Origin of the sequence: Glycomyces buryatensis (assembly GCF_004912275.1) — a bacterium.
Lineage (GTDB): Bacteria > Actinomycetota > Actinomycetes > Mycobacteriales > Micromonosporaceae > Glycomyces > Glycomyces buryatensis.
Genome location: NZ_STGY01000025.1, coordinates 1 through 56218, shown reverse-complemented (window position 1 = coordinate 56218; position 56218 = coordinate 1). Strand labels below are relative to the sequence as shown.

The 56218-nt window shown below is 67.7% G+C and carries 50 protein-coding genes and 3 tRNA genes (1 of these 53 cut by a window edge); 8 read left to right on the top strand and 45 right to left on the bottom strand.

Going from position 1 to position 56218, the window contains the following annotated elements:
- Both FAB82_RS06555 and FAB82_RS06550 read right to left on the bottom strand, forming a co-directional pair.
- Positions 1-322 carry the 5' portion of a PIN domain-containing protein gene (locus tag FAB82_RS06555; RefSeq protein WP_136533747.1) on the bottom strand. Its footprint begins 101 nt before the window's first position, so only the first 322 of its 423 coding nucleotides appear in the window; it begins with the start codon at positions 320-322; its stop codon lies beyond the left edge, outside the window.
- On the bottom strand, positions 319-543 hold the full coding sequence (locus FAB82_RS06550) for a ribbon-helix-helix domain-containing protein (protein ID WP_136533746.1): 225 nt from the start codon (positions 541-543) through the stop codon (positions 319-321). The genes FAB82_RS06555 and FAB82_RS06550 overlap by 4 nt, the downstream gene beginning before the upstream one ends.
- A gap of 187 nt (positions 544-730) precedes the next feature.
- On the opposite strand from FAB82_RS06550, the gene FAB82_RS06545 reads away from it, so the two are divergent.
- Complete coding sequence (locus FAB82_RS06545; protein WP_136533745.1) at positions 731-1969, top strand: serine hydrolase domain-containing protein; 1239 nt, start codon at positions 731-733, stop codon at positions 1967-1969.
- A gap of 49 nt (positions 1970-2018) precedes the next feature.
- On the opposite strand, the gene FAB82_RS06540 is transcribed toward FAB82_RS06545, so the two are convergent.
- From FAB82_RS06540 to FAB82_RS06500, 9 genes are all read right to left on the bottom strand, one after another.
- Positions 2019-3524, bottom strand: coding sequence for an alkaline phosphatase D family protein (locus FAB82_RS06540; RefSeq protein ID WP_246039471.1), 1506 nt, complete (start codon positions 3522-3524; stop codon positions 2019-2021).
- A gap of 163 nt (positions 3525-3687) precedes the next feature.
- The gene (locus FAB82_RS06535) at positions 3688-3915 is read right to left on the bottom strand and encodes a helix-turn-helix transcriptional regulator (protein ID WP_136533743.1); all 228 of its coding nucleotides are present in this window, start codon (positions 3913-3915) and stop codon (positions 3688-3690) included.
- 6 nt (positions 3916-3921) lie between these two features.
- On the bottom strand, positions 3922-4773 hold the full coding sequence (locus FAB82_RS06530) for an ABC transporter permease (protein WP_246039470.1): 852 nt from the start codon (positions 4771-4773) through the stop codon (positions 3922-3924).
- A complete protein-coding gene (locus FAB82_RS06525; protein WP_136533742.1) occupies positions 4770-5693 on the bottom strand; it encodes an ABC transporter ATP-binding protein in 924 nt (307 codons plus the stop codon). The genes FAB82_RS06530 and FAB82_RS06525 overlap by 4 nt, the downstream gene beginning before the upstream one ends.
- A 137-nt stretch (positions 5694-5830) precedes the next feature.
- A complete protein-coding gene (locus FAB82_RS06520; protein WP_136533741.1) occupies positions 5831-6856 on the bottom strand; it encodes an ABC transporter permease subunit in 1026 nt (341 codons plus the stop codon).
- A complete protein-coding gene (locus tag FAB82_RS06515; RefSeq protein WP_136533740.1) occupies positions 6853-7962 on the bottom strand; it encodes an ABC transporter permease in 1110 nt (369 codons plus the stop codon). Before FAB82_RS06515 ends, FAB82_RS06520 begins: the two co-directional genes overlap by 4 nt.
- On the bottom strand, positions 7959-9479 hold the full coding sequence (locus tag FAB82_RS06510; protein ID WP_136533739.1) for a sugar ABC transporter ATP-binding protein: 1521 nt from the start codon (positions 9477-9479) through the stop codon (positions 7959-7961). The genes FAB82_RS06515 and FAB82_RS06510 overlap by 4 nt, the downstream gene beginning before the upstream one ends.
- A gap of 153 nt (positions 9480-9632) precedes the next feature.
- The gene (locus FAB82_RS06505) at positions 9633-10625 is read right to left on the bottom strand and encodes an ABC transporter substrate-binding protein (RefSeq protein ID WP_136533738.1); all 993 of its coding nucleotides are present in this window, start codon (positions 10623-10625) and stop codon (positions 9633-9635) included.
- A gap of 143 nt (positions 10626-10768) precedes the next feature.
- Positions 10769-11350 (bottom strand): cob(I)yrinic acid a,c-diamide adenosyltransferase, encoded by a 582-nt coding sequence (locus tag FAB82_RS06500; protein WP_136533737.1) that lies wholly within the window; start codon positions 11348-11350, stop codon positions 10769-10771.
- Between the two features lie 25 nt (positions 11351-11375).
- Here FAB82_RS06500 and FAB82_RS06495 point away from each other — a divergent pair, with 25 nt between their 5' ends.
- Positions 11376-12224, top strand: a complete 849-nt coding sequence (locus tag FAB82_RS06495; protein WP_136533736.1) for a 3-hydroxyacyl-CoA dehydrogenase family protein — start codon at positions 11376-11378, stop codon at positions 12222-12224.
- A 251-nt stretch (positions 12225-12475) separates the two neighbouring features.
- Here FAB82_RS06495 and FAB82_RS06490 read toward each other — a convergent pair whose 3' ends face one another.
- The 7 genes from FAB82_RS06490 to FAB82_RS06460 form a co-directional block, all read right to left on the bottom strand.
- Positions 12476-12898: a MaoC/PaaZ C-terminal domain-containing protein gene (locus FAB82_RS06490; RefSeq protein ID WP_136533735.1), complete on the bottom strand. Its 423-nt coding sequence runs from the start codon at positions 12896-12898 to the stop codon at positions 12476-12478.
- A complete protein-coding gene (locus tag FAB82_RS06485) occupies positions 12895-13293 on the bottom strand; it encodes an FAS1-like dehydratase domain-containing protein (RefSeq protein WP_136533734.1) in 399 nt (132 codons plus the stop codon). Before FAB82_RS06485 ends, FAB82_RS06490 begins: the two co-directional genes overlap by 4 nt.
- Before the next feature lie 19 nt (positions 13294-13312).
- Entirely contained in the window at positions 13313-13483 is a 171-nt protein-coding gene (gene rpmG / locus FAB82_RS06480) for a 50S ribosomal protein L33 (protein WP_136533733.1), read from the bottom strand.
- A gap of 99 nt (positions 13484-13582) precedes the next feature.
- Positions 13583-13654 (bottom strand) — tRNA-Met (locus tag FAB82_RS06475).
- Between the two features lie 67 nt (positions 13655-13721).
- Positions 13722-13794, bottom strand: a tRNA-Thr gene (locus tag FAB82_RS06470).
- A 170-nt stretch (positions 13795-13964) separates the two neighbouring features.
- On the bottom strand, positions 13965-16487 hold the full coding sequence (locus FAB82_RS06465; RefSeq protein ID WP_136533732.1) for an EAL domain-containing protein: 2523 nt from the start codon (positions 16485-16487) through the stop codon (positions 13965-13967).
- Positions 16488-16515: 28 nt separating this feature from the next.
- Entirely contained in the window at positions 16516-16746 is a 231-nt protein-coding gene (locus FAB82_RS06460; protein ID WP_136533731.1) for a hypothetical protein, read from the bottom strand.
- Positions 16747-17025: 279 nt separating this feature from the next.
- Between FAB82_RS06460 and FAB82_RS06455 the strand changes: the two genes are divergently transcribed.
- Together FAB82_RS06455 and FAB82_RS06450 are read left to right on the top strand one after the other, a co-directional pair.
- The gene (locus FAB82_RS06455) at positions 17026-18018 is read left to right on the top strand and encodes a biliverdin-producing heme oxygenase (protein WP_136533730.1); all 993 of its coding nucleotides are present in this window, start codon (positions 17026-17028) and stop codon (positions 18016-18018) included.
- Between the two features lie 200 nt (positions 18019-18218).
- Positions 18219-19013, top strand: coding sequence for a M23 family metallopeptidase (locus tag FAB82_RS06450; protein WP_136533729.1), 795 nt, complete (start codon positions 18219-18221; stop codon positions 19011-19013).
- Positions 19014-19033: 20 nt separating this feature from the next.
- On the opposite strand, the gene pcrA is transcribed toward FAB82_RS06450, so the two are convergent.
- From pcrA to FAB82_RS06430, 4 genes are all read right to left on the bottom strand, one after another.
- The gene (gene pcrA / locus FAB82_RS06445; protein ID WP_136533728.1) at positions 19034-21286 is read right to left on the bottom strand and encodes a DNA helicase PcrA; all 2253 of its coding nucleotides are present in this window, start codon (positions 21284-21286) and stop codon (positions 19034-19036) included.
- 103 nt (positions 21287-21389) lie between these two features.
- Positions 21390-21662, bottom strand: coding sequence for a chorismate mutase (locus FAB82_RS06440; protein ID WP_342799439.1), 273 nt, complete (start codon positions 21660-21662; stop codon positions 21390-21392).
- A gap of 267 nt (positions 21663-21929) precedes the next feature.
- Positions 21930-23111, bottom strand: coding sequence for a thioester domain-containing protein (locus FAB82_RS06435; protein ID WP_168801450.1), 1182 nt, complete (start codon positions 23109-23111; stop codon positions 21930-21932).
- 441 nt (positions 23112-23552) lie between these two features.
- Positions 23553-24680: a Cys-Gln thioester bond-forming surface protein gene (locus tag FAB82_RS06430; RefSeq protein WP_136533725.1), complete on the bottom strand. Its 1128-nt coding sequence runs from the start codon at positions 24678-24680 to the stop codon at positions 23553-23555.
- Positions 24681-24962: 282 nt separating this feature from the next.
- Here FAB82_RS06430 and FAB82_RS06425 point away from each other — a divergent pair, with 282 nt between their 5' ends.
- A complete protein-coding gene (locus tag FAB82_RS06425; protein ID WP_136533724.1) occupies positions 24963-26213 on the top strand; it encodes a phosphatidylserine decarboxylase in 1251 nt (416 codons plus the stop codon).
- A gap of 54 nt (positions 26214-26267) precedes the next feature.
- Here the strand turns inward: FAB82_RS06425 and FAB82_RS06420 are convergent, their stop codons facing one another.
- On the bottom strand, positions 26268-27185 hold the full coding sequence (locus FAB82_RS06420) for an NUDIX hydrolase (RefSeq protein ID WP_136533723.1): 918 nt from the start codon (positions 27183-27185) through the stop codon (positions 26268-26270).
- Between the two features lie 104 nt (positions 27186-27289).
- Positions 27290-28834, bottom strand: coding sequence for a glutamine-hydrolyzing GMP synthase (gene guaA, locus FAB82_RS06415; protein WP_136533722.1), 1545 nt, complete (start codon positions 28832-28834; stop codon positions 27290-27292).
- Between the two features lie 220 nt (positions 28835-29054).
- On the opposite strand from guaA, the gene FAB82_RS06410 reads away from it, so the two are divergent.
- From FAB82_RS06410 to FAB82_RS06400, 3 genes are read left to right on the top strand one after another with little or no spacing between them, the layout of a single operon-like run.
- Positions 29055-31172, top strand: coding sequence for an FUSC family protein (locus FAB82_RS06410; protein WP_136533721.1), 2118 nt, complete (start codon positions 29055-29057; stop codon positions 31170-31172).
- Between the two features lie 19 nt (positions 31173-31191).
- Entirely contained in the window at positions 31192-31554 is a 363-nt protein-coding gene (locus FAB82_RS06405; RefSeq protein WP_136533720.1) for a type II toxin-antitoxin system RelE/ParE family toxin, read from the top strand.
- Positions 31551-31868, top strand: coding sequence for a helix-turn-helix domain-containing protein (locus FAB82_RS06400; protein WP_136533719.1), 318 nt, complete (start codon positions 31551-31553; stop codon positions 31866-31868). Before FAB82_RS06405 ends, FAB82_RS06400 begins: the two co-directional genes overlap by 4 nt.
- On the opposite strand, the gene FAB82_RS06395 is transcribed toward FAB82_RS06400, so the two are convergent.
- The 21 genes from FAB82_RS06395 to FAB82_RS06300 form a co-directional block, all read right to left on the bottom strand.
- On the bottom strand, positions 31865-32185 hold the full coding sequence (locus FAB82_RS06395; protein ID WP_136533718.1) for a hypothetical protein: 321 nt from the start codon (positions 32183-32185) through the stop codon (positions 31865-31867). The two genes, FAB82_RS06400 and FAB82_RS06395, sit on opposite strands and share 4 nt — an antisense overlap.
- An 8-nt stretch (positions 32186-32193) precedes the next feature.
- A complete protein-coding gene (locus FAB82_RS06390; protein ID WP_136533717.1) occupies positions 32194-33015 on the bottom strand; it encodes a Bax inhibitor-1/YccA family protein in 822 nt (273 codons plus the stop codon).
- A 112-nt stretch (positions 33016-33127) separates the two neighbouring features.
- Positions 33128-34849, bottom strand: a complete 1722-nt coding sequence (locus tag FAB82_RS06385) for a bifunctional metallophosphatase/5'-nucleotidase (RefSeq protein WP_136533716.1) — start codon at positions 34847-34849, stop codon at positions 33128-33130.
- 191 nt (positions 34850-35040) lie between these two features.
- Positions 35041-35604 (bottom strand): GAF domain-containing protein, encoded by a 564-nt coding sequence (locus tag FAB82_RS06380; RefSeq protein WP_136533715.1) that lies wholly within the window; start codon positions 35602-35604, stop codon positions 35041-35043.
- Positions 35605-35661: 57 nt separating this feature from the next.
- The gene (locus FAB82_RS06375) at positions 35662-36261 is read right to left on the bottom strand and encodes a GTP-binding protein (protein ID WP_136533714.1); all 600 of its coding nucleotides are present in this window, start codon (positions 36259-36261) and stop codon (positions 35662-35664) included.
- Positions 36239-36610 (bottom strand): DUF742 domain-containing protein, encoded by a 372-nt coding sequence (locus tag FAB82_RS06370; protein WP_136533713.1) that lies wholly within the window; start codon positions 36608-36610, stop codon positions 36239-36241. The genes FAB82_RS06375 and FAB82_RS06370 overlap by 23 nt, the downstream gene beginning before the upstream one ends.
- Positions 36610-37059: a roadblock/LC7 domain-containing protein gene (locus FAB82_RS06365; protein ID WP_136533712.1), complete on the bottom strand. Its 450-nt coding sequence runs from the start codon at positions 37057-37059 to the stop codon at positions 36610-36612. The genes FAB82_RS06370 and FAB82_RS06365 overlap by 1 nt, the downstream gene beginning before the upstream one ends.
- On the bottom strand, positions 37059-39338 hold the full coding sequence (locus FAB82_RS27440; protein ID WP_211116418.1) for an ATP-binding protein: 2280 nt from the start codon (positions 39336-39338) through the stop codon (positions 37059-37061). Before FAB82_RS27440 ends, FAB82_RS06365 begins: the two co-directional genes overlap by 1 nt.
- Before the next feature lie 387 nt (positions 39339-39725).
- Positions 39726-39808, bottom strand: a tRNA-Leu gene (locus FAB82_RS06355).
- A gap of 231 nt (positions 39809-40039) precedes the next feature.
- Complete coding sequence (locus FAB82_RS06350; RefSeq protein WP_136533711.1) at positions 40040-41287, bottom strand: ATP-binding protein; 1248 nt, start codon at positions 41285-41287, stop codon at positions 40040-40042.
- Between the two features lie 237 nt (positions 41288-41524).
- Positions 41525-42406 (bottom strand): GNAT family N-acetyltransferase, encoded by an 882-nt coding sequence (locus tag FAB82_RS06345; protein WP_136533710.1) that lies wholly within the window; start codon positions 42404-42406, stop codon positions 41525-41527.
- 3 nt (positions 42407-42409) lie between these two features.
- Positions 42410-42814 (bottom strand): VOC family protein, encoded by a 405-nt coding sequence (locus tag FAB82_RS06340; RefSeq protein ID WP_136533709.1) that lies wholly within the window; start codon positions 42812-42814, stop codon positions 42410-42412.
- A 9-nt stretch (positions 42815-42823) separates the two neighbouring features.
- Positions 42824-43393 (bottom strand): AAA family ATPase, encoded by a 570-nt coding sequence (locus FAB82_RS06335; protein ID WP_136533708.1) that lies wholly within the window; start codon positions 43391-43393, stop codon positions 42824-42826.
- Between the two features lie 102 nt (positions 43394-43495).
- Complete coding sequence (locus FAB82_RS26910; protein WP_168801463.1) at positions 43496-44530, bottom strand: ABC transporter ATP-binding protein; 1035 nt, start codon at positions 44528-44530, stop codon at positions 43496-43498.
- Positions 44531-44535: 5 nt separating this feature from the next.
- Positions 44536-45717, bottom strand: coding sequence for an ABC transporter ATP-binding protein (locus FAB82_RS26905; protein ID WP_168801449.1), 1182 nt, complete (start codon positions 45715-45717; stop codon positions 44536-44538).
- 3 nt (positions 45718-45720) lie between these two features.
- Positions 45721-46632: an ABC transporter permease gene (locus FAB82_RS06325; protein ID WP_136533707.1), complete on the bottom strand. Its 912-nt coding sequence runs from the start codon at positions 46630-46632 to the stop codon at positions 45721-45723.
- The gene (locus tag FAB82_RS06320; RefSeq protein WP_136533706.1) at positions 46625-47650 is read right to left on the bottom strand and encodes an ABC transporter permease; all 1026 of its coding nucleotides are present in this window, start codon (positions 47648-47650) and stop codon (positions 46625-46627) included. The genes FAB82_RS06325 and FAB82_RS06320 overlap by 8 nt, the downstream gene beginning before the upstream one ends.
- A gap of 206 nt (positions 47651-47856) precedes the next feature.
- A complete protein-coding gene (locus tag FAB82_RS06315; protein ID WP_136533705.1) occupies positions 47857-49599 on the bottom strand; it encodes an ABC transporter family substrate-binding protein in 1743 nt (580 codons plus the stop codon).
- Positions 49600-50014: 415 nt separating this feature from the next.
- Positions 50015-51715, bottom strand: a complete 1701-nt coding sequence (locus tag FAB82_RS06310; protein ID WP_168801448.1) for an ABC transporter substrate-binding protein — start codon at positions 51713-51715, stop codon at positions 50015-50017.
- Between the two features lie 299 nt (positions 51716-52014).
- Positions 52015-53733, bottom strand: a complete 1719-nt coding sequence (locus tag FAB82_RS06305) for an ABC transporter substrate-binding protein (protein WP_136533703.1) — start codon at positions 53731-53733, stop codon at positions 52015-52017.
- 272 nt (positions 53734-54005) lie between these two features.
- Positions 54006-55724, bottom strand: a complete 1719-nt coding sequence (locus FAB82_RS06300) for an ABC transporter substrate-binding protein (protein WP_168801447.1) — start codon at positions 55722-55724, stop codon at positions 54006-54008.
- Positions 55725-56218: the final 494 nt, after the last annotated feature.

Here is a 56218-nt window from a genome sequence, read left to right as displayed (position 1 = left end):
GGTAAGCCAGCACGACCACAGTCGCGTCGGTGAGGCCGAGATCCAACGCGGCATACTTGCCATCAAGCCTGAAGGCCGTGAGCAGGTCGGTGTGGTTCATGGCCGCCACTTCGATCATGCGGCCTTGCAGCAGGCGGGACAAGATGGCGCGAACCGCCTGCCCGCTAACGAGTTTGCGCACCAAGTAGTCGAACTCGGCGAGCACCAACGGACTCACGACCAACGGACGGGATTGCGCGGCCGCGATCTCGCGCACCGCCTCATGATGCGGATCCTGGTCGTTTACCAAGCTGATGAGGCAGTTCGTGTCGCAGATGATCACCGATCGAAGCCGTTCGAGCGAAGGAAGTCCTCTTCGTCATCGATCGCGGCGAGCTCAGGGCTGCTGATCACCGGAAGCTGGTCCCATTGCGGCGTGGCCGATGCCAGTCCGGCATCGATGAACTGGCGTATCAGCTCGGCCTCGGACACGCCTCGCTCCGCCGCGCCGCTGCGGATCCCTTCCTTCTCATCACCGGTCAAGTAGACCGTCGTTTTGAACATGTCACTATTATGCCATACGTATGGCATCGTGGCGTCGCAACGGACCTGGATGATCGAGGGCGGCCTTGTATCGCACCGGGCCCGAGTAGGTCCCCCTCGCGGAGGAGACGGCTCCTCCGTTGGGCGTATAGCGAATTTCGTTCTTTTAGCGGTAGTTGTCGATACCTTGCGCCCCTAGGCTTTCGGTATGCGCAAACACCTCCCGATAGCGGGTGCGCTGGCGTTCAGCCTCATCGCGCTGCCCGCCGCCGCCTCCGCACAGACCACGACAGACACCTCCGCCGAACCATTCGACCAGGCCCTGGTGCAGGAGAAGCTCGACGAGTTCCATGAGATCACCGGCTACTCGGTGCTCACCGAGGTCCGCTCCGAGGGCGAGGACTGGTCGGGCGCGCTCGGCCCCCGCTCGATCGAGGCTCCCGGCGCCTATGTCGAGACGGACGACCGGGTCCGGATCGCCAGTCTCACCAAGACGATGGTGTCCTCGGTGCTGCTCCAACTGCAGACCGAGGGCGAGGTCGATCTCGACCGGACCGTCTCCGACTACCTGCCCGGGCTGCTGCCCTACCAGGACGAGCCGTCGATCCGCCAGGTCATGAACCACACCGGCGGCCTGCACGACTACTTCACGTACCTGTACGCGTCGCTGCTCGAGGGCGACATGTCCGATGTGTACGACCACTACCAGGACTACTACGGCGCCGAGGAGCTGATCGAGCTCTCCACGGTCGACCCGCTGCTGTTCGAGCCGGGCACCGACTGGTCGTATTCGAACACCGGGTACATGGCCCTGGGCCTGCTGATCGAGGAGCTCACCGGGAACGGCCTCGCCGTCGAACTCGAGGACCGCGTCTTCGAACCGGCCGGCATGGACGACTCGTACTTCCCGAAGCCGCAGTCCTCGGGCATCCGGGGCCCGAACCCGGTGCCTTACGTGACGACCGGCGAGGCCGCCGATCCGCTGTTCGACACGACGAGGCTGTCGAACAGTCAGATGTGGGCCGCCGGCGGCGTCATCTCCACCATGGAGGACGTGAACGACTTCTACGGCGCCTACGTCGACGGCGAGATCCTGAACGAGGCGGAGTTCGCCGAGGCCACCGAGTTCTTCGAGACCGAGGCCGGTTTCGACTACGGGCTCGGCCTGCTGCAGATGGGCGGCTGCACCGCGGACGACCCGTGGATCGGGCACACGGGCGGCGGCCTCGGCCACCAGACCTACTCGCTCCACTCCGTCGACGGGCAGCATCAGATCACCGTCACCTGGAACGTCGACGACCAGCTCGGCCACGACGATCCCGCGGCGCTGGCCGACGCCCTCGAAGGCCTCCTCGCGGCGGCCCTGTGCGGCATCGACCTCGATGCGGCGCAGCCGGACTCGCGCACGTTCGACGCGCCGGCGACCGAGCTGCCGTTCCTGCCGTGACCACCTGAATGAACGAAGGGCGGGGCCGCTGGCCCCGCCCTTCGGCGTCTCAGGCGGCCGGTTCGATGGTCTGGGTGAAGAGGGTATTGCCGTCGAGGTCATTGAGGGAGACCTCGAAGGCCTCGGTTTCGGCGTCGATATTGACCTCGCCGTAGAACTGGTAGCCGCCGGCCGGGGACGTGTTGGCCGTCGGCGGGGCCTTGACGAAGACCGCTTCAGGGCCGAAGGTGCCGTCGAGTTTGTTGGGGCCGAAGCCGCCCGCGTTCAGCGGGCCGGAGACGAACTCCCAGAACGGGTCGAAGTCCCCGAAGGCCGCGCGGTCGGGGCTGTAGTGGTGGGCGGCGGTGTAGTGGACGTCGGCGGTCAGCCACACCATGTTCTTGACGCCCTTGCGCTTCGCGTAGGAGAGCAGGTCGGCGATCTCGGCTTCGCGGCCGAGCGGGGACCCGTCCTCGCCTTGGGCGATGCCTTCCTGGGCGGCGCTGCCGTCGGGGACGATGAGGCCGATCGGCAGGTCGGCGGCGATGACCTTCCAGGTCGCCTTCGACCGCCTCAGTTCCCGTTTGAGCCAGGACAGCTGGGTCTGGCCGAGGATCTGGCCGGTCGGCTCGCCGTTCGCGTCGTTGGCGTCCTTGAAGGTGCGCATGTCGAGCACGAACACGTCCAGCAGCGGCCCGTAGGCGATCCGGCGGTAGATCCTGCCCTCGCCGTCGCAGTCCAGAGAGGACGGGGTGTACTCCCCGAAGGCCTGGCGGGCGCGGGTGGCGAGGACGTCGACGTTCTTCTCGGTGTAGGCGGGCAGGTCCAGGATCTCGCCGGGGTACCAGTTGTTGACGACCTCGTGGTCGTCCCACTGGTTGATCATCGGCACGTTCGCGAGGTAGGCGCGGAGGTTGTCGTCGATGAGGTTGTACTTGTACTGGCCCCGGTACTCGTCCAAGGTCTCGGCGACCTTGCGCTTCTCCTCGGTGACGGTATTGCGCCACGTGGTCCCGTCGGGAAGCGTCACGGTGTCGGTGAGCGGTCCGTCGGCGTAGTTGAAGTCGCCCGAGCAGATGAAGAAGTCCGGCTGCGTCTCGGCCATCGTCTGGAAGATCCGGTAGCCGCCCTGGTCGGGGTTGATGCCCCAGCCCTGCCCGGCCAGGTCGCCCGACCATTGGAAGCGAATGTCCTGCGGCGCATCGGGAGCGGTGGTGAACGAACCGGTCAGGTCCTGCGAGGAACGCTCGCCCTCGGCGCGGACGCGGTAGTGCACGACGCTGCCCGGCTCCAGTCCCTTGACGCGGACCTTCCCGGTGAAGTCGTGCCGCTCGTTCAGGCGCGGGCCCCGGATCGTCCGGGCGCCATTGAAGTCGGGGCGGTCGGCGACCTCCACGATCATCTCGCCCGCCCGGTCGGCGCGCGTCCACACCACCGCCGAGTCGGCGGTGACGTCTCCGGCCTGAATGCCGTGGGTCAGCTGCGGCCGCGAGGAGGCGAACGAGATGCCCGGCACGGCCAGAGAGAGGGCGCCGCCGGCGCCTGCCGCGAGGAGTTTGCGTCGGTCGATGTTCACATCGGTCTCCAGTGGGGTGGGATCGGCGATACGCCCTTACGGTCGCAGGCGAGCCCGACACGGCGGTGACGATGAAGTGAACAAAAGCCCTACGGCCCGGCACGCGGCAGGTGGTGTTGTGGCCGCTTCAGTGCCGGGCCGCAGGGCCCGCCTTCCCGGAGAGTCAGACTCCGATGCGCGGGAAGGGCTTGGTGGAGAACACGACTTCGACGCTCACCTCGAAGTATTCGGCGATCTTGAGCGCCAGGTGGAGGCTCGGCGAGTATTCGCCCCGCTCCAGGTAGCCGACGGTCTGGTAGTGGACGCCGAGGGCGTCGGCCAGCTGCCGTCTCGAGATGCCGCGTTCGGCGCGCAGCATCGCGATCCGGTTATAGACGACGTCGTCGGCCATCGCGACCTACCCCCATTGCTGCTGCACCAGCTGCCGCCGCGCCGCGACGGCCGAGCCCGACTCGCGCCGCGACATCCGCCGCAGCAGCCTGGGCGCCAGAGCCATCGAGATCACGGCCCACAATGCGAGCACGGCGAACATCGTAAGGGTCCGCCACTCGCCGCCGATCTCCACCGCCGCCATCGAGTCCGGCAGCAGCGCCTGGCGCATCCCCAGGCCCATCCAGTACATCGGCAGCGCCTGCCCGATCCATTGCAGCCATTCGGGCAGCGCGGTGATCTTGTAGAAGATTCCCGAGACCGCCACGGACGCAATGACCGGGAATATCACCAGGCTCATGTTCTTCAAGTCGTTGATGAGGGAGCCGAGGACGGCGCCGAGCGGCAGGACCGCCACCAGGCCGATCGCCAGGACCGCCAGGAACAGCAGCCACCGGTCGGGGGTGGCGAACTCCAGCCCGTCGAACAGCGGCAGGCCGACGACCAGCAGGACGAGGGTGGTGAACGACAGGAACATCGCCGTCGACCCCAGATGTCCGATGAGGTAGCCGGTCATGCCGCCGGGCATCGATTTGGCGCGCAGGAGCGTCCCGCTGACGCGGTCCATCACCAGTGCGCTGACCATGGTGACGATCCCGCCGAAGACGATGTTCATGCCGATGAGGCTCGGCATGTTCATCGCCCCCAGCGATATCGGTGCGCCCTCGATGTCGACGCCGCGCAGGAAGTACAGCACGGCGACGCAGATGAGCATCGGCAGGAGCATGCCCATGAGGTCGCTCGGGGACGTCAGGGTGTTGCGGGTCTCGATCAGGGCCCGCTTCAGGCCGGTCCGGTAGGAGTGTGCGGTGGTGTTCACTTGGTCGCCTCCTTGAAGGTGTCCACGGCGGCCTCGGCCTGTCCGGTCTCGAACTGCTCCACCAGCGTCAGGTACGCCTCTTCGAGGCTGGCGCGATGGATCTCCAGGTCCGAGACAGCGCCGTCGTCGGTGGCGAGGAGCTTCCGGGCGAAGTCCGTGGCGTCCTCGGTGGAGTGGACCTGCCGCCGCCCGTCCTGGGTCCAGGAGACCTCGGCGACGGTGGCGGCCGCGCGGGCCAGCTGGTCGGGCGAGCCGTCGGCGATGATGCGGCCCCCGGCGAGGATGAGGATCCGCTCGGCCAGCTTCTCGGCCTCGTCGAGGTCGTGCGTGGTCAACAGGATCGTGGTCCCGTCGAGGTCGGTGAGCCGGTGGATGAGCTCGTGGAACTCGCGGCGGGCGTGCGGGTCGAAGCCGGTGGTCGGCTCGTCCAGGAACAGCAGTTCGGGTTTGCCGATGATGCCCAGGGCGACGTCGAGGCGGCGTCGCTGGCCGCCCGAGAGCGTCTGGACCCGCTGCCCGCCCTGTTCGGCGAGACCGACGAGGTCGAGCAGTTCATCAGCGCCCCAAGGCTCGGCGTACGGCCGGTAGTACTCGGCGAAGTGGCGCAGGAGGTCCCGCACCCGCCATTTGCCGTTGTCGCGCCATTCCTGGAGGACGACGCCGAGGCGCGCGCGCCAGTCCTCGCCGCCGTGGACGGGGTCGACGCCGAGTACCGAGACGTCGCCGCCCGAGCGGGCCCGGAAGCCTTCGAGGATCTCGATGGTGGTGGTCTTGCCGGCGCCGTTGGGGCCGAGCAGGGCGGTGACGCCGCCGGGCTCGATCTCGAGATCGAGCCCGGTGAGCACGTCCTTGTCGCCGTAGCGCATCCGCAGATCGGACACGGCAATGGCTGGCCCGTTGAACGGGGGGTGTCCCATCATGTCTCCGTGGTAGTCCTTCAATGATTTGTAGTAGAGATACTACATCTTGTCGCAAGGCTCTGCCAACCCCGTATACGACGAGGGCCGCCGACCGATAGGTCGACGGCCCTCGCCCGAGCCCGGGAGCAGGTCTGGAATCAGGTTTTGCGCTTCTCTCCCGAGCGGGCCAGGACCCGCTGGAGCAGGATGAACGCCAGCAGCAGGATGCCGACGATGATGCGGGCCCACCAGGAGGAGAACCGGCCGTCGAACGAGATGATCGTGGACAGCATGCCCATGACCATGACGCCGGCGACGGTCCCGAGGACGAAGCCGGCGCCGCCGGTGAGCAGGGCCCCGCCGACGACGACCGCGGCGATCGCGTCGAGTTCGAGCCCGAGCCCGCCGAGCGGGTCGGCGCTCTTGGTGGAGAACGCGGCCACGACCCCGCCCAGCGCGGCGCAGAAACCGCTGACGGCATAGACGCCGACCTTGGTGCGCGCCACCGGAAGCCCCATGAGCAGCGCGGACTGCTCGGAGCCGCCGACGGCGTAAACGCCGCGCCCGAACCGGGTGTAGTGCAGCACCACGAAGGCGATGAGCACGACGGCGCCGGCGATGAACACGATGTTCGGGAGGCTGAAGCCGCCGTCGCGCACGTTCCCGAATTCGGTCCGCTCCATGCCCCAGTCGAAGAACGCGTTGTCGCGAATGGCGACGTCCCGATCGGAGATCTGGAGCGTCAGGCCCCGGTAGAGGAACAGGCCGGCCAGCGTCGCGATGAACGGCTGCACGTTGAAGTAGTGGATGACCGCGCCGGTCGCCGCGCCCGAGACGGTCCCCAGGACCAGCACCATCGCCACGGCCGTCTCGGCCGGAATCCCGGCCTCGACGGTGAGCCAGGCGCAGGACATCGCCGAGAACGCCATGACCGAGCCGACGGACAGGTCGATGCCGCCCGACAGGATCACGAAGGTCATGCCGACGGCGATGATGAGCAGCGCGGCGTTGTTGACGAACAGGTTGGCGACCACCTGCGGCTCGCCGAAGTTGCGGTAGTTGCCGGTACCGACGAGGTACATGACGACCAGCAGCGCGACGGTCGCGCCGATGGGAATGTAACGGCTGAGGCCGTCGAAGAGGGTCGAGCGCGCGGGGCGCTCGGTCAGCGTGTCGGTGCTCATTTGACGAGGGCTTCCTCTCCGGTGGACTCGGCCTTCGCCGACGGGGCGCCGCCGGGGCGCTTGCCGCGCAACGGCTTGGCGACCCAGGCCCGGAATTCGGGGCTCTGGAGCAGCGCCACGACGAGGACCACGATGGCCTTGGCGGTGAACTGCCACTGGCTGGAGAGCCCGATGTTGATGATGGTGACTTCGAGGGTGCCGATGATGGCCACGCCGATGGTGGTGCCCAGCAGGAAGAACCGGCCGCCCAGGAGGGCGGTGCCGCCGATGACGACCGCGAGGATCGCGTCCAGTTCGATCCACAGGCCGCCGTTGTTGGCGTCGGCGCTGCCGAGGTTGGCCGCGCCGATGAGCCCGGCGAGACCGGCGCACAGGCCGCACACGAGGTAGACGAGGACGGTGATCGACTTGGAGCGGATACCGGCCAGGCGCGAGGCCTCGGGATTGCCGCCGACGGATTCGAGCAGCATGCCCAGCGCGGTCGTCCGCGTCAGCAGCGCGAGCGCGGCCAGGACCACCCCGGCGATGATGATCGGCACCGGGATCGTCAGCACCGCACCGCGACCGAGCTCCACGAACGGGGTCTCGTCGGACACCGAGGGGATCTGGCCGCCCGTGATGAGCTGGGCGATACCGCGCCCGGCGATCATGAGGATGAGGGTCGCGACGATCGGCTGGATGCCGAAGTTCGCCACCATGAGACCGTTCCAGGCGCCGATCGCGGCGGCCACGGCGATCGCGATCGCGACCGCGACGAAGACGACGCCGAGGCTCATCTGGTCGCGGCCGATGATCCATTGGCAGGCGATGGCCGCGCCGATCGCGTAGACCGCGCCGACGGACAGGTCGATGCCCTTGGTGGCGATGACGAGCGTCATGCCCAGCGCGATGAGCAGCAGCGGGGCGCTTCGCCGGAGGATATTGACGAACGCGCCGCCGAGACGTCCGTCATGGACGCTCGGGATGATGAAGTCGAAGCCGGTGACCGCGATATTGACGACGATGAGCACCAGCAGCACGCCGAGGGGCCAGATCAGGCGCCTGAAGTACTGGTGCGCCCACGCCGCGCGTGCCGCCGATTTGGACCGGTCGAGGAGGGCGCTCATTGGTCACCGCCCTTCGCGACGATGGTGTCCACGATCTTCTCGCTGGTCATGTCGGCCTCAGTCTCGAGGGTGGCGATGAGTTCGCGGTCGCGCAGGACCGCGATCCGGTCGGACAGTCGGGTGACCTCGTCGAGTTCGGCGGAGACGAACAGGACGGCCATGCCGTCCCCGGAGAGCTCGGTGACGAGGCGCTGGATGTCGGCCTTCGCGCCGACGTCGATGCCGCGGGTCGGCTCGTCCAGGATGAGCAGCTTCGGCTCGATGAGCATCCAGCGGGCCAGCAGCACCTTCTGCTGGTTGCCGCCGGAGAGGTTCTTGACCGGCAGGTCGGGGTTGGCCGGGCGGATGTCGAGCTTCTCGATGAACTCGGCGACGAGGCGGGACCGCTGCGCCGGGGGAACGGTCCGGGCCCAGCCCTTGGAGGCCTGCATCGCCAGGATCATGTTCTCGGCGACGGTCAGGTCCCCGACGAGCCCTTCGGTCTTGCGGTTCTCCGGGCAGAACGCGATGCCGCGGAGGGCGGCGGTGCGCGGGTTGTGGGAACCGACGCTCTTGCCCTCGAAGGCGAGCGTGCCCGAGTCGTGCCGGTCGGCGCCGGCGATGAGCCGCACCGTCTCGGTCCGGCCTGAGCCGAGCAGTCCGGCCAGGCCGACCACCTCGCCGGCGTGGACTTCCAGGTCGTACGGGGCGATGGAGCCCTTGCGGCCCAGTCCCTTCGCCGAGACGATCGGCTCGCCCCGGTCGGGCTTGTGCTCCCCCGCCTGGCGCTCGATCTGCTCCAGCGTGGCGGCCTCGCGACCGAGCATGTGCCCGATCAGGTCCGACTCGGGCAGGGCGGCGCTCTCCCACTCGCCGACGAGGGTGCCGTTGCGCAGCACCGTCATCCGGTCCGAGATCTCATAGACCTGGTCGAGGAAGTGGGAGATGAACACCATCGCGGTGCCGTTCTCGGCGAGGCGGCGCATGACGCGCAGCAGGACGGCGACCTCGTCGCGGTCGAGCGAGGAGGTGGGTTCATCGAGGATGAGGACCTTCGCCTTGATGTCGACGGCGCGGGCGATCGCGACCAGCTGCTGCATGGCGATCGAATAGGACCCCAGCGGCGCGGCGACGTTCAGGTCGATCCCGATGTCCTCCAACAGGGCCCGGGCCCGGCGCCGCATGGCGCGGAAGTTGATGAACGGGCCCAGTCGCGGCTCGCGCCCGGCGAAGAGGTTCTCGGCCACCGACAGGTTCTCGGTGAGGTTGACCTCTTGGTAGACCGTGGAGATGCCCCCGGCCTGGGCGGCCTTCGGGCTATTGAACCTGACGGGGCGGCCGTCGAGGCGGATCTGGCCGGCGTCCGGTGTATGGACGCCCGTCAGGACCTTGATCAACGTGGACTTCCCGGCGCCGTTCTCCCCCATGACGGCGTGGATCTCGCCAGGCCTGAGGGTGAAGTCGACGCCATCGAGGGCGCGGACGCCGGTGAAGTCCTTCGTGATGCCGGTCATCTGGACGATCGGCTCGTCGGACATTGATTCTGACCTTCACTGTGGTGGTTGCACTCTGGGGCTAGATGGGTGAGCCGCCGCCCGGACTGGGACCGGGAGTCCGGCAGGTGGATCAAGGCAGATCCACCTGCCGGACTCCGGGCGGTCCATCAGTGCGGCCTTGGGCCGAACCAGGGTCTAGAACTGGCGGTTCGGAAGCTCAGCCTCGAAGTCGTCGGGGCCGAAGACGCCCTCTTCGACGGGGGTGAACTTCTCCTGCTCGTCGCCGGCATCGACGGATTCGACGACCTCCATCAGCTGCTCGCCGAAGGCCGGGTTGCACTCAACGATGTAGTTGAGCTTGCCCGCGACACCGGCCTCGAAGCCGGCCTTGGAGCCGTCGACGATGATGATCTGGACGTCCACGCCCGGCACGATGCCGTTCTCTTCGAGGGCCTGGATGGCGCCGAGGCCCATCTCGTCGTTGTGGGCGTAGAGCAGGTCGACGTCGTTCTTGACGTCGTACTTCTCGATGAAGGTCTCCATGACGCTCTTGCCGCCCTCGGCGGTGAAGTCGCCGGACTGGGTCTCGAGCACCTCGTACTCGAGGCCGGCCTCGTCGGCCGCCTCGCGGAAGCCCGAGGCGCGGTCGTTGGCCGGAGCCGAGCCGACCGTGCCCTCGAGTTCGAGGACGGCGGCGCCGGTGTCTGCGAACGTCTCGGCGGCCCAGGCGCCGGCCTTGCGGCCCTCTTCGGCGAAGTCAGAGCCGAGACGGGTGACGTAGAGGTCCTCGTCGGCGGCGTCGACGCCGCGGTCGGCCAGGACCACGGGGATGCCGGCCGCGTCGGCTTCTTCGAGCACATCGGTCCAGCCGGTCTCGACCACCGGTGCCAGGACGATGACGTCCACCTGCTGGGCGATGAAGTCGCGGACCGCCGTGATCTGCTTTTCCTGGTCCTGCTGGCCGTCGACGAACTTCAGCTCGTGGCCGGCGGCCTCGGCCGCCGCTTGCACGGAGTCGGAGTTCGCGGTGCGCCAAGCGGACTCGGCACCGACCTGGGCGAAGCCGATGAGCAGGCCTTCGTCGCCGGATCCGCCGGATCCGCCTTGGCCGCTGTCATCTGATCCACAGGCGGCAAGACTCAGGAGGAGTACGCCGGCGCCAATGCCGGCAAGGGCTTTCTTGAGCACGGGGAATGCCTTTCAGTCTCGACAGAAATGTGAGGAGTTTGCATTCATCTTTGCCAGTGTTACCGGTCAGGTCAAGCGATAACATGCTCTGAGCTGTAACGATTCGGCAACGCGAGCCCGTACTTTCACTTCAGCCCCACCCGTCACTCCTGTGACTTCTTGGGCTCCCACAGCACATCAGCACCACCGTTTGCCGTGCGCGCCAACACGAACAGCAGATCGGAGAGCCGGTTGAGATACGTGACCGGCTCGCGATGCGTCACGTCCGGCTCGGCCTCCAGGAGCGTCCACACCGATCGCTCGGCGCGGCGGGCGACGGTGCACGCCTGGTGCAGCAGCGCCGCGCCCGGGTTGCCGCCGCGAAGGATGAAGGATCGCAGCGACTCCAGGTCCGCGTTGAACTCGTCGATCCAGCCTTCGAGGCGCTCGGTGTAGCTCCCGTCGATGCGCAGCGGCGGATACTTCGGATCCGGTGCGACCGGGGTCGAGAGGTCGGCCCCCACATCGAACAGATCGTTCTGGATGGCGAGCAGCGCCTCGGTCATGTGCTCGCCGATCTCGCCGCGGTGCAGCGCCAGGGCCGCACCGATCGCCGCGTTCAGCTCGTCCACGTCGCCGTAGGCGGCCAGTCGGGGGTGCGTCTTGGGCACCCGTGAGAAGTCCGAGAGTCCGGTAGTGCCGTCGTCGCCGGTTTTGGTGTAGATCCTGGTGAGATTGACCGCCATACCCCTGACCATATAGCCTCGGCCCATGGCGCACGTTGCGGTAATCGGGTCAGGGCTCATGGGGTCGGGGATCGCCCAGGTGGCGGGGGTCGGGGGCTGGCAGGTGACGCTGATCGACTCGGATCCGCGGGCCCTCGAGCGCGCGAGGACGGCGATCGGCGCCTCGCTCGACAAGTTCGTCTCCAAGGGCAAAGTCGGTGAGTCCGAAGCAGAGGCCGGTCTGGAGCGCATCTCCTCGACCACCGACATCGACGCGGCGGGCGGGGCCGACCTCGTGGTCGAGGCGGTCTTCGAGCGGCTGCCGATCAAGCGGGAGGTGTTCGGGCGCCTGAGCGAGGTCTGCGGCCCCGAGACGGTCCTGGCGACCAATACGTCCGCCATCCCCATCACCGAGATCGCCGCCGCCGCAACCCATCCGGAGCGGGTGGTCGGGACGCACTTCTTCTCCCCCGTGCCGATGATGCAGCTGTGCGAACTGGTGCGCGGGCGGCACACCGGCGACGAGGCGCTGGCGGCGGCGCGAGAGTTCGCCGAGAGTGTCGGCAAGACGTGCGTGGTGGTGAACCGGGACGTGGCCGGCTTCGCGACGACGCGGCTCATCTGCGCGCTGGTGAACGAGGCCGCGCGATTGGTCGAGGACGGCGTGATCTCGGCCGAGGATCTCGACACGGCGTGCAAGCTGGGATTCGGTCATCCGATGGGTCCCTTGGCGACGGCCGACCTGACGGGCATCGACGTGATCACGCACGCCACCGAGAACATCTACGAGGACACCGCCGACCCGCAGTTCTTCCCGCCCGCCCTGCTGCGGCGAATGGCCGCATCGGGAGAGCTGGGCCGCAAGAGCGGCAAGGGCTTCTTCAGCTACGAGTAGGGCGCGCCTGTCATAGCCGCCGCGTAGCCTCGAAACGGGGGGACCTCCGGACGTCCGATTTGCCCGGACCCTCCGTTCACGTTCGCGTCCCGGTCAACCCGCACGCCACCTGCAACCAGGCGTCACAACCGACGCGTACGTTGTACGTTTGCTGTGCCAATTCACGACTCGCAAGCGTCGCCGTGTCGGGGGTCCCCAGGTGTCCGATTTGCCGGGACGCTCCCGTTCATGTTCGGGCGCGCGGCGTTCGGTCAACGCAGGGTGAACGTGGCGCGGGCCGGGGCGAGGACCTTGTCCGCTCCCGAGCGCACCGAGATGGTCAACTCCACCGAGTCCGCGTCCGACTTGCGGACCTTGGCCTCGACGTCGACGTTCACGGTGACGCCGGCCGGCACTACGACGGGCTTGGCGAATTTCGCCGAGAAGTCGGTGAGGTTCGCATCACGTCCCGAGGCATCGAGCCATTCGAGGACGGCGCGGGAGACCAGGCCCATGGTGAACATGCCGTGGGCGATGACGTCCGGGAGCCCGGCCGCCTTCGCGGCGGCCTCGTCCAGGTGGATCGGGTTGTGATCGCCGGAGGCGTCGGCATAGGCGACCAGATCTTCGCGGCTCACCGGGAAGGACGTGGCGAACACGACCTGGCCGGCCTCGAATTCGGTGAAGTCGCTCATGCCGCATCCCCTGCCACGAACAGGGTCGTCCAGACCTCGGCGACGGTCTCGCCTGAGCTGCGGACCTCGGTGCGCAGGCTGAGCAGATCGCTACCCGCGACGGTCTTGATCGACTCGACCGTGGGTACGCAAGAGACTTCGTCGCCGGCGCGGAGTTCGCGGTGGTAGACGAAACGCTGGTCGCGGTGGAGCACCTTCGACCAGTCGAGCCCGAACTCGGGATCCGCGATGAGCGGGTCCGCGGCGGGCAGGGTGAGGGAGATCAAGTAGGTAGGCGGAACCGCCGCGGTGTCGCTCAAACCGAGCGCGTGCGCGAAGCGTGAGACCGAGTCGGCGCTGATCGCCACCGGTTCGGTCGCCGGCAGAGAGCGGCCCACATACGAAGTGTTGAGCATCCCGGGAGCTTGCCAGGGACTAGCGGGTCTCTTTGTGGAGACGCGAGGTCCGGCAGCGCGGGCAGTACTTCTTGAGCTCGAGCCGGTCGGGGTGGTTCCGCCGGTTCTTCTTCGTGATGTAGTTGCGCTCTTTGCACTCCACGCACGCCATGGTGATCTTGGGGCGAACGTCAGTAGCCTTGGCCACGATGAGTGCCTTCCTCTAAGGACGAGCCTGGCGGCTCGTCGTCTACTGGTACAAAACAAAAGCGTCGACTAGCCTAGCTCGGTAGTCGACGCTGGACAAAAGTAGCGATGGGCAGGATCGAACTGCCGACACAACGATTATGAGTCGTTTGCTCTACCACTGAGCTACACCGCCGTGCGCCCACTGCCATCGAGAAGAAACTGTTGATGGCAGTCAAAGCACTGACACAACAGTACTTCAGAGCCCCAAAACGGAATCGAACCGTTGACCTTCTCCTTACCATGGAGACGCTCTACCGACTGAGCTATTGGGGCGCTCGCGCTCTCACGCGGCCTTGACAAGACTACATGATGTGGGCGCAGGTGCCGAAGCGGGCCCAGCCTTGCGGCTCAGGCCACACCGGGGTGCGAAGCGACTCGAAGACACCACGTTTACGAGTCGGTTCGGGGCACCGCAGCGCCGCCGCAGTGGTATCCCGGCCGGCTCAGACGGCCCTCAGCCGGGTCCCGCCGGCGCCACCGTCGCCCTGTGTCTCCAGCCAGGTCCGGAAGCGGTCCGGCGGGAGCGGGCGGGAGAAGTAGTAGCCCTGGCCGATCTCGCACTCCATCGCGCGCAGCTCCTCCAGGGTCCGGTGGGACTCGATGCCCTCGGCGACCACGTCGATGGCGAAGTGCCGGGCCAGACCGAGCACGGCGGCCACGATCGCGCGGTCGTCGGCGTCGGTGGCCATGCCCTGCACGAAGCTGAGGTCGATCTTGATCTCCTGCACCGGCAGGCGCCGCAGGTATCCCAGCGAGGAGTAGCCGGTGCCGAAGTCGTCGACCGACAGGCGCACGCCCATCTCGTGGAGGCGGTCGAGCACGGGGATGAGGCGGGAGCCGTCGGCGACCACGTCGTCCTCGGTGATCTCGAACGTCAGCCGCGCGGCGGGGACGCCGTGCCGCCCCAGCACCTCGGCCACCCGGGCGGGGAAGCCGCCGTCGGCGAGGGTGCGCGGCGAGAGGTTCACCGCCATCGGGAGCGGACCGTCCGGGCCGGCCCATTCGGCGGAGCGCTTCAGCGCCTCCTCCAGGACCTGGTCGGTGAGCTGCCCGAGCTGGCCGGTCGAGCCGGCGATCGCGATGAGCTCCCCGGGCGGGACGGGCCCGAACGTCGGATGCGGCCAGCGCACCAGGGCCTCGGCCCCGGCGACGGCACCGCTTTCGAGTTCGACCTTGGGCTGGAAGTGGACTTCGAGTTCGTCGCGGTCGAGGGCGCGGCGCAGGTCGGCGGCGAGGCCGACGCGGCGCAGGCTCTCGGATTCGAGGCCGGAGTGGTAGGCCAGGACGCCGTCGGTGGCGTCCTTGGCGCCGCGGGTGGCGGTGTCGGCGCGCTGGAGGAGTTCATCGGCGTCGGTGGCGAAGTCGGGGTGGGTGACGACGCCGACGGCGGCGGACAGGTCGACCGCGACCCCCGTGTATTCGAAGGGGCCTTGGAGGGCGGCGCGGAGGCGCCGGGCGGTGTCGGTGGCCTCGTCGGAGGAGGGCAGGCGGGTCTGGAGGATGAACTCGTCGGAGTCGATGCGGCCGATGAAGGAGGCGTCGGGGGCGTGCTCGGTGAGGCGGTGGGAGAACTCGATGAGGGCGGCGTCGCCGGCTTCGTGGCCGAGCGCGTCGTTGATCTCGTGGAGTGAGTCCACATCGAACATGAGCACGGCGACGACCTCGCCGGGCACGGTGATGGACAGGGCCTCTTGGAGCGCTTCGAGGGAGCGGCGGCGGCTGGGCAGGCCGGTGAGCGGGTCGTGGTAGGCGTCGTAGCGGAGTTGGTCGACCAGTCTGGAGTTCTCGACGGCGGTGCTGACGTGGGCGGCGACGGTCTGCAGCAGTTGCAGGTCGACCGGTTGGAAGTAGGAGAGCTCGCCGCCGATGCGGTCGGCGACCGAGAGGCAGCCGTACACGTCGTCGCCGCTGCGCAGCGGAACCAGCATGGCGCCGCGCAGTCCGGTGGCTTCGAGTTGGTCGCGTTGCTTGGAGGTGCCGTGCCGAAGGCCGATGAGCAGCGGTTCCTTGCTCTCGATGACGTTGCGCTGCAGTTCTTCGGGAACGGGGTCGAGATCGGTGAGTCCCACGTCGTCGACCGTGGAGGTCAGTCGGACCTCGGGGTAGCGGCCTCCGGCGGGCACCCAGACGGTGGCGGACTCGGCGGCCAGGATCTCGCGCAGGCGCCCGAGGGTGGCGTCGATGAGGCGGTTCGAGCGCACGGAGTCGGCGACGAGTTGGGTGAAGGTGTTCAGCTCGGTCAGGATGTGCCTCTGGCGGCGCAGCGTCATGTAGCTGCTGGCCAGGAAGACCATCGTGAGGAGCAGGAACACGATGGGAATGCCGGACCAGGGGGTGGCTTCGAGCAGGATCAGGAAGATCAGGCCGACGCAGGCGGCCATGATGGGGCCGACCAGGGTGAGTACGAATCCCACCCATGCCTTGATGACGCTGCTCCAGCCGCCGAGGATGAGCATGAGCAGCGAGACGAGGGTCGTGGCGGCGAACCCGGTCACGACGATGGCCAGTACCAGGACGGCCCAGGTGCGGGGGTCGTTGGCGCTGCCGATCCCGGTGTATTGGACGACCAGGACCGCGGTGGTCGCGCCGAATATCGACATCCCGATGTTGAACAGCGGCTTCATGATCCCGGCGTCCCTGCTGCGCAGGTAGCGGCCGGCGTAGTAGATGAGCGCCGAAACCAGCCGAACGGTCACGACCCAGAAGGGGTCGAGATAGAACAGTGCGAGGATGAGCGGAATGTCCGCCAGGTTGAAGGCGATCCGCAGTCCCCGCACATGCTGCTGGACCAAGAGGTTCTGGGCGACCACGAAGCAGGCGACGAGAAGGACCGCCTGGAGGATCGGATAATCAGGCGGTGGTGCGAAGGAGACCAGCAGAACGGCGTCGACCGCGAGGAGTGCCGTAGTGAGCGTCCACGGAAGCGCCCGGAACAGGAAGGGGTACTGGTCGCGGTTCACAGGCACTCTGGTTCAGTACGACATCGGCTTGAGCTCAGCCGACGTCGGCGGAGTTCCCCAGCGCGGCAACGACGGAACCGACATCGGCGGAGTTGTCCAGCGTGTCGATCGAGCCGACGTCCGCGGAGTTCGACGGTGCGCCGGAACCGACATCGGCGGAGTTGCCGGCGGAGGCTGCGGACGAAGTGGCGGCAACGATGCCGAACGCGATGAGCCCTGCCGCGAACAGTGCGGTGAGTCTCTTTAGAAGTCTGACCGGTTTCACGAGGCCTCCCGTGAGGTGCGAGTTCGTCTGTCGTCAAGGGGACCAGATGAGCCCATGGTGCCACAGGCTCCCCTCACTTGGGAAGTCCTGGGACCGTGAATCTCGGGGCTTTTCTGATTCAGTCGCACAGGTGGGTGCGACTTCACACCATTGTCGCCGATGCCCGCGCGGGACTTTCCTACGGGTCGGGCGGTCACTACCCGTGTCCGCCCCGATTGTAGTAAGTTAGGGTCGCCTTACATAATGAGTAAGTTTCTTGCTCGACCCAGGAGGACGTCCATGACCGCGAACCCCACCGCCCCGAACGAAGTCGGGGCCGGCGAGGAGGCCACCGCGTTCTCCGCCCGCATTCGCGAGGCCAGCTGGTCCCGCCACCAGGGCCTCGACCCGACCGCCGCGGAGGCCGCCGACCGCGTCCCCGGCGTGTTCGACCGGCTCTTCGACGGTTCGCTCAGCCTGGACGACTACACCGAGTGGCACGCCCAGCAGTACTTCATCTACGACGCTATCGAGACCGCCGCCGAGCGGTGGCGCGGTGACGATGTCGCCGGGGCGTTCGTGTTCGATGAGCTGGCGCGCCGCGGGGCGATCGAGGCCGACCTGGAATTCCTCATCGGACCGGACTGGCGCGAGCGGATCGAACCGCTGGACGCCACCCTCCGCTACGCCGAACGCATCAGCGCCGTGGCGAACGACTGGGCCGGCGGCTACATCGCGCACTCCTACACCCGATACCTGGGCGACCTGTCCGGCGGACAGGCTTTCGGCAAGGCCGCCAGGCAGAACTACGACCTGGACGACGCCGGCGCCGGCTTCTACTCCTTCGACGGCATCGACAGCCCGAAGCGCTTCAAGGACGACTACCGGGCCCGCCTCGACGCCGTCGCATTGGAGGAGGCCGACCGGCTCCGCGTCATCGAGGAGATCCTGCTCGCGTACGACTACAATGGCGAGGTACTGAAGGCCTTGGCGGACAAGATGAACGAGAACCCGTTCTCCGACGACGTGATCGCGGCGATCTGCAAGCACATGAACACCGACCACGCCTCGGACACGCTCGTGATGTGCCAGGGAGCCGGGGACCGGCCGGAGGCGACCGAGGCGAGCATGACCGGGCTCGACGCCCACGGCGGCGACTACGTCGTGGTGGTCGACGGCGAAGCGGAGACCATCCGGATCCCGTGGGCCCGCAAGCTGTCCGAGCGGGCCGAGGTCCGCCCGGAGGTCGTGCGGATCTTCACCGAGTCGCAGGCGCAGCTCTCGGGCGCATAGGAGCGGCCCGGCACGGCGCCGGAGTACAGCCCCTGACGGCGCGGGATGGTCGGTCCGGGCCAAGCGGTGCGACACGCCGCGTCGTGACGAATCTCGCGTGCTAGGCCCGCTCGGCTTTACAGTGGTCCGGTTGCCAAGCTCACGGCCCCGGCGTGATTCACGCCCGCGTCGGAGAGCGCAGCCACGGACCCGGAGGATAGATGTCCGATACCGGACTGGAAGGCGCCGTTACCGTTAGGCGCCACGCCGCCCGGCCGCACCGAACACGAGGCCAGCACCGCGCCTCGTGGGCCGCCGAACTCACGCCGATTCTTTCGGGGACGCAGCGCCGCTACACCGCAGTGGTGGGCAGCGCCGTCACCGGAGCGTCCATCGTCGCCCTGGCGACCGCCGCGGGAATGCCCTCGGGCGAGCCCGACCCGGCCGCCTCGCAGGCGGTCGCGGACATCGCGGCGCTGGCCGCGGAGGCCGAGACGCCCGAGGAGAGCGAACAGGCGACGAGTGAAGCGGCCACCCCGGGCGAGCCCGGCGCCGAGGCCACGGCCGAGCAGGAGACGGCCGAGGAAGAGGAGCGGACCTCGCCGGTGACGCCGCAGGCCGCGCAGGTCGAATGGACGGCGCCGCTCGACTCGGTGAACATCACCTCGCTGTTCGGCCAGCGCTGGGGCCGCAACCACAACGGCATCGACTTCGCGGCCGAGACCGGCACGCCGGTGTACACGGTCTACCCGGGCACGGTGAAGCACGCGGGCTGGGAGTCGGGCTTTGGGAACCTGGTGATCATCGACCACGGCGACGGGGTCGAGACCTACTACGCGCACAACTCCGAGATCAATGTGTCCGAAGGCGACTGGGTCGACATGGGCGACCAGATCGCGAACGCGGGCAATACGGGTTTCTCGTTCGGCTCCCACGTCCACTTCGAGGTCCACGTCGACGGCGAACCGGTGGAGCCCCTGGGCTACCTGGACGAGGCCGGCCTCAGCCTCGGTTAGGGGGTGGTTGCGGACCCCCCCTAGAGTTTGCTCACCGGTGCCAGCCTGAGGATGACCCACTTCGGTTCTCCGTCTCCGAAGTCGATGCGCGCCTGAGCCCTCGGGCCCGAGCCCTTGAGCTCCACGACTCGACCCAGGCCCCACTTGTCGTGGGTGATCCGGTCTCCGACTTCCAGTGACGGCACGTCGGCCGGGTTGCGCATCGTGATCGGTTGGCCGAACGACGGCGTCTTCCCCGTTTTGACGACTCTGGATGGCGGCGGGGCCGACTCGCTCCATTCGATCAGGCCGGAGGGAATCTCCGACAGGAACCGGCTCGCCGCATAGAACTCCGGCTGCCCGAAGATGTTCCGCGTCCCGGCCCGGGTCAGGTGCAGGTGCTTGCGGGCCCGCGTCAGGCCCACATAGGCCAGTCGTCGTTCCTCCTCCAGTTCGGTCGGCTTCGACATCGACCGCTCATGCGGGAACAGTCCGTCGTCCATGCCGGTCAGGAAGACCGTGTCGAATTCGAGGCCCTTCGCGGTGTGCAGCGTCATCAGCGTGACCTGCCCGCCCTCCTCGGACTCCGGGTCGGGGATCGAGTCGGCATCGGAGACCAGTGCGACGTGTTCCAGGAACGAGGCCACGTCGGCCGCCGCGTCCGGTTCGTCGTCGTCGGCCGCGTCCACTTCCCCACGCACCACCTGCTCGGTGAATTCATGGGAGACGGCCACCAGTTCCTGCAGGTTTTCGACCCGGCCCTCGTCCCTCGGGTCGGTGGACTGCTCGAGCCCCTCCAGGTAGCCGGTGTCGGCGATGAGCTTGTCGAGCACTTCCTCGGGCGGGGCGGTGAGCGCCAGTTCCGTTGCGGCGTCGATGATCTCGCAGAACTGCTTGATGCCGCCCCGCGCCCGCGAGGACACCCCGGGGGCCTCGTCGGCGCGATGCAGCGCGGCCGCGAAGGAGATCCGCTCGCGCGCGGCGAGCGCCTCGATCTCGGCCACGGCCCGGTCGCCGACGCCCCGCTTGGGGACATTGACGACCCGCATCGCCGAGACGGTGTCGTCGCCGTTGACGGTGAGCTTGAGGTAGGCGAGCATGTCGCGCACCTCCTTGCGCTCGTAGAAGCGAACGCCGCCGACGACCTTGTACGGGATGCCGCGGCGCACGAACACTTCCTCGAAGGCCCGCGACTGGGCGTTGGTGCGGTAGAAGATCGCGACGTCGCCGAAGCTCGTCTGCGACTCGTCCACGAGCGCGTCGACGCGGTTCGCGACCCAGGCGGCCTCATCGTGCTCGTTGTCGCCGGTGTGGCCGAGGATCCGCGGGCCGTCGCCGACGTCGCTCCACAGCTTCTTCTCGCGGCCGCGCTCGGAGTTGTTGCGGATGACGTTGTTGGCCGCGTCCAGGATCGTCTGGGTGGAGCGGTAGTTCTGCTCCAGCAGGATCGTCTTGGCATCGGGGTAGTCGCGCTCGAACTCCACGATATTGCGGATCGTGGCACCGCGGAAGGCGTAGATGGACTGGTCGGCGTCGCCGACGACGCACAGCTCCGCGGCATTGTCGCCGGTGCCGACGAGCTCGCGGATGAGCACGTACTGGGCGTGGTTGGTGTCCTGGTACTCGTCGACCATGACGTGGCGGAACCGCAGCCGGTACGACTCGGCCACCTCGGGGAAGGTCCGGAGCAGGTGGCCGGTGGTGCCGATGATGTCGTCGAAGTCGACGGCGGCGGCCAGGCGCAGGCGCTCGGTGTACTGGGAGTAGACGTCGGCGATGAGCCGGGACTTGGCGTCGTCGGCGGCGTCGGCGGCCTGCTCGGGGCCGATGAGCTCGTTCTTGAACCGGGAGATCTCGGCGGCGAACCAGCGCGGCGAGTTCTTCTTGGAGTCGAGCCCGAGCTCCTTGACGATCTGGGTGAGCAGGCGACGGGCGTCGTCGGTGTCGTAGATCGTGAAGTTCGACTTCCAGCCCAGCCGGTGGGCCTCGCGGCGCAGGATGCGCAGGCACGCGGAGTGGAAGGTGGAGACCCACATGGCGCGCGAGCGGGGCCCGACGAGGGCGTCGACGCGCTCGCGCATCTCGGCGGCGGCCTTGTTGGTGAAGGTGATCGCCAGGATCTCGCCGGGGTGCACGCCGCGCGCGGACAGCAGGTGGGCGATGCGGTGGGTGAGGACGCGGGTCTTGCCCGAGCCCGCTCCCGCGACGATGAGCAGCGGGGATCCGGCGTGCTCAGCGGCTTGACGTTGCGGTTCGTTGAGGCCGGCCAGCAGGGCCTGGGAAGCGTCATTCATAGGAAGTCAATTATGCCTCGGACCCCTGACACGGTCCGAGGCACAGCGGCCGTCTGGGCGGGTCGGGCCCACGGCCCTGCCCGACCGGAACGGACTCGACCTCCTATAGCGGACCTCGGCCCGCTCGCAGAATCAACATGGCGATCTGGGTGCCGTCCTCGCCCAGGGCGGTGCGGTACTTGTCGAGGATGGCGCGCTCGCGGTCGAGGACTAGGCGGGTGCCGCCGTTGGCCATGCGGATCTGTCCCACCTGTTTGGAGACCTCGGCGCGGCGCTGCCACAGTCGGACGATCTCGGCATCGAGTTCATCGATCTCAGAGCGCAGTTCGTTGAGCTCGTCGGTGCCGGTCTGGGCGGCGGTCGTGCTTGACATCAGGGCTTCTCCTTCAGAGTGTTCGGATCAAGAGTCCGGGTCCAGGCCCTGGGCGTGAAAAAACCCCGGGCGACTCGCCCGGGGCAGTAGGTCAGTGTTCAGCGCGACCTACGGCTTCGGACGATCCGTGCCGTAGTAAAAGTAAAATCGCGCGTTCAAGTTCACGTCGCCAAGTATGCCACACGCCCGCCGACTGAGTCGGCGGGCGTGTGGTCGTTCTCTCAGTTTCCGTGCCGGTGCCCAGGCGGTGCCGGGCACGCGGCTTTCGGACTACTTCTCTTCGGTGTCATCGCCCCAGTCGGCACCGGCGGTGGCGGCGCGGCGGCGCATGAGCACCAGCGCGACCACACCGGCGACCAGCACCGCGCCACCGATTCCGGCAACGGCGGTCAGGCTGGTACCGGTCGTGGGCAGCGTGGCCTGGGGGGTTTCGGAGGACGGAGCCTCTTCGACCGTGATGCTGAATTCGAGCTCGGCCGAGATCTCCTCGGAGTGCTCCTCCGCGAGGATGACGCGCTGGCCGTCGATGTCCTCGGCGCCGGTGTCGGCCTGCGGCACGAACTCGGCGGCGGGGGTCGAGGTCGGCACGAAGACGCGGCCCATCGGGGTGGTCCAGGTGACCGTGTCGGTCAGGACGCTCACGGTGGTGGAGACCTCGTCGGCGAACTCGACGTAGACGGTCTGGTCGTCGGTGAACTCGGTGACCTCTTCGCCGTTCTCGTCGACGATGGTCGCGCCCTCGGGCTGGGTGAACCCGATCGGGCCGAGGTTGGTGCCGATCGTGAACGGGCCGGCGGTGGTGCCGTCGACGGTGGCTTCGGTGCTGTCGACCTCGAACTCGGGAGTGAAGTCGGGCTCGTCCACCGGTTCGGTTTCGGTGAGCAGGTATTCCTGGACGGCCAGAACGGCGCCGTCGGCGGCCGCTTCACCCACGGTGGGGTCGTCGGCGTTGATCTCCCAGCCGTCGGTCAGGTGCCAGATGGCGGCCTGGGTGCCCGCGTAGGCGATCTGGTCCCACGAGTAGCCGTCGTAGTCCTCGTTGTCGCCGGCGACGCCGGCCTCTTCGAGGAGGGTGCCGGCATTGTCGCCGGTGTAGCCGGAGGTGAGGACGCCGAGCACGAGGGGGAGGTCCTCGACCGGGATTTCCTCCCAGGGGCGCTCCTCGTACACGTTGCCGTCCTGGAGCGGCTCGCTGATCTGGATGCAGTAGACCAGGCGGGTGTCTTCTTCGCTCAGGTGCAGTTGGAGGAGGTTCGCCCAGACGTTCTCCTCTTCTTCGCCGAGCATGCCGTTGAGGCCGACGCCGTCCTGGCTGGAATCGACGGTGCCGGAGGCCACCGGAGCGGTGTCTTCGGGCGCCTCGTCCTGCGCGAAGGCGGCGCCGACGCCGGTGAGGCTGAGCGCGATGCCTGCGGCAGCGGCCAATGACCCTTTGAGGGCTTTGTTCATCATCAGTTGAAGTCCCTTATGTTTTCCGAGGGATTGACGCATTGATTCTGCATACGACACGTTAGCGACCACCTGCCGGTTGCACTAGGCCCCCCAAACCCGGCAGAATCGCCCCAACCAGGGACTTCGATTGCGCGGCAAGGTAACAGGTCAGCACCCATGAGACGCAACACCATAACGATTCGGCATCGGCGGCCAATCAGGACAGGCATCGGTGACGGGTGGATGCGCGTGTGGTGCAAGTGCACGGACGAAAAAGGCCCGGGGCATGCAGAAGCGCCGGGGGCCTTTCGGCCCCCGGCTTCACCATGCGCTGGATTGTGGCTTAAGAGCCGCCGGAGAGGGCCCGGGCCCGAACGGGATCGAGTCGTTCGGAACTCTCCGGCGGCAGCGGGGCGGACCTGGGAATCCGCTGTGAGCACCTATCCGCCCCGCATCGGCAGGTCAGTGTTCGAGCGTCCTGCCGCGGCGGGCGAATGCCAGGACCGTCATGCCGCCCACCAGCATCGCCAGTCCGGCGGCGAACGCGATGGTCAGGCTCGAACCGGTCGACGGCAGCTTCGGCGCCGCCTCTGCTTCGGTCGGCTGCCCGTTCTCGGGCATCTCCAGGGCGAAGGCCCATTCGGCCGGGATGTCGGCCTCCCTGGCCTCGGCCAGGATCAGCTTCTGCGACGCCCCGGACGTCATCGGGTTGAGCGCGTCGCCCGAGAGCGATTCGTCGGTGGTGGCCAGGAACACCCGGCCCACCGGCAGGTCGTACGAGGCGTGCCCGGTGATGGTGATGCCGTCCGAGTCGTCGTCGAGTTCGATGTGGAACTGCTCGCCGTCCTCGAGGGTGTCGACCTCGTTGCCCTCGGCGTCGACGAGCCTGCCGCCCTCGGCGGACAGCTCCACCGGTCCGGCGGTGGAGCGCAGCGTGTACGGCCCGAAGCGGCCGTCGGCGTAGGCGGCCTCCTCCTCGCCTTCGAGGTCGACGTAGAGCTCGGACGGGTCGGGCAGGCGCTCGGCGTCGGCGGTCAGGTGCTTGTAGACGGCGGCGACGGCCTCGTTCTGGGCGTCCGTGCCGTCGATGACTGGCTCGTCGGCGTCGAGTTCGAATCCGTCGGTGAAGTGCCAGACGGCGGCCTGGGTCGCGACATAGGCGACCCGGGCGGTGTCGGCCGACTCCCAGCCGCCGTCCACTTCGGCGCCTGACTCGGCGAGCAGGTCGCCGGCGGCGACATTGGGGTGGCCGTTGAACAGGACCCAGCGGACCTGTTCGAGGTTCGCGACCTCGGCGCTCTCCCAGTCGCCCTCGGCGTAGGGGCTGTCGGTGTCCAGCGCGGTGCGGATGTCGATGCAGTAGACCCCGAGCGCCTCGCCGCCGTCGTGCGGCTTGAGGCTGAGGACGTTGGCCCACACGTCGAATCGCTTCCCGTCGAGCTTCCCGTGCAGATTGAGCCCTTCGGCGATCTGGATGTCGCCGCTGACGGGTGCCTCATCCTGTGCGAGCGCGGCCCCGGCGGGGGCCAGTAGCGCCAGCGCGAAAGCCATGAGCGCCAACAGGGGTGCGAGTCGCAAGTGTCGTGTCATCGTGGTCGGTCCTCCTGAAGCGGTGGTGTCGGGCGGGGGATTGCCCGACACCTTGGGAAACGAGGACACTGGGGAGGCGGGCGCGGGCGCTCATACGAATGATGTTTGGAACGCGCCGAAAGGACGATGCCAAATCGGGGCGCAAGTCGCGATTCGGAACTCTTGTCGCAGGCGAAACTCTGCCATCAGGTGCCGCCTCGTCCGCGTTCAATTCCGCTCCCGCCGGGCGACCCGCCTGCGGCGGCGCCCGCCCCGCAGACCGGGCGCTCTATAGTCTGGAATATGCCGATCTCGAAAGCCGCCGCTCGCGGCATCACCGACGAATTCGCTCGCCGGAGGGGCCCCAAGACCGGTCTGGTCTTGGGCGCTGCCTGGGGAAACCCGGTGCTGACGGCGGCGATGGAGGCGCTCATGCCCTCCGATCACCTGACTGTCGTGTGCGACCGCACATCCATTGAGGACCTACGTTCGGCGCTGGAGGCCGAGGGTTCCTGGACCGCCGGGAACGTCACCGCCGTCGCCGACCTGGCCGAAGCCGAAGCGGTCGAAGAGGTCATGCTCGCCGAACCGGTCACGGTCGAGGCGGAGGCGTTCATCGCCGACATCGAGACGCTGCGCGAAAAGGTCCTGCCCGGCGGGGTGCTGTCCTTCGCCGCCACGCTCACCGCGCCCGCGCGCGAGGAGATCGCCGAACTCGTCGCCGACTACGGCATCGGCACGGACCTGATCGTCCGGTCCTTCCCGCCGCTGCGCATCCACAAACTCCGCATCGGCTCGGCCTCCGAGCACGACGGCCAGGCTCGGGCGATCGCCCCGGCCACGGACCTCGCTCCCGCTTGGCGGGCCTCGTCGGTGGCCCTGACCCCGGGTGTCCACGTCGACTCCAACGGGATCATCGCCGGCGGCCTGCTCCTGGGGACCGCCCTGGCGGCAAAGAAGATCCGGCCGAAGTCGAAGGCGTGGATGCTCCCGGCGGCGGCCGCGCTCCCGGTCGCGGCGTTCTTCCGCGACCCGGTGCGCCAGTCCGACCTGCGCGTCGAGGACGACGAGCCCGAGGCGGTCCTGGCCGCCTCCGACGGCCGCATCATGGCCGTCGAAACGGTCGTGGACGAGCGCTTCGGCGCGGCGACCGGCACCGCCGGTTCCGAATGGCTGCGCATCTCGGTCTACCTGTCGCTGTGGGACGTCCACATCAACCGCTCCCCCGTCGCCGGTGAAGTGGCCGACGTGTTCACCGAGCGGGGCGGCTACGCGAAGGTGTCCGCGCCCGAGGCCGAGCACAATGCGGCCTGCTACACGGTGCTGAACACGCCCCGCGGCCGCGTCGTGGTGGCCCAGCGGACCGGCGCGGTACTGCGGCGGATCGTCAACCGCACCAAGGTGGGTGCGGCCCTGGCCAAGGGCGAGCGCTACGGACTCATCAGGTTCGGTTCGCGCACCGACATCTACCTGCCGGCCGGTGCCGCCGATGCCTCGATCGCCCCGGGCGAGCCGGTGCGGGCAGGGGAGACGGTCATCGCACGCTGGCGTTAGCCGGGTGATCGCCGATTGTGGAGGAGGTGCGAACCTCCCCCGATCGGCGATCCCTCAGGTGGCCGCCAGTTTTTCGAGGTCGACGACTTCGAGGGCGTCCTCGACGGCCGCCGACAGCGGCAGGTCCGCGAGGGCGTCCGCGGCGAACCAGCGGGACTCGCTGGTCGAGCCGCCGGCGGCCTCGACCACCTGCGCCGCGGAGGGATCGGGGACGGTGGCGGAGTAGATCGCCCGCACCCCGTGCCAGTCGAGCGGATAACCCTCGGGGCCGATCGCGCGGCGATGGCGGAACGAGGTCACGTTCAACAGGTCGCCAACGCGGGCGTCCTGGCCGGTCTCCTCGTAGATCTCGCGGAAGACCGCCGCGCGCGGCGATTCGCCGAAGTCGACGCCGCCGCCGGGCAGGTGCCAGGTGCCGGCGCCGGGATAGCCGTCCGAGATGCGCGCCAGCAGGATCCGCCCGTCATGGTCGGAGACCACGCCGTAGGCGCCGAAGCGCTGTCCCCTCCTGCGGCGCCCCTTCTTGGCCTTCGCCGGGGGAACGGGACGCAGCTCGGTCGGGGTCTTGTCGACGCGCCCGGCCAGCCGGTCGTCGGCCAGTCGCAGGCACGCCGAGACGAACGGCGAGTGGGATTCGGCCGCCGCCCGGGTCGGCTCGACCCATTCGGCGGTGTCGCCGTCGAACCCGGGATCGGGCTCGCCGACGGCGGCCGCCGCATAGATGATCGCGTTGGTGTGGGTGCCGCGCCTGGCCACGGCGACCGCTTCGCGCGGCTCGGCGATGGTCACGTCGTAGCCGGTGTGTTCTTTGACCAGCCGCGCGGCGGCCCGTTTGGGAGGTTCCCCGTGGTCGATGAGTCCGCCTGGGAGATGCCAAGGCCCCGCTTCGCGCCCTGAGCGCTGCCGCCTGGTCAGAAGGAGCCGGCCCTTCTCGTCACGTACCTCCCCGTACGCAGCTATCCGGAATTGCATCCCTCAACTGTACGACCTTGGTTGGCCTTCCCGGCGAAGCTTGCGAGCCGGACCTGTGTACAGCGTCAGCGGTGCTTGTGAGGCACGACGCGTAGCGGCGTGGACTATTCCCACTCGATCGTGCCCGGCGGCTTCGAGGTGATGTCGAGCACGACCCGGTTGATCTCCGGCACCTCGTTGGTGATGCGGGTGGAGATCTTCGCCAGCAGCTCGTACGGCAGCCGCGACCAGTCCGCGGTCATGGCGTCCTCGCTGGTCACCGGGCGCAGCACGACCGGGTGGCCGTAGGTGCGGCCGTCGCCCTGGACGCCGACCGAGCGGACCTCGGCGAGCAGCACCACCGGGAACTGCCACACCGAACGGTCGAGTCCGGCGGCGGTCAGTTCGGCGCGGGCGATCGCGTCGGCCGCGCGCAGCAGGTCGAGACGCTCGCGGGTGACTTCGCCGACGATGCGGATGCCCAGACCCGGGCCCGGGAACGGCTGGCGCCACACCATCGCCTCGGGCAGGCCCAGCTCGATGCCGATCGCGCGGACCTCGTCCTTGAACAGGGCCCGCAGCGGCTCGATGAGCGCGAACTGAAGGTCGTCGGGGAGCCCGCCGACATTGTGGTGGCTCTTGATGTTCGCGGTGCCGGTGCCGCCGCCGGACTCGACCACGTCCGGGTAGAGCGTGCCCTGGACCAGGAACTCGATGTCCTTCTCGGCGGCGATGTCGCGCGCGGAGGCCTCGAAGACGCGGATGAATTCGCGGCCGATGATCTTGCGCTTCTCCTCGGGGTCCGCCACGCCCTTCAGGGCGGTCAGGAACTGGTCCGAGGCGTCCACGCAGCGCACGTCGATGCCGGTCAGCTGCGCGTAGTCCTTCTCGACCTGCTCGGCCTCGCCGGCCCGCAGCAGCCCGTGGTCGACGAACACGCACGTCAGCTGGTCGCCGACGGCCCGGTGCACCAGCGCGGCCGCGACCGAGGAGTCGACCCCGCCCGACAGCGCGCACAGCACCTGCTTGTCGCCGACCTGCTCGCGGATCGATGCGACCTGCTCGTCGATGATCGCCGTGTTCGTCCACGACGGCCCGATCCCGGCGATGTCGTGCAGGAAGTGCCGGATGATCGCCTGGCCGTGCGGCGTGTGGGCGACCTCCGGGTGGTACTGGACACCCGCGAGGCGGGAGTCGAGGTTCTCGAACGCCGCCACCGGCGCGCCGGCGGTGCGGGCGACCACCTCGAAGCCCTCGGGGGCCTCGGTGACCGAGTCGCCGTGGCTCATCCACACCGACTGCCGCTCCGGCAGGCCCGCGAGCAGGGTCCCAGCACGCACCACGTCGAGCTCGGTCCCGCCGTACTCCGACAGGCCCGTCTTGGCGACCGTGCCGCCCAGGGCCTTGGCCATCGCCTGGAATCCGTAGCAGATCCCCAGCACCGGCACGCCGGCCTGGAACAGGGCCTCGTCCACCTGCGGCGCGCCCTCGGCGTACACCGAGGAGGGGCCGCCGGACAGGATGATCGCGGCCGGATCCTTCGCGAGCATCTCGCTCGCGGACATGTCGGAGGGCACGATCTCCGAATAGACATGGGCCTCACGGACCCGACGGGCGATGAGCTGCGCGTATTGGGCCCCGAAGTCGACCACCAGCACCGGTTGTTGCATGCCACCAGCGTAGCCGGAGGCCGACCTCACACTGGTAGGCGCGGTTAGGGCCTGTGCCGTGGATCCGGGAGAGGCGATATCCGAGGCCATTTGCTCGCTCGCAAGGCGGAAGGGCTCCCAGATCCCGGTGTTGGATCTGGGAGCCCGACAACGCAGCGAGCGAACAAATGGACTGGATAGCGACCGCCCGGATCCACGGCACAGGCCCTAAGCTCATGGCGTGCTCAACCCGGGCGTGAGGGAATCGTTCGAACGGGTCGGCCGAGACCTGCGTTCCTGGAACGGAGGCGAGGTCGCGCCCGTCCTCGCCGTGCGCGCCGCCTGCGGCATCGCGATCGCCCTGATCGCCACCCAGAGCATCGGGAACCCCGGCTGGGCGCAGGCCGCCATCATGGGCGCCTGGCTCGGCGGCGTCGGCCTACTCACCCCCGACTCCCGCACCGGACCGGTCACCCCGCTCCTCATCGGCGTCGCCGGCGCCGGCGGCGTCCTCCTCGGCGCCATCGACTCGCCGCCGGTGCTCGTCGCCGCCTCCGCCGCCTACGCCTTCGCCCTCACCTTCATCGGCTCGATCACCCAGGCCATCGGCATCACGCTGACCGTCTCGGGCATCATGTTCTTCCTCGCCGAACACCTCACCGCCCACACCTCCCCGTGGCTGGCCGCGGGCGCGGTCGTCGCCGGCGGGGCCGTGCAGGCGATCATGGCGCTCCTGCCGCCCTACTACCGGTGGGCCGCCGACCGCGAGACCCTCGCCGGGGCCTGGACGGCGCTGGCCGTCGAGGCCGAAGAGCTCGCCGCCGACCCCCTCGCCCCCTACCGCACCGAGACCCTCGTCGAGGCCGCCCGCGAGCTGGACCGGCGCCGCGCCCTGCCCGCCGCGATCCTCGAGGCGCGCGGCCAGATCTACGCCGTCTCGGCCGCCATCGGCCGCGTCGCCTCCGCCCGGGCCCGCGCCGACGCCCAGGACCGGGACACCGTCGCGTTCTACTCGGAGGCGCTGCTGCTGACCGCGCGGCTGCTGCGCCACTTCGCCGCCGAGATCACCACTCGCCGCCCCGCCGCCCTCGACTGGGACGTCCTCCTCGACGACCTCGCCAACAATCCCGTCGCGACCTCCACCGGCACCATCCCCTCCGAGATCGCCGGACTCCTGCGCACGCTCCACGACACCGGCTCCTTCGCCTCGCGCATCACCGGCGGGGGCGACGAGATCGTCTCCGACCCCGCCCTGGCCCACGCCACCGGCAAGACCCGCGAAGCGCTGGGGCGGCTGCGCGGACGCCTGCGCCCCGGCGACCCGATCGTCCACCACTCCGCGCGGCGCGCCGCCGTCGTCGCCGCCGCGATGGCCATCGGCCTCGCCTGGCCGACCGACCACGGCTACTGGATCCCGTTGACCGCGTGGCTGGTCCTCCAGGCCGACTTCGCCGGGACGCTCACCCGCGGCGTGACCCGAGGCATCGGCACCTTCGGCGGCGTCGTCATCGCCTCGCTCTTGGCCCTGCTCATCCCGCAGACGGCGCTGCTGCTGAGCCTGGTCGTCCTCGGCTGCGCGCTCGTGGCGTACCTGATGCGGCCGGTCTCGATGCTGCTGTTCGCGGCCGCCGTCGCCGGGTTCACGGTGTTCCAGATCGACCTCTCGGGCGAGAACCCGGTGGTCGCAGCCGTCGACCGGGGCGTGTGCACGGCGGTCGGCGCGTCGCTGTCGATCGGCTTCTACGTGCTGGTGCCGACCTGGCAGACGCGCCGCCTCGGCGATCTCCTGGGCGACCTGGTCGACTCCTACCGCGACTACGCGCGCCTGGCCCTGGACCGCCAAGCCCACCCGGTCGACTACGACCGCAAGACCATCCACGCGTCCATCGACGAGGTCCGCGCCAAGCGCGCCGCCCTGAACACGGCCGCCGACCAGGCCAAGGCCGAACCGGTGGCCGGTCCCGGCCCGCTCTCGGACGATGCTTTGGGGGCCGAGGCGGCGCTCTCGCGGGCCGCGCGCGCCCTGGTGGCCGTCAACGCGACGATCGGCCGGGAGCAGAGCGACACGGCGGGCCTGCCGGGAGTGGACGCCTTCGCCGACGCGGTCGACGGGTCATACCTGCGCCTCGCGGCCCTGGCCCGGGGCCAGAAGCCGCCCCGGAAGGTCGACCTGGAGGCGGCGGCCCGGAAGCTCGACCGCCAACTGGCCGAAGGGGATTCGTCCACGCGAACCAGAAGAAGCGTGCTGCGCTGGGAATCGGACAACCTCGTCGAGGCCCTGAACGACGCGTCGCTGCTCATGGCCGGCTGGGACGGCGACGACACGCCATCCGACGCGCCTCCCAGAATTCAGGTATAATATTTCCTAAACTCATTGCATGCCTGAGAAGCAGTGGGACATTTTCATCTTCGACGAGGTGCAAGAGTGGCTCGACGGACTTGACGACAAGGCTCGTACGCGAATCGATCAGACGATCGACCTGCTGGTCGAGCACGGCCCTCACCTAAGCCGACCCACGGTCGACACGCTGAAAGGGTCCAAGTTGCCGAACCTCAAAGAGCTACGGTCAGGTTCGAATCGGATCCTGTTCGCCTTCGACCCGTGGCGATGCAGCGTTCTGCTTGTCGCTGGCAACAAGGCGGGAAAGTGGAACCAGTGGTACAAGGAAGCCGTTCCCCTGGCAGAACAGCGATATGACCGGTACCTAACAGACCGACGAGCCGAGGAGGAAAGCCGATGAAAGGTTACGTTCGCTGGAGCGATATCCGCAGCGAGGCCATCGAACGCGCAGGAGGAGCAGCGGCGTTCGAAGAAGGCAAGCGACGCATCTTGGCCGAGGCACAGGGATTCAGGCTTGCCGAGCTCCGGCGTGCACGCGGTCTGACCCAGCTACAGATCGCCGACCGAATGGGCGTCACGAAAGGACGGGTCTCCCAGATCGAGAAGGGCAGCATCTCCGGGCAGGAGACCCTAGCTCGCTATGCGGAGGCGCTCGGCGGCCACCTGTCTCAGTCGATCTTCTTCGAGGACGGCGACGTCATCCGGATCGCCTAGAACAAGACCGTGCGGGCCTTCTCTATGGCCGTGTGGGCCGCTGCCGTCTGGGACGGCGTGAGGCGGTCGGCCACGTCGAGGAGGTCCAGGCCTATGACCTGGAGCTGCTCGGGGAGGTGGAGGTCGTTGGGGAGGCGGGGGACCTCGCGTCTCGGTTCGCCCTCGGCCTCGGCGCACAGGTCGGCCAGGGTCTGGACGAGTTCGTGCATCGCCTCGGCCTTGCCGCCCGAAGACCAGCGAGCGGGCGACCAGTGGCGCGTGCCTTCTACGACGCGCCCGATCGCCCGCTCCAACGTCACCGCTTGCGGTGCTGTCATTGCCTTGCTTAACGCTGGAAGTAGCTCAGCAGGCGCAGCAGGTTCCAGTACAGGAAGATGAGCCCGGCGGTGAGGCCGAAGGCCCCGGCCCAGGCGTACTTCTTGGGGGCGCCGGCCGCGGCCGACTGCTCGATCATGTCGAAGTCGAGGATGAACGAGAACGCCGCCCACAGGGTGATGCCGATGGCGATGATCCACTGGAGAGTCGAGACGTCGCCGGTCGGTCCGGCGAACAGGCCCAGGTTCATGCCGAACATGGACGCGCCGAGGTTGACCATCATCAGACCGAAGATGCCGAAGCCGGCACCGATCATGACCTTGGCGAACATCGGCGAGTTCTTGAGGATGCGGAACTTGTACAGCGCCAGCATCCCGCCGAAGACCATGACGGTCCCGACCAGGGCGTTGACGACGATACCGGGGTACTGCTGCTCGAAGATCGCGCTGACGCCGCCGAGCAGGAGTCCCTGTCCGCCCGCGTACACGAACGCCACGATCGGATTCGTGATCGGCTTGAACATCGAGAAGATGATGACGCCGAGGCCGATGAACATGCCGACCATGCCGAGCGTCATCGCGGTGCTGATCGCGGCCTGGTCGCCAGTGGCGATGCCGTTGGCCACCATCGAGTAGGTGACCATCGCGGCCACGAAGGTCGCGCCGACGAGCGCCGCGGTGCGGACGATGACATCGTCGATGCGCATGGCCTCGACCCGCGGGGCCTGCGTCATCTGCCCGTACTGGCCATATGCCGCGCCCATGCTCTGCTGCTCGCGGTACTGGCTCTTCATCATGTTTCTGAGGGATGAGTTGTTGCTCTGCATTCCCATTGTGACGTCCTCCGTAATGTCAGGGCGACTCAAGCCTATCCGGTCGTCGCCTATATACGTCACCGGCGGGAGACCTGGGTCTCCCGCCGGTGACGCGATCCTGTTGAGACTGTTAGATGACGTTGACGCGACCCAGCTCAGGGGCGCTGACCGGGGCGTCGGCCGACGAGTTCTCCGCCAGCCACGCTTCCAGGGCGTCCACGTCGATCTCGCCGAAGAGCCGGTTCTGGCCCTCGGCGAAGGCGTGGAACGAGTCGCCGCCGTCGGCCAGGAACGAGTTCATCGTGACCCGGTAGGTCTGGTCGGCCACGATCGGCTCCCCATTGAGCTCCAGCGAGTCGGCCACGATCTGGTCGGTGCCGCTCTGGCTGGTGTCCCAGGTGTAGGTGAAGCCCTCCGATACCTGGAGGAACAGCGTCGTCGCGCGGTCGTCGCTCGGCAGCTGCTGCTGGAGCACGGTCAGGATCTGGGCGCCGGTCAGATCGACCGTCACCAGGTAGTTCGCGAACGGCTGCACCGTGAAGACCTCGGCGTAGGTGAGCACGCCGGGGTCGCCCTCGTCGTAGAGCAGGTCGGCCCTGACGCCGCCGGGGTTCATGAACGCGATCTCGGCCCCGCCGACGTCCTCGCCCGCGGTGCGGGCCAGTTGCGCGTCGGCGATGAGGCTCCCCAGCGGGAACTCCTCGGCCCGCGTCGCGCCGCGCTTGATGTCCTCGGCGATGTAGCCGACCTCGCGGGCGCCGACCTCGTCGGCCAGTTCGGAGTACTCGGCGATGATGTCGCCCTGGGTCTCATCGGGGTCGACGTCGCGGGTGACGACGGTGTTCGAACCGGTGACCGAGGAGCGGATGATGTCCTTGGTGCGCCGGTCGTAGGTCGCGTCGATCTCGGTGAAGACGCGCCCGTAGGAGGAGGCCGAGGTGACCATGCGGGGCTGGCCGGCCGGGTCGGGCACGGAGCAGACGTACTCCTGGTGGGTGTGCCCGGTGATGAGCATGTCGATCTGGGGGGACACGGTCTCGGCGATGTCGACGATGGGGCCGGACATGCCGACGCCGGAGCCGTCAAGCGACTCGCACTCGTGCCCGGTGTCCTCTTCGACCGGGGTACCGCCCTCGTGCAGCAGCACCACGATCGAGTTGACGCCCTGGGACTTCAGCTCCTCGGCGTACTTGTCGGCGGTCTCGACCTCGTCCAGGAAGTCCAGGCCCTCGATGCCGGCCTTGGAGACGATGTCGCCGGTGCCCTCCAGGGTCATGCCGATGAAGCCGACCTTTACGCCCTTGCCGAAGTCCTTGACCCAGTAGGGGTCGAGGACCGGCTCGCCGGTCTCCTCGTCCACCACATTGGCGCCCAGGTAGGGGAAGTCGGCGCCTTCGAAGTCCTCGTCGCCGTCGATGATGCGCTGGAGTTCCTCGTAGCCGTCGTCGAACTCGTGGTTGCCGACCGAGGAGACCTCGACGCCCATCGCGTTGAGGCCCTCGATGGTGGGCTCGTCGTTGAAGACGGCCGACATGAAGGGGCTGGCGCCGATGAGGTCGCCGGCCGCGACGGTGGTCGAGTACCGCTCGCCCTCGCGGGCCTCCTCGAGGTGGGTGGCCAGGTATTCGGCGCCGCCGGCCGGGACGTCCGTGCCGTCGACGGGGTGGGTGAGGCCCGAACCGGCTTCCATATTGCCGTGGAAGTCGTTGAGCGCCAGCAGTTGCAGGTCGATCTCGCGACCGTGGCCATTGGAACCGGCGTTCGCCGACCAGGCGCCGACGGTGAGGGTGGTGACGGCGAGCGCGGCGGCCGAGGCCGCGGCTAGGTACCGTCGCTTCTTCGTACTGAACATCGCGCTCCCGGGGGGTTTCGATAGGAGATGGGCGGACCACGAGGCCTCCCATCGTGATCCAATCATGGGACGATTGCCTCGGCGTCAATGGAGCATAACGAGTTCACAAAAGCGCGATAACGGCCAGGCGACGGCGAAGCGGAGGCGACTGTCGCCGCCTCCGCTCCATAGGTCTTGCCGCGATCTAGCGCCTACTGGGCGTGGCGCTCCGCATTGCGTTCGATGATCCTCCGCATGACCTTGGCGGCCATGCCCTTCATGCGGTCGACGTCCTCCTGGGTCCACGAGTGCGTCTTGTTGTCGATGGCCCAGACCGTGCCGATGGTGGCGCCTTCCTGGTCGACCAGGGGCGCTCCGATGTAGGAGCGGATGCCGAGGGCGTCGACCACCGGGTTCGTGGCGAACCGCGAGTAGTCCATGACATTGTTCAGCGCCATGGCCTTCTCGCGGGCGACGACGTGCACGCAGTAGCCGGCGTTGCCGGGCATCTCGCGCCCGATCTCGGGGTCGGCGCCGTCGACGGATTCGGTGCCGGGGCCGGCGATGCCGGGGAAGAACTGGTTCTGCTCTTCGCCGACGAAGTTCACTCCGGCCCAGGTGGCGCCGGTCATCTCGATGATCTGCTTCGCAACGTCGTCGTATTCGGGGACGGCCTCGGGAAGGGCGCCGAGGGCGACCAGGCGGGCGGCGCGCTTGGAGCCGTCCGGGTCGTCCGGGGTGATGGTGAGGCGGAATTCGGTTCCGAGATCGGTCATCGTGCTCTCCTTATTAGCAGGGTGTTCGGCCAGCGTGACCAGAACCAGGTGGCGGACTTAAACGGTCGCGGATGCGGCCGAGATCAGGTGTTTGGTCAGCGTGACCAGAACCATGGTGGCGGACCGGGGATCGCGGGCGTCGCAGCCGACGATGGGGACGCCGGGCGGGAGGTCGAGCGCGGCTCGGACCTCCTCGGGCCCGTAGTCGTGGCCGCCTTCGAACTCGTTGACCGCCACGATGAACGGGGTGCCGCGCCGCTCGAAGAAGTCCAGGGAGGGGAAGCAGTCTTCGAGTCGGCGGGTGTCGGCCAGGACGACCGCACCGAACGCGCCTTCGGACAGCTCGTTCCACATGTACCAGAACCGGTCCTGTCCAGGGGTGCCGAACAGGTACAGGATGTACTGCGAATCGATGGTGATCCGTCCGAAGTCGAGGGCGACGGTGGTGGTCCGCTTGTCCCCCACTCCGGTCAGGTCGTCGGTGCCGATGGAGGCGGTGGTGATCGTCTCCTCGGTGCTGAGCGGTTCGATCTCGGAGACCGCTCCGACGAAGGTCGTCTTACCGGCGCCGAAGCCGCCCGCGACAAGGAGTTTGAGCGCGGTGGGCAGTCCCTGCGACCGGGGTTCGGCCGCCTCAAAGTCGCCGTTGTAGGCCATTGAGGAGTGCCTCCAATACAGTTGTGTTGGTGGTGTCTGCGGAGGGGTCCGGCGACAGGGCGGCCACGGCGCCGCGCTCGAGGAGATCTGACACCAGGACCTTGATGACCATCGCGGGCAACCGCATGTGCGCCGATATCTCCGCCACCGAGATCGGATCCTTGCAGAGCAGGAGCACTTCGGCGTGCTCTGGCTCCACATGCGATAGTGCCACGCGGCCGGTGCCCCAGACGAGCGTGAGCAGGTCGAGCGACGCCGATGGCGTGGTGCGCCCACCGCTGGCCATGTACGGCCGGATCAGGGGTCCGGCGTCATCGTCGAGCAGCGGGCGTTCCTCGTAGTCGGCCATCAGCCCACCGCATCGTTGGCGGTTACCGCCCCGCTGGCGGCCGCTGGGCTGCGCATGGGCGTCTCCAGGACGGGCCGCACGCTCTTGACCAGGATCGACATCTCGAAGCCGACCAGTCCGGGGTCGGCGTCGCGGCTGGCCGCGACGGCCAGCACCGCGCCGGATCCGGCGGTGGAGACGAACAGGAGCGTGTCGTCCAGCTCGGCTATGACCTGTCGGACTCCCGGGTTCGCGCCGAACTGCGCTCCGGCGCTGCGCGCCAGGGAGAACATGCCCGAGGCGATCGCGGCGAGCTGGTCGGCCTGGTCGATGTCGAGTCCACTGTAGGCTTTCTTGATGCCGTCAGCCGAGAGCAAGAGCGCGCTGCGGGCGTGCGGAACCTTCTTGACCAGGCTCGCGAGCAACCAACCTAGATCGGATGCCGGTGACGCTGCTTCATCGCCTGCCATCAGGCCTCCTCGTCGTTGTTCGGAGTTACGGAACTTTCGATTTCGGGAATCGTCTGGTCTTCGGGGGTGTCGCCTCTGGTGCGGCCCTTCCGGAAGGCCGACATCAGGCCGGGGTCGTGGCCGACCTCCGAGGTGACGCGGCTCTGGGCCTCGTCCCGCAGCTGCGGCGCCAGGTGGGCCTGGCGGGTCCGCTTGGGAAGCGGGGGACGGTCGTCGGGTCTGGCCTCGGGTCTGGACTCGGGTGGTCGGTCGAAGTATTGGTCGGGGTATTGCTCCGCGGACCGGTCACTGGACCGGTCCCCGGACCAGTAGTCGGGATGCTCCGGCGCGCTGTGGGCGCCCGGCGGCGGGGAGGCTCCGAAGGGGTCGAAGTCCTCGGCGAAGGCGTCGAACTCCTCGGTCGGCGGACCGGCGGTCAGGGCCGGCGGCGTCGGCGAGGGAGCTATCGGGGCGATCGGCCCGGGCGGCGCGCCGGGTTCGGGGCCCGGGCGAGGGACGGGGATCGCGCCGGTGTTGCCCGGGGCGAAGCCGTTCGAAGGCCCGTGGCCGCTCCCGGCCATCGGCCTCGGCCGGGTGGCGTGCTGCCCGGGCGGCGCGCTCCTCGGCGGCTGGCCCAGCTGGACCGACGGCACCTGCGTGGCCGGGCCGGCCGGCCGGCGGACGGGCGTAGTAGTCGGGTCCGGCTCGGGAGCCGCGACCGGCGGCTGGGTCTGGACCGGAGCCGGGGTCGACTCGGTGCCTCGCGGCCGCGGCGGTTCGAGCGGGATCTCCTTGGGGTCACCCGAATGAGCACTCCGGGCCGACTCGCCCTCGTCCTCCGTCGCGTCGATCTTCACGCTGTCGCCGAGCACGTCGGGCCCGATGACCACGACGGCCTGTGTGCCGCCGTAGATATTGGACTGCAACTGGACGGTCAGTCCGTGGCGGCGGGCCAGCATCGAGACCACGTACAGGCCGATGCGGCCGTCCGCCAGCAGCTCGTCGAAGTCGATCGTCTCGGGCGAGGACAGCATCCGGTTGTAGTGCTCGCGTTCCTCCTGGCCCATTCCGAGGCCGCGGTCCTCGACCTCGACGGCGAGACCGGAGCGGACCCGGGAGGCGCGAATGAGGACCTGGGTGTTCGGTTCGGAGAACATGGTGGCGTTCTCGATGAGCTCCGCCACGAGGTGGACGAAGTCCGCGACCGCGTGCCCCTGGATCGTGCCCTCGATGGGCCGCACCAGCTTCACCCGGGCGTACTGCTCGACCTCGGCGATCGAGGAGCGCAGCGCCTCGTAGAGGTTGACCGGACGCGACCACTGGCGGTGCGAGGGGCCGCCACCGAGGACCGCGAGGTTCTCGGCGTGGCGTCGCACGCGGGTCGCCAGGTGGTCGATGGAGAAGAGCGCCTTCAGGAGTGCGGGGTCCTCGACCTGGCGCTCGAGCTCGTCCAACTCCACGATCTCGCGGTGGGCGAGGGTCTGGAGCCGGCGGGCCCGGTTGACGAAGATGCCGACGCGCGGCTCATCGAGGTTCGGGAGGGTGGGGGCCGGATTGGGGACCTTGCCGGCGATATCGGCGGGCGCGCCGGGCTCCGATCCGATCGAGGCGCTCACCCCGTTCGCGCCGGCGGGCATGGCGGGACCGGCCGGAAGCGCGGTCGGCGGCCGGGATTGCCCGTTCTGGGTCGCCGCTGCCGGGGCCTGGGCGGGGAACGAGCGCGAGGCGATCGCCTCGGCCGCGGCGCGAAGTTCGCGGGCGGCTACGCCGAGGCGGCGCAGGGCCGTCTCCGTGGAGTCGGACGAGCCGGAGCCTCCCGCGGCGTCCGCGCCGGACGGCATGGGGATGAACCGTCGCTGGTCCGGCGGCAGGCCCCGCTGCAGGTCGTCGATGATCTGCCAGACCTTGTAGTGGGTCTCGGTCGTCGACCTGCGAATGCCGGATACCTTGCGGCCCAGGTCGTCATCGATCTTGCCCGCGTTGTGCACCGCGAAGTATCCGATGACCACGACGAGGACCACAGAGGAGCCGAACACGGCGAGCGGGCCCCAGGAAGGGGCGGTGGGGGCCAGGGAGAAGAAGACCGTGACCCCGGCGCCTATGACGGCGACAGCGACGACCGGCAGGAGCGCCAGCCGCATCAGGCGGGGCCGGAGCTCCGCCGCGGAGTCGCCGCCCTGGGTCGAACCCGGGGCGCGATTGGGGGTGTGGCTTGGGGCGTTACTGGAATTGCTGCCGGTCTGGTGTGGGGGCCATTCTGCTTGGTATGTCTGGGTAGTGGTCCGAGTTTGTTCGGGCATCGCCATCCTCACGACACGGGCTTACCGACTTCGCGATACCTGGATCTTGGCAAAGTCATTGTGGCGGTTGGGAAACGGGTCCCCAGACCGCCAGGTTCGACAGAATGGTATCAACGCTCAGGTCCTTGGATAGCATGACCGCCTTGCTTAGTCAACCTGCGGATTCACGCAGCAAGGCTTACAGATACATGGGATGTGCGGACGTCCGCAGGAGCGCCGGACGGGCCGGAAACCGGCGGACGAGTGCACAGAGTGGAGCATTGATCGCGGCATTGAGCAGGCATGGAATCTCGGAAAGGACAGGGAGGGAACACGAACGGGGGACGAGGGGCGATCACGGAAGGGACCTCACCGACCGGCACGGAGATCCATGGGGATCGGAACCTGTGCCCGAGACGGGATTTGAACCCGCATGCCTTATGACGGCCGGTTTTAAGCCGACTGTGTCTACCAGATTTCACCACTCGGGCCCGTACCCGGAACACGCTAGCGAAATTCTCGGACCAATGGGGATCTTGAAGTCGCCCAATGTGACACGCTGGGTACGGGAACGGAATCTGTCGGGTACCCGACAGAAGAAATCAGGGACCAAGGTCCCTAAGCCAGACCGTTCGGCATCACCGGACACCACCTATGCGTCCCTGTATTTATCGTGGACTTCGGGGAGCGGATGGAAGCCGGCCGACCTACCGCGTCATCCTTCACCTCCAGATGGCACTGATCGGTGCGGCGGTGATTCGCTCATCCATTTGAGTCGCCATCGGGCCGGTGTGCAGGAGCAAACCGTGTGCGAACTGGTCTCCGAGGGCGTCACGCATCCATATTAGATGCCTGGCCGCCTTGCGGGTCGGAGTGGAATCCGCCTTGATCTCCACCGCGATCACACGCTGGTCGGCCAGCTCGATGACGAGGTCGACTTCATGGGCGCCGTCCTCCTGCCGGAGATGGAAGAACTCCGGCCGAGTACGGCAGGCGGCCACTTCGCCGCGCAACTGAGCCGTGACAAACGTGTCGATGACCCGTCCGAGCAAGTCGGCATCGCGCATGATCCCGATGCGGTCAAGGCCGGCAGCGGAACAAAGCAACGCCGGATCGGCCAGGTACCGCTTGGGAGCCTTAGTGAGTCGTTTAAGACGGTTCGTACTCCAAGCGGGTACACGGTAAAGGATGAAGAGCGCTTCCAAGAGTTGCTGGTAGGCAACGGCGGTCGCTCGGTTGACCTCGGCCTTGTCGTAAAGCGTCTTATCGGTGACGATCCCCGCGCTGGTTAGCGCCAGCACGGTGAAGAACCGCCGCAGCCTGACAGGGTCGCGGTGCCCGTCGAGTCCTTGCGCGTCACGGGTCACGAGTTGGTTGATATAGCTGGCGAACCAGTCGTCGCGGGCCAACCCTGGAGGGTATGACAGGGGCTCGGGGAAACCACCGCTCAGCGCGAGGTCAAGGTAGTCAGCCAAGCCGAGGTCAGTTGGAGACGGGGCGACTGCTTTGTGGCCTTCGGCCGCAACACGGTCGATGAACGGCACTCTCGTTGGATCACCCTCGATTTCGCGCCGGGTCAGCCCCGTCATGGACTTCTGCACGATTCGCCCAGTGCCAGGCCACATCTGGGAGTCGAGCTGATCCCGGCTCGACCCGGTGAGGATGAATCGTCCTGGGCGATGGTCGGCATCGACGGCGCGCTTGACGGCACCGAGCACGTTCGGAACCAGCTGCCACTCATCGATGAGGATCGGTTCCGGGAAGCTCGCCAGTGCGGCATCGGGGTCCGCTTCGAACACGGCCGCCTGCTCGCGCTTGTCGAATCGCAGCACTGATTCAGCCAGACGAGCGGCCGTGGTGGTCTTGCCCGTCGCACGTGGACCGGTCAGCATCAACGCGGGCAGTGTGGCGAAGAGCTCGAGCAGGATCGGGTCGATGATGCGGTCGATGTATGGTCGATGAGGCTCCATGAGCGTATCTTACACGTGATGACTAGGGAATTGATAAAATTCCGGTGTGTAGAGTGACGTTTTCCTGATACATTCAGTGTTGGTTTTCCGGTTAAATCGAGTCGGCCCGGAGTCGATGGTGTAGTACCGAGATCAAGGCATGGGTACACCGTGCGGCGGACCTGGCAGTGATGATTCGCGGTTCTCCTCAGGGACCAAGGTCCCTAAGCCAGACCGTTCGGCATCGCCGGACACCACCTATGCGTCCCTGTATTTATCGTGGACTTCGGGGAGTGGCTGGAAGCCGGCGGACTTGTAGGCGGCGACTCCGGCGACATTGGAGCTCGGCGTGCAGACCACCGCGCTCGAAGCGCCCAGTTCCCGAAGCGCGGCCGCCGCGGCGACGGTGATCGCCTTGCCGTATCCGTGACCGCGATGCTCCCGATGCGCGCCAACCGGTTCGAGCAGCCCGGGCCGGCCCACGCCGGCCGACCACACCGTCGCGGTGGCCACCCCGTTGCCGCGGTCGTCGTAAGCGACCAGGCAGCGGGCGTCGGCGTAGGCCGGCCCGGCCGCCATCGCGTGCCAGCGCTCGTCCGTGAACGTCGACCCGTCGAACGAGGCCCGCTGCAAGGCGGTCCGCACGTCCACTCGCTCCGGCCCGACCACCTCGATACGCAAGCCCATGTCCGCGAACAGGGCGGTCTCGACCGGCTCGGTGAGGTCGCGGCGCAGGGGCGACCACGGCTCGTCGGTTCTCCAGCCCCGCTCGGACAGCAGACTGTGGACGAGCGCGCCCGCCGGGGCCTCGATGTTCGCCTTCCCGGCGTTCAGGACGCCGCGCTCGGGCTCGGTCACGTCCTCGACCACGCCCCGGGCCAGCTCCTCGTCCCGCATCGCGTCCGGCGCGAACGTGATCCGCAGCAGCCCGGGCCCGTCGAGCAATCCGACGGCGAGCACCCGTCCGTCCCGGCTCCAGGTCCGGACCGCCGCGGCGGTCGCCGCCGCGCCGAACCGCCAGAACCAGCCCAGGTCCCCTGGATGCAGTTGCATCGGGGCCCCGTCGTACTGCCATTCCCGCAGCACGACAATGGCTTCCTCGAGCCCGTCGATTTCGGGCCTGTTCATCACGACCGCCATCGGCTAGGCCGCCTCTTCGCCGTTGATCTCGGCCAGTTCCGCGGCGGTGAAGGCCCGCAGGATGCAGAACTCGTTCCCGGCCGGATCGGCCATGACCTCCCAGGTCGGATTGCCTTGGCCGATATCGACTCTGGTCGCTCCGAGCGCTTCGGCCCGGGCGACTTCCGCGGCCTGGTCCTGGGGTCGCAGGTCGAGGTGCAGGCGGTTCTTGACCGACTTCCCCTCGGGGACCTTGAGGAACAGGATGTCGGGCGATACGCCGTCCTGGGGGCTGCCCTTCGGCGGTTCGAGGACCGTCTCCTCGTCGCTTTCGAAGGTCATGCGCCAGCCGAGGAACTCGGCCCACCAGGCTCCGAGGGTTCGAGGGTCGTCGCAGTCCACGGAGATGGCTTGCCATTGCATAGTCATTCCGCGAAGCTAACATTCGCGGTCCTGAATGTGCGCCCTATTTACGGCGTCCAGCAGGGCGGCGTACGTCCGCTCCACGTCTCCCGGGATCGTCTTGACTCCGATCGCCTGGGGGCGCTTCGCCTTCATGGCCTCGACCGCCTCGTGCATCCGCCGCAGGGTGGCCTCGCCGTCGGGGAGGAGGACGTGGGCGTCGGCATGGACGGGGTCGGCGGCCGCCTCGGTTCTGGCGGCGAAGCGCCGGAGCGCGTTCTCGACGGAATCCTCGAGGTAGATCTCGTGGAACCGCGCGCCCGCCTCGGCCGCCGTCGCCTCGAGCTGCTCGATGAACTCCGTTCGCCCCAGCAGTTGCGGGACCACCACGTCGAATCCGGCGGTCAGATGGTCCCTCGCCCCGGCGAGGGCGATCGCCCTCGCCCGCAGGCCCGCCGCGCCCGGGTCGTCCTTCCAGCGGCCCAGCCATCGCCGGAGCCGGTCGATGTCGAGGTTCAGCGCCATCGGGTGGTCCGCCAGGTAGCGCTCGGCGAGGGTCGACTTCCCGGTCGCCGGGGCCCCGTTGAGGAGGATGAGTCTGGGCATCTCCAGGACTCTACGGGAGGACGCGGCAAGGGCCGCCCCACAGCTTTGCTGGACGGCCCCTGTCGCTCGCTTTCCTACGGCCTCAGTTGAAGCCGTCGATCACTAGACCAGCTGCTTCGGCTCCGCGTAGTGGCAGGCCGCCCGGGTCAGGCCCGCGTGGTCGGAGCGGAGCAGGGGCTCCACCTCGATGCACTTGGCCTGGTGGCCCTCCGAGAGCGTCTGGAACAGCGGGCAGCGCGTCCGGAACCTGCAACCCGAAGGCGGGTTGGACGGGCTCGGCACATCGCCCTGGAGGACGATGCGCTCGCGCGTCCGCTCCTTTCGCGGGTCCGGCAGCGGGATCGCCGACATCAGCGCCTGCGTGTACGGGTGGGCCGGGCCGGCGAAGAGCTGGTCCGTGGTGCCCTCCTCGACGATCTTGCCCAGGTACATGACCGACACCTTGTCCGCGATGTGGCGGACCACGGAGAGGTCGTGCGACACGAACAGATAGGACAGGCCCAACTCGTCCTGGAGGTCCTCCAGCAGGTTGATGACGCCGGCCTGGATCGACACGTCCAGGGCGCTCACCGGCTCGTCCAGCATGAGGACCCGCGGCTGGAGCGCGAGCGCGCGGGCGACGCCGATGCGCTGGCGCTGGCCGCCGGAGAACTCGTGCGGGTAGCGGTTGCGGTGCTCGGGGTTCAGTCCGACGATCTCGATCAGGCTGTTGACCCGGTCGCGGCCGCCGTTCTTGAACATGCCGTGCACCCGCAGCGGCTCGGCGATGATCTCGAAGACCGTCATGCGCGGGTCGAGCGACGCCATCGGGTCCTGGAAGACCAGCTGGATGTCGCGCCTGACCGGACGCATCTGCTTGCGCGACAGGCTGGTCAGATCCCGCCCGTCGTACAGCACCTCGCCCGAGGTCGGTGGGATGAGGTTCATCATCAGCCGCGCGGTCGTGGACTTGCCGCAGCCGGACTCGCCGACCAGGGCCAGCGTCTCGTTCGCGCCGATCTCCAGGTTCACGCCCGAGACGGCGTGGATCGCGCCGACCTTGCGCCGCACGATCCCCTTGGAGCGCACCGGGAATTCCTTGACGAGGTCGCGGCCCTCGATGACCGGGACCGGCTGCGCCTGCGGCGAGTCGAGCATGGCGTTCACTTGCCCTCCTGCGGGTCGTTGGACTGCGCTGTGTCGGTCTCGGCCGTCTCGGTCTCGGTCTCGGTCGCCTCGACTTCGGCGTCGACCTCGGCCGCGAGCTCGGCGTCAGAGGCATCCGACGTGAACACGTCGATGGGCCGCTTGCCCTCCAACTGGTCGGCGAAGTGGCAGGCCGAGACGTGCCCGGTCTCCGAGACCGGCTCCAGCCCCGGTTCGACCTCGGAGCAGATGTCCTGCGACATCGGGCAACGCGGCCGGAACGGGCAGCCCGGCGGGAGGTGCAGCATTGACGGCGGCGTGCCGTGGACGGGCGTGAGCCGGCGGCCCCGGTCCTCGTCCATGCGCGGCAGCGAGCCGATCAGGCCGAGCGTGTAGGGCATGCGCGGCTCGTAGAAGATCTCGTCGACCGTGCCCTGCTCGACCGGCTTGCCCGCGTACATGACCAGTACGTCGTCGGTGTGCCCGGCGATGACTCCGAGGTCGTGCGTGATGAGGATCAGGGCCGCGTTGACTTCCTCGCGGGCCTTCTCCAGCGCCTCCAGGACCTGCGCCTGGACGGTCACGTCGAGGGCCGTGGTCGGCTCGTCGGCGATGATGACGTCCGGGTTGTTGGCCATCGCGATGGCGATGACCACGCGCTGGCGCATACCGCCCGACAGCTCGTGCGGGTAGGCGTCGACCCGCTGCTGCGGGTTCGGGATGCCGACCATGTCGAGCAGGTCGATCGAGCGGGTGCGGGCCTCGGCCTTTTTCACGTCCGGGTAGTGCACCCGGATGGCCTCGGCCAGTTGGAACCCGACGGTGTACACCGGGTTGAGGCTGGTCAGCGGGTCCTGGAAGATCATCGAGATCCGCTTGCCGCGCACCTTCGAGAGCGCGGCGTCGTTCAGGCCGAGGAGCTCCTCGCCCTCCAGCTTGGCCGAGCCCGAGACCTGGGCGGTCTTCGGGAGCAGGCCCATGACGGCCATGGAGGTGACCGACTTGCCCGAGCCGGACTCGCCGACGATGCCGAGGCTCTGGCCCCGGCGCAGGTCGTACGAGACGCCGCGGACGGCGTGCACGAGCCCGTCGTCGGTCGGGAAGGCCACGTTGAGGTCCTTGACCTCGAGGACGAGGTTTCCCTTGGGCCCCTTGCCGGACTGTCCGTCCGCTCTGGTGCCGTTGACTGTCAGGTCCATCGGTTAACGCCTCACCATCGTCTGCCGCGGGTCGAGAGCATCTCGCAGTCCGTCACCGATGAAGTTGATGGTGAGCGCGATCAGGATGATCATCAGACCCGGAATGTAGAACAGGTACCAGTGCTCGTTGAACGCCGACGCGCCCGCGGCCTCGATGAGGAGGCCGAGCGAGGTGTCGGGGCTCTGGATGCCGAGCCCGAGGAACGACAGGGTCGTCTCCGACAGGATCGCGAAGGCGATCTGGAGGGTGGCCGAGACGATGATGACGCTCATCGTGTTCGGGATGAGGTGCTTGGTGATGATGTGCCAGTCGGAGCCGCCGGCGGCCTTGGCGGCCTCGATGAACTCCTTCTCGCGCAGGCTCAGCACCTCGGCGCGCACGGCGCGGGCGGTGGAGAGCCAGCCGAAGACCGCGAGGATGAACGCCATGTGGTACCACTGCGCGCCACCGTCGATCGCACCGGCGATGGCGGCCGTGATGACCAGGAACGGGATCACGAACAGCACGTCGACGATGCGCATGAGCACCGAGTCGACCCAGCCGCGGTAGAACCCGGCGCAGGCGCCGACGAGCGCGCCGATGACGGTCGAGCCGACCGCCACGACGAGCGCGACGTTCATCGACTGCTTGGTCGCCTGCATCATCGCGCCGAGCATGTCGCGTCCGGCCTTGTCCGTGCCGAACGGGTGGTCCAGGCTCGGTCCGACCCACGAGGGGATCTCGGAGTGGATCTTGTAGTCCCACTTCCACAGGAACGGCCCGATGTAGGCGAAGAGCACGATGAGGACGAAGATCACGAGGCTGATGACGGCGGCGCGGTGCCTGAAGAACCGCGTCATCACCATCGACCACTGGCCGCGTTCCTTGGTCGTGATGGCTTCCGCTTCAAGCATGGCGGTGTGCAAGTTACTCATAGCGAATCCTCGGGTCGAGCACGCCGTACAGGAGGTCGGAGATCAGGACGCCGATGAGGACGACGATCCCGGAGATGAGCAGGTATGCCATGACGGCGAAGGAGTCGCCGTGCAGGATCGCGTCGTAGGAGTAGGCCCCCAGGCCCCTCCAGCCGAAGATCCGCTCCGTGACGATCGCGCCGCCCATCGCGCCGGCGAGGCTCAGCGGCGCGAAGGTCGCGACGGGGATGAGCGCGGTCCGCAGGGCGTGGCGCCGCATGACGGTGCCGTTGCGGACGCCCTTGGCGCGGGCCAGGCGCACGTAGTCGGAGTTCATGACCTCGAGCATGCTGGCGCGCTGGTAGCGGGAGATGGCCGCGTATCCGGCCAGCGTCAGCACCAGGGTCGGGACCACCAGGTAGGGCAGGGAGTCGACGAAGACCTCCCAACCCGTGCCCTGGAAACCGGTGGTGCCCGAGCCGTACGTCTGGAGGACGGTCGACCCCAGCCCCTTATTGGCCTGGACCGCCGCTTCCTTCAGCAGTGAGCCGAGCCAGAAGGAGGGCATGGCCAGGAAGAGGAAGCCGACGAAGGTCAGGGAGTAGTCGACCCTGGAATACTGCTTGACCGCGCTGACCACACCCGAGAGAATGGCAATGCCGATCGAGGCGACGGTGGCGAAGAGGACGAGCCTCAGAGTGATCCAGAACCTGGTGGAGATCTCGTAGCCGATATCGACGGCGGTGCCCTCGATCGACGGGCCCCACTCGCCCTGCAACAGGCCGATGTCGCCATTGGTCTCGCCGATGCCGGTGAGCCAGAGCCAGTATCGCTCGGGGAGGGACCGGTCGTAGTACAGCTGCGACTCGATGGCGTCGACGGTCGACTGGGGGACGGCCTCGCCCGTGGACTGCTGGATCTGGAAAACCTGCTCCGCCACCGGGTCGTTGGAAAGATCGACCAGGATGAAGGACAGGAGGGTCGCACCCAGCAGCACCGGGATCATCAATAGGGTGCGCCGGATTATGAATACAACCATAATGCCTCGTTAACGGTTTCTTTGCGGTGGAACGGCTCGCCTGCCGGCCGGCCCTCATGCATCAACGGGCATGGCCCGTCATCACTCACTACTTACTCCTCTTGCCGCGGCCTGAGCGCGCGGGACCTGCCCCGCTACCCGACCTCACTCCGTGCCACCCCGTTCTACTGGGTTCGGGGGCCGTCTCGGAGGCGATGCTTGCGCCTTCACTCCGACACTCCCCATTCCGCGATGTTGTACCCGGCCCGCTGCTGCGAAGCCCAATTGTCGCGGACGTTGACCAACCTATCGGAGACCATGACCGCGACCGGTGTGTCCACGAGGGGCAGTGTGTAGGCGTCCGCCACGACCTGTTTGACCGCGACATTGGCCAGTTCGGCCGCCTCGTCGAAGTCCAGCGTCCCGGAGACCTGGTCGATCATCCCGTCCAGCTCCTCGTCGTCGAGCCGGCCGAAGTTGGAACCGGAGTCCGAACTCCAGTACTGGTTCACGGAGTTCACGAAGGTCGGGGTCTGGGACCAGCCGAAGTTGACCATGTCGAAGTCGTGTTCGCCGAGCACCGTTCCCAGGTCCGCGTCCGGGATCGGGACGAGGTTGACCTTGATGCCGAGGCCGGACAGGTTGGCCTGCACCAGCTCGGCGGTGGTCACGCGGGACTCCTTGGACTGGGTGTAGCGGTAGTCCAGCTCGACCCGCTCGCCCTCCGGCGTGATGAGGCGGGTGTTCTCGTCCCACTCGTAGCCGGCATCGGTGAGCAGGCCGACCGACAGTTCGATGTCGCCCGTGCCCTGGCCGGTGACGGTGAGGAAGTCCTGGAAGTACTCGGAGTCGTTGCGGAACAACGGGTTGAGCTTGCGCTCGATGTCGGACTGCACGTAGGCGTGGGTGCGTTCGATGATGTTCTCGACATCGATCGCGGTCAGCACGGCCGTGCGCAGCACCGGGTCGGACAAGAACTCGTTCTCGACGTTGAGGTCGATGTGCTCCCAGCCATTGCCGCCGGCGATCGCGTAGGAGACGTCGTCGGCGCCTTCGAGCTGGGTGATCGTCTCGACGTCGACGGTGGCCGGGGAGGCGCCGTCGATCTCGCCGTTGCGCAGTGCCGTGACGATCGAGTCCAGGCCCTCCATGACGCGGAAGGTCACCTTGTCGAGCGTGACCTCGGCGGAGCCGGCCCAGTCGGGGTTGGGCTCGTACATGACGTAGTCGCCGGCCACGGCCTTGGTGATCCGGTACGGACCGGTGGTCCAGGTCGGGACGGTCTCCGAGAAGTAGTCCTGGGAGTCCTTCATGGCCGCCGCGTCGTACTCCCAATCGAAATCAGCGTCCTCGGCGACGTGGGCCGGGGCGGAGAGGACTTCCTCGTACTGCCACTCGGCGGAGTGGTAGGAGTCCTTGTAGGTAATGGTGACGTCGTCGCCCGAGCCTTCGATGGACTCGACCTGGGAGCCCCAGGAGTCGGAGGCCGGGGTGCAGCCGTCGCACAGGTCCTGGTCGCCGGAGTTGGCATACCAGTGGTAGATGAAGTCGTCGATGGAGATGTCGGTGCCGTCGCCCCAGTTCGCGCCGTCCTGAAGGGTGTACTTGACCTGGACGGGGTTCTCCGAGACGATCTCGGGATCGGCCGCGAAGAGGCCGTCGTTGACGACCCACTTGCCGTCGGGGCCGAACTGGCCCGCGGTGGGCCACATGCCGACGAGCGCCTGCGTGACGTAGGCGTTGTTGTCGCTGGTCTTGACGGTGTTCCAACCGACCCACGAGCCGTCGACGGCCCAGGTGACCTCGCCGCCGTCGATCCGCTCACCCGCGTTGCAGCCGACCGGATCGGTCGTGCAGTCGCCGAGTCCGGCGGAGGCCGTCGCGTCCTGACCGCAGCCGGCCAGGGCCGCGGTGAGTACCAGCGCGGCGGCCGAGACGGCAGCCGCGGACGCCTTGAGGTGTCGCTTCATGGTTCCTCTCGTGGGTGGGCGTCTACCGGCGGGGCCGCGTGACGCGAACTACAGCCTTCCACGGGAATCACGACTTTCGCAGAGTCGAACCAGAGATGAGCTTCGTTCGTTATATTCCCGTGATATTCATTCCCTGAATAGATTTGGGATTATTCAAAATCCGTTGTCCACCAGGGAAAACCCGCTACGCGACGCTGGGACCGGGAATTCGTTTCGGTGAGATGAAGTCGCAATGACGGGCCGACTCGAATCGACCGAAAAGCGGGTGGAAAGGCGCCCGGATTACGGATTGGGGATCGTCCGAGCGGGCTTTACTTCTGCCGCGATGAAGGGGATCGGCCCAGCGGACCAATGCTGCTTCCGCAATGAAGTCGAGCGGCGGGGCCCTGGCCCCGCCGCTCGACTCATTCGGGGACTAGATGGTCTTCCACTCGCGGATGTTCCAGATGGGACCGGACTGGCTGTAGCCGTTGGCGCCGGGGCCCTCCAGGACGGTGGAGACGGCGTAGTACGTCTGCGGCTCGTCGAACAGCGGCAGGGTGTACGCGTCGGGGACGACGATCTCGTCGACCGCGTTGGTGAACTCGGCGGCCTCGGCGATGTCGAAGGTCGAGCGGACCTTCGCGATGGCCTCGTCGGCGGCGGCGCTCTCGTACTTGCCGTAGTTGGACTCAGAGGTCGACAGGAAGTACTGGTTGGGCGCCAGGGTGAACGCGGCGTTGCCGGACCAGCCGAAGATGATCAGGTCGAAGTCGGCGCCGGCGAGCACCGGGCCGAGGTCGCCGTCGGCGATGGACTTGAGCTCGACCTCGATACCGAGTTCGGCCAGGTAGGCCTGGGTGAGCTCGCCGGCGGTGGTGCGGGTGGCGTCGCCCTCGCCATAGCGGAAGGTGAGCTTGACGGCCTCGCCCTCCGGTGTCATGAGCGCGTCGCCGATCCCGGTGTAGCCGGCGGCCTCGAGGATCGCCGTGGCGGCGGCGATGTCGCCGGTGCCCTGACCGGTCGGGGTCACGTAGTCCACGTAGTACTCGGAGGCGTTGGCGAAGAAGTGGTTGCCCTTGGGCTCCAGGCCCGACTCGGGGTAGTTCTTGGCGACGATGTCGGCCGAGTCGATGGCGGTGAAGACGGCCTTGCGCAGCTCGACGTCGGACAGGAGGCCCTTGGTGTTGCAGTCGATGTGCAGCCAGATCGAGCCGGGGTAGACCTCGGTCTTGATGGCCGGGTCCTCGGCGATCTTCGAGTTCTCCTCTTCGGAGAACTCGCTCGGCCAGGCGCCGTCGATCTCACCGTTGCGGATCGCGGTCACGATCGCCTCGGTGCCCTCGACGACCTTCATCGTGACCTTCTTGATGGTCGGCTTGATCGAGCCCTGGTAGTTCTCGTTGATCTCGTAGATGATGTGCTCGCCCATTTTGGCGTCGACGGGCTTGTACGGGCCGGTGCCGACGGTGGGGGGCGTCTCCTCGAACCAGGCGATGGCCTCGCCCATGACGGCCGGGTCGTCCTGCCAGCCTTCGAAGCCGTTGGCGTCGGCCAGGTGGCTGGGGAGGTAGAGGCAGGGGGAGAACAGCCATTCGGGGTCGCTGTAGCCGTCGATGTAGACCACGTGGATCGAGCCGTCGTCCTGCTGCACGATGTCGGCGACGTTGGGGCCCCAGTTGGTGGAGGCCGGCAGGGCCTTCTCCTGGTCGGCGTGGTCCTCGTTGCCGGAGACGCTGTACCAGTGGAAGATGAAGTCCTCGACGCGGACGGGGTTGCCGTCGGACCACTGGGCTTTCTCGTTCAGCACGTACTTGACCGTCATCGGCTCTTCGCTGACCAGTTCGGGCTCGGAGGCGAAGAGGGCGTCGTCGTAGTGGTACTCGGCGTTGCCGTCGAAGTCGCCGCCGGTCTGACCCGACGGGTTCATGGGGGTCGACGCCTGCTGAAGGTAGGAGTTGGAGCCCGTGCTGGTGTTGAGGTTCCAAGATGCCCAACCCGAGGCGACCGCCCAGGTGATCTCTTCCTTGCCCGCACCGTTGCCGGAGCCGCCCTCGTTGCCGCCGCAGGCGGCGAGGGTGAGTGCGGCCGAGCCGCCGATGGTGATGCCGCCGAGAGCTCTACGCGTCAAAGCCATGAGTGTTCTCCTCTTAGGGTTCATGCCGAGGGGCTTTTCCGCGGGCGCACCGACGGCGATGCCGGGCGGCCGAAAGATGCGGGTGGGGAAAGCTTCAGTTTTGCCCTCGGCGCTGTTGCGACAAACACTGTCACAGCGGTGAGCGGTTTGACACTGTCACGGGCCTAACTGGAGTTTATTCGTGATGATTCCGTGATATTGCGGTCTCGTGGATAGGCCGCAGGGCCGATGCGGCATCGGCCCTGCGGAGGAATTCAGTGAATGACCAGGACGTTCGTCCCGGGGTTTTTAATCAGGCTCTAGGCGTGAGTCCACTCGCGAACGTTGTAGAGCGGGCCGGATTGGCTGTTGCCGTTCGGACCGGGCCCGGTGATCAGGTTGGTGTTGTAGATGACCGACTGCGGCCGGTCGAACATCGGCAGGGTCCAGGCGAGCGGCGCGACGAGCTCGCCGACCGCGTTGGCGTAACCGGCGGCCTCGGCGAGGTCGAAGGTCGAGCGGACCATCGGGATGGCCTCGTCGACCTCGGGGTCGGAGTACGAGCCGAAGTTCGAGCCCGACTCCGACTGGAAGAACTGGCCCGGGCCGACCGTGAACGCGGGGTCGCCCGACCACACGAAGCTGATCAGGTCGAACTCGGACCCGGTGAGCACCGTGGTGAAGTCGGCGGCGGCGTAGCTCACGAGCTCCAGGTCGACGCCGATCTCCGCCCAGTACGCCTGGAGCAGGTCGGCGGTCAGCGTGGACAGCTCGCTGTCCTGGCCGTAGCGGAAGTTGAAGGCGACCTGCGCGCCGTCGGGGGTCAGGAGCTTTTCCTCGCCGTTCCAGGTGTATCCGGCCTCTTCGAGGATGCGCCTGGCCTCCTCCAGGTCACCGGTGCCCTGCTTGGTGAGCTCGCCCATGTAGTCGACGAAGTCGGGGGCCTCCCGCTTGAAGAAGTGGCTGCCCCGCATGGAGACCTCGGTGCCGGGGTAGGACTTCTCGGCGATGTCCGCGAGGTCGACCGCGGTGTACAGGGCCTGGCGCAGTGCGACGTCGGAGAGGAACTCATTGTTGAGGTTGAAGTCGAGGTGGGTCCACTGCGATCCCGGGAAGAACTCGTACGTGAGCTCCTCTTGCTCGTCGAGCTTGTCGAACTCCTCGGTGAAGAACTCGTTGGGCCAGCAGCCGGCGATGGTGCCCTGCCGCAGCTCGGTGACCTCGCTCTCCAGTGTCTGGACCATCGTGATGGTCAGGTTCTGGATGGTCGGCTTGACCGAGCCCTGGTAGTTCTCGTTGATCTCGTACTTGATGTACTCGCCCATCTTCGCGTCGGGCTTGCCGTCCTCGAGGGTCTTCGGCTTGTACGCGCCGGTGACGACGGTCCACAGGTTCTCGTTGAACCACTTGATGGCCTCGCCCATGACGTCCGGGTCGTTCTGCCAGTCCTCGAAGCCGTTCTCCTCGGCGTAGTGGCTGGGCAGGTAGACGCCGCCGGTGAAGGCCCACTCGGGGTCGATGTAGCCGTCGATGTAGGTCACGAGGATGGTGCCGTCCTCCTGCTCCTCGATCGAGGCGACATTGGAGCCCCAGTCGATCGAGGCCGGGATGGCCAGATCCTGGTTGGCGTGCTCGGGGTTGCCCGACAATGCGTGCCAATGGAAGATGAAGTCCTCCACGCGGACCGGCTTGCCGTCCGACCACTGCGCGTCGGGGTTGAGGGTGTACTGGAGCGCCATCGGCTCCTCGCTCACCAGCTGGGGGGCGCCGTCGAAGATCGCATCGTCGTAGACCACATCGCCGTCGGGGGTGAAGTCGTATCCGACCCCGCCCATCGGGATCATCGGTGTCATGGCCTGGTGGCCCGACGAGTTGTTGCCGGTGCTGGTGGTCTCGCACCACGCCTCCCAGGGGTTGGCGATCGCCCACACCACTTCGGCGTTGCCGGAGCCGCCTTCGTCGTCCGAGCAGGCGCTCAGCGCGAGCGCGGCCGAGCCGCCGATGGTGATGCCGCCGAGAGCTCTACGAGTCAGAGCCATGAATGTTCTCCTCTTAGGTTCATGCCGAGGGGCTTTTCCGCGGGCGCGCCGGCGGCGATGCCGGGCGGCCGAAAGATGCGGGTGGGGAAAGCTCGGTCCTGTCCTCGGCAGTGTTGCGACAAACACTCTCACAGTGGTGAGTGATTCGATACCGCCACGGGCCTAACTGGAGTTTATTCGTGATGATTTCGTGATTTCGAAGTGCATGGGAAAGGCCGCAGGGCCGATGCGGCATCGGCCCTGCGAAGGAATTCAGTTGGTGGACTGCTGTTTTACGGACGCTTCCAGTCACGGACGTTGTACAGGGGACCGGACTGGCTGTTGCCGTTGACCTCCACGCCCTCCACGAGGTTGGAGTTCCAGATGACCGACAGCGGGCGCTGGTACAGCGGGATCATGTAGGCGTCCGCGGTGGCGAGCTCGCCGACCTGGTTGGCGAAGTCGGCGGCCTCGTCGAGGTCGAAGGTGGAGCGGACCTTGGTGATGGCCTCGTCGACCTCGGGGTTGGAGTAGCTGCCGTAGTTCGAGCCGGAGTCCGACGCGAAGAACTGGCCCGGGCCGACGGTGAACGCGGGGTCGGAGACCCAGGCGAAGCTCATGAGGTCGAACTTGGCCTCGGAGAGCACGGCCGCGAACTCGTCGGTGGCGAAGCTCTTGAGCTCCAGGTCGATGCCGATCCCGGCCAGGTAGGACTGGATCAGCTCGCCCATCAGCTTGGCGGGCTCTGAGTCGTCGGCGTAGCGGAAGTTGAAGGTGACCTCCTTGCCGTCCTTGGTCTTCAGCGCATCGCCGACGCCCTGGTAGCCGGCGTCGGTGAGGATCTGATTGGCGGCCTCGATGTCACCGGAGCCGAGGGTGGTCTCACCGATGTAGTCGACGTAGTTGGCGTCGCCCTCGTTGAAGAAGTGGTTTCCCTTCCAGGGGACCTCGGTGCCCGGGTAGATCTTGGCGGCCAGGTCGACGTTGTCGATCGCGGTGAGGACGGCCTGGCGCAGCGGGAGATCGGCCAGGAACTCGTTCTTGAAGTTGAGGTCGAGGTGGCTCCAGGTGGAGCCCGCATAGGTCTCGTACTTGAACTCCTCGGCCTCGTCGAGCTTCTCCAGCTCTTCGAGGAGGAACTCGTTGGGCCAGCAGCCGACGATGCTGCCCTGGCGCAGCTCGGTGACCTCGTTCGCGAGGGTCTCGACCGTCCTGGTGGTGAAGTTCTTGATGGTCGGCTTGACCGAGCCCATGTACTTGTCGTTGATCTCGTACTTGACGTACTCGCCCAGCTTCGCGTCGGGCTTGCCGTCCTCGAGGGTCTTCGGCTTGTACGGGCCGGTGACGACGGTCCACAGGTTCTCGTTGAACCACTTGATGGCCTCGCCCATGACGTCCGGGTCGTTCTGCCAGTCCTCGAAGCCGTTCTCCTCGGCGTAGTGACTGGGCGCGTGGACGCCGCCGGTGAAGGCCCACTCGGGGTCGATGTAGCCGTCGACATAGGTCACCACGATGGTGCCGTCCTCGGCCTGCTCGATGCTGGCTACGTTCGCGCCCCAGTCGGTCGAGGAGGGGATGGCCAGCTCCTGGTTGGCGTGGTCCTTGTTGCCGGACATGCTGTACCAGTAGAAGATGAAGTCCTCCACGCGGACGGGCTTGCCGTCCGACCACTGCGCGCCCTCGGTCAGCGTGTACTTGAGCGTCATCGGCTCTTCGCTGACGAGCTCCGGAGCGCCCGCGAAGATCGCGTCGTCGTAGAAGATGTTGCCCTCGGGGTCGAAGTCGTAACCGATCTTCCCCGCCGGGGTCATCGCCGACATGGCCTGGTTGGTGGCCGAGTTGTTGCCGGTCGTGGTGGTCATGTACCAGGCTTCCCATGCATAGGAAACCGCCCACACGAGCTCGGCGTCGTTGTCCGCGCCGCCGCCCTGGTTGCCGCCGCAGGCGGCGAGGGTGAGCGCGGCCGAACCGCCGATGGTGATGCCGCCGAGAGCTCTACGAGTCAGAGCCATTTGTATGTCCTCCAAAGGTTCCGGCCAAGGGAAGCCCTCGCATCGGGAAGGGATTGGGCAACGTTGCCTCACGTGGATGCGGGCTCCGGGGGGGGCCTGGCGGACCGCCCTCGGCAGTAATGGGCAAAGCGTTCCACGGGTGGACGAGTTTTGGAAACGCCATACGTGGAAATGGAAGACCATCGTTATGAGTTCGCGATGTTTGTTCCAAGACATGGGAAACGGGACGGCCCGAAGACCGCCCCATTGCGACCGGACGACTACCGTCCGCTCGCTTCCGTTCAGGGCGGGGGTGGGTCGAGCTGCAAGGGGGAGCGCGCCTTTCGCGTGTGGGCGGCGATAGCCGGGAAGGAGTCGGCCCGGCCCTCACTCCAGCTTCCCGCCCCGTGCTCCTTGGGCTTCGAGCGGCAGCGATGGAGAGGTGGGGGAATGGCCGGGCGGGCGTTGCCGGCATCCCTGTCCCGGTGTTGGGCGGGGTTCAGACGGGCAGCGAC

What these genes read in the sequence shown, in the direction of transcription:
- FAB82_RS06345 (WP_136533710.1), bottom strand. Translation starts at nt 42,406, where the DNA reads ATGGCGGTCGTGATGAACAGGCCCGAAATCGACGGGCTCGAGGAAGCC.
- FAB82_RS06375 (WP_136533714.1), bottom strand. Translation starts at nt 36,261, where the DNA reads ATGGCCTACAACGGCGACTTTGAGGCGGCCGAACCCCGGTCGCAGGGA.
- FAB82_RS06490 (WP_136533735.1), bottom strand. Translation starts at nt 12,898, where the DNA reads ATGAGCGACTTCACCGAATTCGAGGCCGGCCAGGTCGTGTTCGCCACG.
- FAB82_RS06485 (WP_136533734.1), bottom strand. Translation starts at nt 13,293, where the DNA reads ATGCTCAACACTTCGTATGTGGGCCGCTCTCTGCCGGCGACCGAACCG.
- FAB82_RS06380 (WP_136533715.1), bottom strand. Translation starts at nt 35,604, where the DNA reads ATGACCGATCTCGGAACCGAATTCCGCCTCACCATCACCCCGGACGAC.
- FAB82_RS06315 (WP_136533705.1), bottom strand. Translation starts at nt 49,599, where the DNA reads ATGAAGCGACACCTCAAGGCGTCCGCGGCTGCCGTCTCGGCCGCCGCG.
- FAB82_RS06420 (WP_136533723.1), bottom strand. Translation starts at nt 27,185, where the DNA reads ATGCAATTCCGGATAGCTGCGTACGGGGAGGTACGTGACGAGAAGGGC.
- FAB82_RS06365 (WP_136533712.1), bottom strand. Translation starts at nt 37,059, where the DNA reads ATGGCAGGCGATGAAGCAGCGTCACCGGCATCCGATCTAGGTTGGTTG.
- FAB82_RS06495 (WP_136533736.1), top strand. Translation starts at nt 11,376, where the DNA reads ATGGCGCACGTTGCGGTAATCGGGTCAGGGCTCATGGGGTCGGGGATC.
- FAB82_RS06550 (WP_136533746.1), bottom strand. Translation starts at nt 543, where the DNA reads ATGTTCAAAACGACGGTCTACTTGACCGGTGATGAGAAGGAAGGGATC.
- guaA (WP_136533722.1), bottom strand. Translation starts at nt 28,834, where the DNA reads ATGCAACAACCGGTGCTGGTGGTCGACTTCGGGGCCCAATACGCGCAG.
- FAB82_RS06350 (WP_136533711.1), bottom strand. Translation starts at nt 41,287, where the DNA reads ATGGAGCCTCATCGACCATACATCGACCGCATCATCGACCCGATCCTG.
- FAB82_RS06450 (WP_136533729.1), top strand. Translation starts at nt 18,219, where the DNA reads ATGTCCGATACCGGACTGGAAGGCGCCGTTACCGTTAGGCGCCACGCC.
- FAB82_RS06310 (WP_168801448.1), bottom strand. Translation starts at nt 51,715, where the DNA reads ATGGCTTTGACGCGTAGAGCTCTCGGCGGCATCACCATCGGCGGCTCG.
- FAB82_RS06370 (WP_136533713.1), bottom strand. Translation starts at nt 36,610, where the DNA reads ATGGCCGACTACGAGGAACGCCCGCTGCTCGACGATGACGCCGGACCC.
- FAB82_RS06300 (WP_168801447.1), bottom strand. Translation starts at nt 55,724, where the DNA reads ATGGCTCTGACTCGTAGAGCTCTCGGCGGCATCACCATCGGCGGTTCG.
- FAB82_RS06545 (WP_136533745.1), top strand. Translation starts at nt 731, where the DNA reads ATGCGCAAACACCTCCCGATAGCGGGTGCGCTGGCGTTCAGCCTCATC.
- FAB82_RS06515 (WP_136533740.1), bottom strand. Translation starts at nt 7,962, where the DNA reads ATGAGCGCCCTCCTCGACCGGTCCAAATCGGCGGCACGCGCGGCGTGG.
- FAB82_RS06500 (WP_136533737.1), bottom strand. Translation starts at nt 11,350, where the DNA reads ATGGCGGTCAATCTCACCAGGATCTACACCAAAACCGGCGACGACGGC.
- FAB82_RS06335 (WP_136533708.1), bottom strand. Translation starts at nt 43,393, where the DNA reads ATGCCCAGACTCATCCTCCTCAACGGGGCCCCGGCGACCGGGAAGTCG.
- FAB82_RS06320 (WP_136533706.1), bottom strand. Translation starts at nt 47,650, where the DNA reads ATGGTTGTATTCATAATCCGGCGCACCCTATTGATGATCCCGGTGCTG.
- FAB82_RS06510 (WP_136533739.1), bottom strand. Translation starts at nt 9,479, where the DNA reads ATGTCCGACGAGCCGATCGTCCAGATGACCGGCATCACGAAGGACTTC.
- FAB82_RS06400 (WP_136533719.1), top strand. Translation starts at nt 31,551, where the DNA reads ATGAAAGGTTACGTTCGCTGGAGCGATATCCGCAGCGAGGCCATCGAA.
- FAB82_RS26905 (WP_168801449.1), bottom strand. Translation starts at nt 45,717, where the DNA reads ATGGACCTGACAGTCAACGGCACCAGAGCGGACGGACAGTCCGGCAAG.
- FAB82_RS06435 (WP_168801450.1), bottom strand. Translation starts at nt 23,111, where the DNA reads ATGATGAACAAAGCCCTCAAAGGGTCATTGGCCGCTGCCGCAGGCATC.
- FAB82_RS06520 (WP_136533741.1), bottom strand. Translation starts at nt 6,856, where the DNA reads ATGAGCACCGACACGCTGACCGAGCGCCCCGCGCGCTCGACCCTCTTC.
- FAB82_RS06385 (WP_136533716.1), bottom strand. Translation starts at nt 34,849, where the DNA reads ATGTTCAGTACGAAGAAGCGACGGTACCTAGCCGCGGCCTCGGCCGCC.
- FAB82_RS06425 (WP_136533724.1), top strand. Translation starts at nt 24,963, where the DNA reads ATGCCGATCTCGAAAGCCGCCGCTCGCGGCATCACCGACGAATTCGCT.
- FAB82_RS06395 (WP_136533718.1), bottom strand. Translation starts at nt 32,185, where the DNA reads ATGACAGCACCGCAAGCGGTGACGTTGGAGCGGGCGATCGGGCGCGTC.
- FAB82_RS06525 (WP_136533742.1), bottom strand. Translation starts at nt 5,693, where the DNA reads ATGATGGGACACCCCCCGTTCAACGGGCCAGCCATTGCCGTGTCCGAT.
- FAB82_RS06390 (WP_136533717.1), bottom strand. Translation starts at nt 33,015, where the DNA reads ATGGGAATGCAGAGCAACAACTCATCCCTCAGAAACATGATGAAGAGC.
- FAB82_RS06405 (WP_136533720.1), top strand. Translation starts at nt 31,192, where the DNA reads ATGCCTGAGAAGCAGTGGGACATTTTCATCTTCGACGAGGTGCAAGAG.
- FAB82_RS06535 (WP_136533743.1), bottom strand. Translation starts at nt 3,915, where the DNA reads ATGGCCGACGACGTCGTCTATAACCGGATCGCGATGCTGCGCGCCGAA.
- FAB82_RS27440 (WP_211116418.1), bottom strand. Translation starts at nt 39,338, where the DNA reads ATGCCCGAACAAACTCGGACCACTACCCAGACATACCAAGCAGAATGG.
- FAB82_RS06305 (WP_136533703.1), bottom strand. Translation starts at nt 53,733, where the DNA reads ATGGCTCTGACTCGTAGAGCTCTCGGCGGCATCACCATCGGCGGCTCG.
- FAB82_RS06455 (WP_136533730.1), top strand. Translation starts at nt 17,026, where the DNA reads ATGACCGCGAACCCCACCGCCCCGAACGAAGTCGGGGCCGGCGAGGAG.
- FAB82_RS06430 (WP_136533725.1), bottom strand. Translation starts at nt 24,680, where the DNA reads ATGACACGACACTTGCGACTCGCACCCCTGTTGGCGCTCATGGCTTTC.
- FAB82_RS06325 (WP_136533707.1), bottom strand. Translation starts at nt 46,632, where the DNA reads ATGAGTAACTTGCACACCGCCATGCTTGAAGCGGAAGCCATCACGACC.
- pcrA (WP_136533728.1), bottom strand. Translation starts at nt 21,286, where the DNA reads ATGAATGACGCTTCCCAGGCCCTGCTGGCCGGCCTCAACGAACCGCAA.
- FAB82_RS06340 (WP_136533709.1), bottom strand. Translation starts at nt 42,814, where the DNA reads ATGACTATGCAATGGCAAGCCATCTCCGTGGACTGCGACGACCCTCGA.
- FAB82_RS26910 (WP_168801463.1), bottom strand. Translation starts at nt 44,530, where the DNA reads ATGCTCGACTCGCCGCAGGCGCAGCCGGTCCCGGTCATCGAGGGCCGC.